Here is a 57,671-nt window from a genome sequence, read left to right as displayed (position 1 = left end):
TATTATAGACATTGTTTTGAAAGGAGGCAGATGCATGAAAATCAAGTTTTTTAAAATAACATTATTTGGAATGGTATTAGCCAGTTTATTAGCTTTTTCAATTGAAAAAGAAAGAAAAAAAGTGACTACAATTAAAGCAAAACAAGTTGCATTAGCTAAAGTTCCTGGAGCGACATTTGCAAATGTTATTGAATTTGATTCAGGAAATAAAGGATTTTATAAAGGTAAAATCAGTTATCGAAATGTTGCTTATAATTTTGAAATAGATGTTTATACTGGAAAAATAATTAATTGGAGTGAAGATAAAAATAGTAATAATTAACAAAAGCAGGGTCGGGACTGTCCGAAGAGCTTGGTAAATATATTTTGCTGTAAAGGCAAATACTTCCCAAGAATCTCTCGTTTCTATTAAGTGAGAGTAGTTCACAAATAGTTTATGGAGAAGATAAGATGATAAATAGAATAATAAAAAAAGGATGTTTTAATTATACAATTACTTTAGTAATATTTCTTCTTTCAGCAAGTTTTTTGATGGAAGGAAACAATTTTGGGTATGGAAAAATTGAATATGAAAGAGAAACAAAATTGATCCCAAAGGTGAATATAAAAACTTCTGATACACAAATAACACCAAACAAAGCAAAGGAAATTGCATTGGCACATGCTGGAGTTGGAGAAGCGGCTGCCAGTTTTAAAAAAATCAAGCTGGATAATATAAACGGAAAAGCGGTTTATGATATAGAATTCATTGCTAATAAGTCTAGATATGAATTTAATATTGATGCCAGAAGCGGGGCAATTTTAAAGTTTGAGAAAAGATAATAGGAGAAAATGAAGAAAAAAATTAAAACAAAAAAATAAATAAAAAAGTAATAAAGTAAAGGCTATTAAAAAATAGTCTTTTTTTTTGGAGTTATAGCAGTTCTAATACCATTTATCATTTATATAATAAAAATAATTTAAAAACAGAACTCAAAAACTATGACTGTTTTTTTCAAAAAGTTTATATAATTTTTAATAGTTCAATTTTAAATTTTAATTTTTCTTAGAAATAGTGTATAATATAGAAGAATATTTTTGAGGGGAAATAAAAATGGATAAGTTAATAAGAAATTTTGAGAATACAAAATATTTTGGATATATGTTTTTTATAGAATATAATGGAGAAAAGTTTGAATCTTTTGATGAAAATCCAAATAAAAAAAGTGTTAAATTAGAATTTAGGAAAATTTTGGAAAACAATGGAATTAAGATTTTTAAAGGTATTCAGCAGGCTGGAAGGACTGATGCAAATGTAAGTGCAAAGGAGAATATTCTTTATATAAATTCCAAAGATGCTATTGATTTTTTTAAATTAAAATTTTTGGAAATAGAAGGGCTGAAAATTAATAAAGTGGTAAGAACATTGCCATTTTTAGAATTTCCGCAAATGATTGAAAAAAGATATTATATTTATGAATATCCAGAAAATCTTGTGAAAAATGATGAAGAGAGAATAAGTCAGATTTGTGAGAAAGTTTCTGGGAAAAGGGATTTTTACGAATTTACTTCAGAAAAGGGGAAAAAATTAAAGAATCATATAAGGGAAGTTTTGGTGAAGTATGAAAATGGCAGGCTATATTTTGTGGGAGATGGATTTTTGCCGCAGCAGGTGCGGATTATGAGTAATTTTATTTTAAATAACACAAAGTTTGATATTGAAAAATTAAATAATGAAAACTTTGAAAATAGAAAATTAGGGATAAAAGATAAGGCACTTGATGGGAAATATTTGATATTGGAGAAAGTTGACTTTTCAGAGGAATTGGAGAAAATCAGTTTTTTTGATGTGAAAAATATTGAAGAACTGGTGGCTTTAAAAAATGAGAATGATGGAAAAAATTTTTTGAAATTAAATGAAAAAAGTTTAGAAGCAGGAAATTTTGCAAGTAAAATAAATGATTTAAATGATGAATTAAAAAATATTGCTAAAATTAAAAAAATTGAGAAAAATGGTTATTTTACAGTATTTTTTGTTGAAAAGAAAGATAAAGGGGAATTTATTGGGAAAAAGGGGAAAAATGTTAGGAAGTTGAAGAAAATTTTTGGGGATATAGTTGTAAAGGAAATGTAGAAATTAATACTAAACCCCATTTGAATAACGAATAAATTATAAATCTTTTTATAGATTAAACCTAATATTTATTTTCAAATAATTAAAATAAATATTCGCTTTTTAAACGGGGAATAGTATAAGAAAATAGAGAATATATTTCATTTGTAAATTCTGAGTTTGTGTGGCTATTGGATAGGTCAAATAAAAAATTAAATATAAATAAAAAATATGTAAAAGAGGTTGGAAAAATGTATATAATTAGAAAAGCAATGGAGTATTTTAAGCCGAAGATTAATAGGGCTTATATGAATGAAGTTTTGAAAAAATTGACAGAAAAAGAAAAGAAAATATTTTTGGAAATGTCTGATTATGATAAGTTTCATTCGCTTGAAGTTTATAAAAAAGTGAAGAAAACGGAATTGAAAAATAATGATAAGTATTTGAAATTGGCACTTTTACATGACTGCGGGAAAGGGAATGTGTCGATTATAACGAGAGTTTTACATAAATTGGGATTTAAGACAGAATTGCAAAATCATGCACAAAGAAGTTTTGAAAAATTGGAAAAAATTGACGAGGAAGTGGCGATTTTGGCTAAGAATCATCATAATAGAGGTTATTCAGAGGAAATGAGTATTTTTCAGAAATGTGATGATGAGAGTTAAGAAATTGATGAAAAATTTTTAGAAAAGAGTGAATTTATGGAAGACAAGTATAAAATGACATTAGAGGAAAATATTTTTGTTGCGAAAAGAAATGTAGTAGATTCTATTTGGAAATCGGCAAATTTAGAAGGAATAGCAGTAACTTATCCTCAGACAGAAACCATTTTTCAGGGGCTGGGAGTTCAGAATATGAAAATTAAGGATATAAATGCCATTGTTAATTTAAAATATTCGTGGGAATTTATTTTGGAAAATATTGAATATCCAGTTGATTTAAATTATATCTGTAAAACAAATCAACTTATTGGAGAGGCAAATGTAAATCCTTTTCCAGGACAATTGAGATTTTCTGATGTCAGTATGGGTGGAACAGATTGGAAGCCTGAAATTCCTGATAAAGAAAAAGTGAATGACAGTTTGAACAAGATTTTAGAAAGTGAAAATTCTGCAACAGAAAAAGCAATAAACTTAATGCTATATTTAATGAGAAGCCAGCTTTTTTATGATGGAAATAAAAGGACAAGCATGATGGCGGCAAATCAAGTGATGATTCAAAATGGTGCAGGGATTATTTCAGTTCCTATAAAATATCAGGAGGAATTTTTAAAATTGCTTGTGAAATTTTATGAAACTAATAATATGGATGAAATTAAGGAATTGATTTACAATCATTGTATTGACGGGATAAATTTTAAAAGGGAATGAAATTTTGGGAAATAAAAAAATTATAAAAGAAAGAAAAATAGATAATTATGAATGAAAAGAAAGAAAAATATGAAATTGAAAATGAATTTGAAGATAAAATTGATACTGAAGATAGTGAGAATAATCAAAATATCGTTATTTTAAGTGAAGAGGCTGGGAGCAGGATTGATAAATTTTTGTCAGAAAGGCTGGAATTGACACGGACACGGATTCAGCAGCTTATAAAAGACGAAAATATTTTGGTAAATGAAAAAAAGACAAAGCCTGCTTATAAAATTGAAGAAAATGATACAATAAAAGTTGTAATTCCAGAGCTCGAAACTGTTGAAATCAAGCCTGAAAACATTGATATTGAAATAATTTATGAGGACAATGATTTGGCAGTTATCAATAAAAGGGCGGGAATTGTTGTACATCCTGCGAATGGACATTATTCGGGAACACTTGTAAATGCAATTTTGTATCATATTAAAGATTTGTCGGGAATAAATGGGAAAATACGTCCTGGTATTGTGCATAGGCTGGATAAGGATACGAGCGGACTTTTGATAATTGCAAAAAATGATAAGGCACATCTGAAATTGTCGCAAATGTTTCATGATAAAACTGTTAAAAAAACTTATCTTGCAATTTTGAAGGGAAAATTGAATCAAAAAAGCGGGAGAATTGTAACGCAAATTGGACGTGATAAAAACGACAGGAAGAAAATGGCTGTAATAAATGACTTAAATTCAGGGAAAACTGCAATTACCAATTATGAAGTAATTTCGCAGGCAGAAAAATTTACGCTTGTTAGAGTTTACATTGAAACAGGAAGGACTCACCAAATCAGAGTTCACATGAAACATCTAGGATACCCAATTTTGGGCGATAGTGTTTACGGAAGGCCAGACAGTGAAAAACGGCAAATGCTTCATGCCTATAAACTGGAATTTCAACATCCAATTACAGAAGAAAAGATGAAATTTATTGCAGAATTGCCAGAAGATTTTAAAAAGGCACTGAAAAAATGTGGGCTTGAGTTTGAAACTTTTTAATTAGAACGTGTTTGAAAATTATTAATTTGGATATTTTAAAAATATTTTCATAAAAGGTTATTTAATAAATTTACTAAATAAAATTACAAAAAATAGAGGAAAAAACTTATGGATAAAGAAAAATTAGAGAATAAAAAAAACGAATTAATGGAATTTGATGAAAAATACAATAAGATTGTTGTTGGAGTTGACGAAGCTGGAAGGGGGCCTTTGGCAGGACCAGTTGTAGCTGGAGCTGTGATTGTGATTCAGGATTTTCCAGAATTGCAGGAGATTAATGATTCAAAGAAATTGACTGAGAAAAAAAGGGAAAGATTGTTTGAGGCAATAGAAAAAAATTGTATTATGGGAATTGGGATTGCTTCGGAGGCGGAAATTGATGAGATAAATATTTTGAATGCAACATTTCTTGCGATGAGACGTGCAATTAGTAAAGTAGCGGAAAAATCAGCTTTTGATATAGTTCTGGTTGATGGTAATCATTTGATTAGAAAATATGAGGGTGAGCAGGAGTGTGTCGTGAAAGGGGATAGTAAGTCGTTATCCATTGCAGCAGCTTCGATTGTGGCGAAGGTTACAAGGGATAGAATGCTTTGTGAAATCGCAAAGGAATTTCCTGAATATGAGTTTGAGAAGCATAAGGGGTATGGGACTAAGAAACATAGGGAGATTTTGCTCGAAAAAGGGGCTTGTAGATATCATAGGAAGACGTTTTTGAAGAAGATATTGGTAGATAGTGAGAAGAAAGAATAGACATGTATATAGTAGAGAGTTTGAGGAAATATGAATATGACAGAATGGCGTTAATAAAAGAATTGGGAAATAATGGAAAAAAGTGGAATGTTTCGTTTGTAGAATACAATGTAAAAGATACTATTAGCAAAGGGGATATTGTCAGAGTAGAATTATTTATTCAGTATGTGCGTAAAGATTTGAAAATAGATATGAACAGTGAATTGAGTGCTACGCAGCCTTTGCCAAACTCTCCACATATAGAAGCTGTAGTGAAAGTGGTAAAACAGATAAATTCAGATTCTTTGCTGGTAAAATCATCTATTTTAGATTCAGAAATTTTGGTCGAATTTGAAAATGAGGTGATTTATAAAAAAAATGATGTTGTTTTTTTGGAAGGTGAGCTTTCATTTAAATTTTTACAGTAAGAGTAAATGACTTATTTTCAGTCTTGAAAAAAAAGTAAAAAATTGGTATTATATTAAAAGAATAAATATAGATATTTGTGGTATAATATCAAAAAAGGGGAAAAGTGAATTAGAATGAATAAAAGGGAAATTGGGTTTAAATACGAGAATGTTGCAAAGGAATATTTGATTTTGCAAGGGCTTACGTTTGTTGAGAGTAATTTTTATACTAGATTTGGGGAGATTGATTTGATTTTTTTTGAAGAGAATAGTGAGACGCTGGTGTTTGTGGAAGTTAAGTATCGGAAAAATAATTTTTTTGGATCAGCGATTGAGATGGTGACACAGGAAAAGCAGAGTAGGATTCTTGCCAGTTCACAGGTTTATCTTTTGAAAAAAAATTGGGACAGGAATGTGAGATATGATATTGTTGGAGTAGGTAAAGGTTTTGGAAATATTGAGTGGTTAAAAAATGCGTTTTGAGGTGGTCGTATGAGAAATGATGAAAAATGCTGTAAATGCGGAATGGATATGTTTGAAATAAAAAAGGTGGCTATTCCTACAAAAAAAGCTGTTGGGGCAAAGATAGCTATTGATACGTTTTATTTGAAAATATGTAAAAACTGTGGATATACGGAAATGTACTCAACCAAAATAATTCAGAAGGTTGAAGATCCAGTCTAAAGTTTTTAGGGAAATAATATTTAATTTTAAAGGAATTTTATTTAGAAATCGAGATATAATTTCTGGGGAGGAATTGGTTGAGTGTGATATTGTATCAAAAGATACAAGAAATGATTTGAAAAAGCTAAAAAAATTGAGAAAATTAAATAATATTTACTATGTCTGGGATTATAACAAAGAATTTAAAAAATTGATTTTTGCTTATAAATATAATCATAGAAAAATTATGGCAAAATTAATTGCTGAATTGGTAAAAGAGGAATTTTGTTATGTTTTAAAAAGAGAAAAAATAGATGTTGTTGTGAGTGTGCCTGTCAGCAGGAAAAGAAAAAATGAGAGAGGATATAACCAGGTTGATGAAATTTTGAATTTTTTAAAGGTTAATTATATCCAGATTGAGCGGATTAAAAATACGAAAAAAATGGCTGGAATTCTAAATGAAGAAGATAGAAATAAAAATATAAAGGGAGCCTTTAAAATTTCTGGAAATATTAATTTTAGAAATAAAAATATTTTGATACTTGATGATATTGTAACGACTGGGGCGACACTTAGGGAAATTAAAAATAGTATTTTAGAGCAATTTGAAAATAATTTAAATAAAAAAAATAGTAATAACATAAAAATAATAGTCTTTTGTCTGGCTGCGGCTAGGGAAATTAAAGTGAATAGAGGAGAAATATGAGTTTTAAATTAAAAATGAAAATTTTGCTATTTTTAGTAAGTTCAGTTATTTCATTTTCAGCTTCAATGCAAAGTGAGAATTTTCATGAAAATATAAAAAATGACACTATAAATGTTCAAGAAGATTATTTAATTAGTGCAGCAAAAAAAAATAACAAAAAAAATAGTGAAAATTTGGAAAAATCTGAAAAAACTGATAATGATGAAATAGAGGAAAAGAATAAGATAGAAGAAAAATCAGATGTTTCTAAAACAAATGGATCGTTAAAATACAGTCAAAGAAATGATGGAATTATTGATTTAGATTCATTAGTTCATAAAGAAAATTCTGAATTTAGAGTCCTTAATGGAAATAATGTTAGGATAATGTTAAAAACCAAAAATAATGATATTTATTCTGCTGAAGTTGTTTATGATGGCGGGAAAAAATTGATGCGTGGAATTGGAAACTATGGTGGAAATGAAATTTTTATGGCTGAAATTCCCAATAGTATATCAAGTTATTATTTTGTAATTACTGATGATAAGACAAAATATTATATGGGAAGAAATATTTCTAAAAATCTAAAGGATATAGAAAGATTTGAATTTTCACGTTCAGATAAATTGACAACGATTCCAGAGTGGGCAAGAGGTTCTGTAGGATATCAAATTTACATTGATTCATTTAGAAATGGGGATGTGGATAATGATGCGATTTTTAATGAGTTTGGGACAGATGACTTTGCTGAGCCTACTGGAGAAATTCGTTCAGGAAGATCAAAAAAAGATTTAGTTTTGGCATATTGGGGTGGAAATGAGAAGCCACAATTTTCGCTAAATGAGTGGAATAGTAATTATGAAGAAAAAAACGAGTGGGAAGAAAATACGTTAAACGATGTTCAAAATTACACACGTTATTATGGTGGAGACTTAGAAGGAATAATTGAAAAACTTGATTATATTAAAGATCTTGGTGTAGAATATATAATTTTATCATCACCATTTTATTCACTTTCAAATCATAAATACGACACAATTTACTTTAATCACGTTGATCCGTATTTTGGCTACATAGAGCAGACTGGAACATCTAAAGGGCTTGACATAAAATCAAAAGTTCATAATAACAACGGGGATATGGAATTAAATTTACTTATTTTTAATCCTGAAACTGATAAAAATTTACTTGATGAAGATTTGTTAAATCCAAAAACGTGGGTGTGGACAGATTCTGACTTAAAACTGGCAAGTCTTGTGAAAAAGGCCCATCAGAAAGGGCTGAAAGTCGTTCTGGAAGTAGCGCCTGACACTACATCAAATAGATTTTTTGCAATAAATAATAAGGAATTTTCAAATTGGTATTTGAAGGATACTGTGCTTGATTTAAAAAATCCTGAAGTTAGAAATTATATTGAAAATGCAATGAAAAAATGGATTTTAGGGCCTGATGGAACTTTTAAAAAGGAAATTTATGATGACGGGATTGATGGGATAAGATATGTTTATTATGACAATGAAAATAAAGAATATATCGCAAATATTACAGAAAATTTGAAAAAATATAAGCCAGATCTGCTGATTACAGGGGAAGTTTCAAATAGCATTACAAAAGATATTGAAGATGGAATATATGACAGTGGAGCAGATTATAACATAATTAATAATATTATAAAATATACTGTAAATACTAATCCAAATTATCGTATCGGCGGAGTAGAATTTGCAACAAAATTAAATGAAATTTATAACAGATATTCAAGCAATCGTTTTAATATGACACAAGTGTTTATCGGCTCGCTTGATACAGACAGAATTTTTAGCGGAATGATAAATCCAAACAGGGTTTATGATAGAAATAACCAGTCAGATCAAGGATATTTGAATATTCGTCCAGACCTTTATGATGGAACGGCTGTAAGTAAACTGAAAAGAGTAGTTTCAATGCAAATGATGCTGCCTGCAACGCCGATTATCTATTATGGAGATGAAAAAGGAATGTGGGGAGCTGATTCTCCTAGAAATAGAAAACCTATGTTGTGGGAGGATTACGAACCTTACGATAATGAAACTGACAATATTAAAAAATATAAAGATAAGCTTAGAAGTTTGCCAAGCGTTGTAGAGGTAAACGAAGTTCAAAAATGGATTTCATATCCTGTAAACAGTAATTCTGATATTGAAAATCATTACAGGGCATTGTTAAAAATACGTAAAGAGCACAAAAATTTATTTAAAAACGGGAAATTAAGAATCCTTGAAGTTTATAGTGATCCTAAAACCAAAGGACGTATTGATTCAGAAATTACGGCTTATTTGGATGACCAGAAAAGACGGGCAAAGTTATACCAAGGACGTGATATAAATCCTGCAAAACCAAATACAGACTTTATTTCTTATGAAATATTTGATGGAGATGAGTCGATGATAATAGTGGTAAATAATGGATCAGATGAATATCCATTATCTTTGCAAGTGCCAAAATTATTTGGATTTTATCGAAATCAGCTAAATTTAAAAGAAAACTATGCAATTTCAGATAAAAAAATTCAAATCAATGTAAAGCCTTATGAAGTCAAAGTTTTATATAGTAATGCTAAAAATATGTTTGATTCATTTAGACAAAATAAAAACAAAAAATAAAAATATGTAGGGGCAGAAGCCCCTTTTTAAAACATAATTTATTTAAATATTGAATAATAAAAAAATATAAAAAGGAACGGTAAAATGATACAAAATTCTAAAATTGGAACATTGGAAGTCGTTACTGGAAGCATGTTTTCAGGAAAAAGTGAGGAACTTATAAGAAGGCTAAGGCGTGCAGAGTATGCAAAACAGAAAATAGTGGCATTTAAGCATGCCATTGATAACAGATATGGAGAAAATGGAGTATTTTCACATGGGAATGACAGTTTTAGAGCTTATCCTGTAAGTGATGTTTCTCAAATGGAAGAAATTATGGAAAAAAATATTGATGCTGAAGTAATTGGAATTGATGAAGTGCAGTTTTTTGGGGAAAGAGTTGTTGATTTTTGTAAAAAGTATGTGGAATATGGGAAAAGAGTGATTGTCGCAGGACTTGATATGAGCTTTAGGGCAGAACCTTACGAGCCTGTGCCAGAATTGATGAGCATTGCCGATCAGGTGGATAAGCTTCACGCAATTTGCATGGTCTGTGGAAAGCCTGCTTATGCGAGCCAGCGTCTAATAAATGGAGAGCCTGCTTATTATGATGATCCGCTGGTTATGGTTGGCGCAAATGAAAATTATGAGGCAAGATGCCGTAGACATCACATTGTAAGATATAGAACTGATAAAAAAGGGAAAATATATTTTATTGTTGGAACAGAAATTAACGTTGGCAAGAAATTTGTTGAAAAAATGTATGAAAATCAGCTAGTTGACAAGAAAAAAATAGAAAGCATTGTTATAAAAGGAAAAATGGACGAGAATGAAAAAATAGATTTAATAAAATTGCGTGAAAAAATAAATTTGGCATTAGTTGAAAATGATTATATCTTTGTCAGAGTTACTGGCGGGCTTTTGTTAAAGCTGGAAGGAAGCTACAGTATTCTAGACTTTATGTGTGAATTTAGAAAAAATTCAGAAGTTATCATTGTTTCCAAAAATAAAAAAGGTGTACTTAACCAGATTTTATTGACAGTGGATTTACTAAAAAAATCAGACTTGAATTTAAAGGAAATTGTTTATAAAAATGGAAATAGCAGCACTGGGGAAGAAAGGGAAGAAAATGGTATTATTGAGAAAATATCGAAAATAACGGAAGTTAAATATCGGGAGTTGTAAGATTTGAATTTATTATATATTTAGAGTGTGAATTAATAGAAAAATTTAAAGGAGAGATTTATTAATGAAAAAATTATTGATTGTTATTTTGTTCTGTTTTTGTGTAATTACTTGTGGGAAGAAAAGCCAGGGAACTGGAAATACAAATAAAAAAAATCACATTACCAATGTCCAATTAGAAACTAAAACAACGGAAGATGAAATTAAGGAAATGGTAAATATTTGGAATAAAGCCTCTAGTAATGGGGATTTTGATACTTTAGAAAAAATATTGGCAGATAAAATTGAATATTATCAGACAACAGTATCAAAGGATTATTATATTAGGGATCAAAAGAAATTTTTTGAGAAAAATCCAGTTTATGGACAGGTTTTAAAGGGAAATATTGAAGTGGAAAAAATATCAGATAGACAAGTAAAAGCAGAGTTTGTGAAGGAAGTTACGACAAAGGAAGGGATAAAAGATTATCCATCATATTTGGTATTTGAAAAAATTAATGGTGAATGGAAAATTGTCTTAGAAAGTGATTTAGTTTCTGATGCAAATATAAGAAAACAGAAAAGTGCTAAAACTAAGTCAATAGGTAATTCAGGGGAAGCATATCAATTAGTGAAAAAATCAATAATTAAACATAATTTGGCTAATGTTAATTGTATAATGGCTTCAGATGGACAAGATGAAAATTATTATTATTTTGATATTCGCAGTGATAACGAAAAGTGTGGAGGAGATCCAAGTGTAGCACCACGATTATTCAGTTATCAGGTGAATAAAAAAACAGGTGAATTAAAAACAGATTCAATGGATTGGGCTGAAAAAATTGGAAAAGATCCTTTAGCGATGGAATATAATAGAATTGATTAAAATAAAAAATATATAAAAAAATTGAACAGAAAGTAATAATGAAAAAAAAGGAGAAATATGAGTATTTTAGATGAATTAAACGAAGAGCAGAGAAAAGCTGCGGAAAAAATAGAAGGGCCTGTATTGATACTGGCTGGAGCGGGAAGTGGTAAAACACGTACGGTTACTTATAGAATTGCACATATGGTAAAAGAAGTGGGTATTTCGCCACTTAATATTTTGGCACTTACTTTTACGAATAAGGCGGCAAGGGAGATGAAAGAGAGAGCTGTGGCACTTATTGGGCATGAGGCAAATAATCTTGTTGTTTCTACATTTCACTCGTTTTCGGTGAGATTGCTAAAAACTTATTCTGAGAGAATTGGATATGGACGGAATTTTAATATTTATGATGTGGACGATCAAAAATCAATTATTACAAAAATAAAAAAAGAAATGGGAATTAAGGATAACGATGGCGTTCAGCCAGGCAGACTTGCTAATAAAATTAGTAAATTAAAAGAACAAGGGGTAGGAATTAAGGAGCTTGAGCGAGAAATTGATATGAGAATTCCTGCGAACAGGCTTTTCGGTGAAATCTATCAGAAGTATGATGAAGTTTTGAGAGCAAATAATGCGATGGATTTTTCAGATTTGCTTTTAAATGCGAGAAAGCTGCTGGATGATGCTTTTGTGCTGGAAAAAATACAGGAAAGATATAGATATATTGTGGTGGATGAATATCAGGATACTAATGATATTCAGTATGAAATGATAAATTTAATTGCGGCAAAATATAGAAATATCTGTGTCGTAGGAGATGAGGATCAAAGTATTTATGCATTTCGTGGAGCAAATATTAATAATATACTGAATTTTGAGAGGGATTACAAGGAAGCGTTTACAGTAAAGCTGGAAAGAAATTATCGTTCTACAAAGAAAATACTGGATACAGCCAATGAGCTTATTAAAAATAATAAAAGTTCAAAAGGGAAAACGCTTTGGACAGATGGTTCAGATGGTGAAAAGATTAAGATTTATAATGCAGCAACTGTTTTTGATGAAGCAGATTTCATTGTGACAGAAATGAAGAAAAAGAAAAAAAGTGGTGCTGAGTATAAGGATATGACAATTTTATATAGAACTAATGCACAGTCAAGGGTACTGGAGGAAAAGCTTTTATCAGCAAATATTCCATATAAAATTTATGGTGGTATGCAATTTTTTCAACGTAAAGAAATAAAAGATATTTTGGCATATTTAAGTCTTTTAAATAATAAAGATGATAATCATAATTTTTATCGTGTAATTAATGTTCCAAAACGTTCGGTAGGAGAAAAGACGCTAGAAAAAATACAGGAAGTTGCAAATAAAAGAAATATTTCAATGCTTGAAGCACTTCGTTATATTGATGAAATTCCAGTAAGAAATGCTACAAAATTGGCATTACGAGAATTTTATAATATGATGCAAAGTATTTATTCAAATCTTGATGAGATGTCAATTAAAGAAATATTCGATGAAATATTGATTAAAACCCATTATATTGATTCGATTGAAGATAATAAGGAAGACAGAGTTAGAAATATTGAAGAATTGTTAAACAGTATTACAGAACTTGAAAAGCAGAAGCCAAATATGACTTTAAATGAGTATCTTGATATGATTTCATTGAGTTCGGCAACTGATGAAATGGAAGAAGATGAAAATTATGTAAAACTTATGACAATTCATAGTTCAAAAGGATTGGAATTTGATTATGTCTTTTTAGCTGGAATGGAGGATGGATTATTTCCATCAATTTCCTTTGATGCACCTGAAGAAGAGCTGGAAGAAGAGCGTAGACTTTGCTATGTAGCTATAACTCGTGCTAAAAAGGAACTGTTTATTTCCTATTCCTCATCAAGAAAAGTTTGGGGAAAAGATGACAATTTACGTCGTCCATCAAGATTTATCTATGAAATGAAGCAAGACAATCTGGAATATGTTGGTGGAAGTTATGCAAGCCTAAGAAAAAAATCACAAGCTCCAAGAAGTTTTTCACCTAAAGTAGAAAATTTTAATCCATTTTCTAAAAATAAATTTGGAACATTTGGTAAAAAGTCAAGTATTTCTCAGTCTGATTCAAATGAAGATTCTAAATATAAAGTTGGAGATGTAGTTAAGCATAAAAAATTCGGACGTGGAAAAATAAAAAAAGTGGATATGAAAAGTATGATTGTGGAATTTATGGTTGGTGAGAAGAAAATAGCATTGGTTTTAGCGGATAAAATTTTGGAAAAATAAAAAATAGTATTATTGCAGTAAAAGCCTTTTTATTTTATTCAAAGAGGTTTTACTGTATTTTTAGTATATTTTCAAAGGATAAAGGATTATAATTGAATATACAAATAAAAAAAGTATAGGGAAGGAGAGTATGATTTTTACATAATTTGTAATTATCATACAAAATAAAAATGAAAAATTTAATATTATCGACAGATTCATATAAAATTACTCATCCATTTCAATATCCAGAAAATATGACGTATATGCACGATTATATCGAGAGTCGTGGTGGCTTATACGGATATGTGAAATTTTTTGGACTGCAATATTACTTAATGGAGTATTTGACAAAAAGAATTACAAATGAAATGATAGATGAAGCCAAGGAAATTTGTGAATTACATGGATTGCCATTTTTTGAAGAAGGATGGAGATATATCGTAGAAAAGTTGGATGGGAAGTTGCCGCTTAGAATTAGAGCTGTGCCAGAAGGAAGTATTGTGAAAAATCATAATGTGCTGGTTACAGTTGAATCAACTGACAAAAATGTGCCTTGGATTGTGGGCTGGGCGGAAACATTACTGTTAAAAGTATGGTATCCAATTACAGTTGCTACATTTTCATACAAGGCAAAACAGATTATAAAACACTTTTTGGAAGAAACAAGTGACAATGTGGAAGCAGAATTGAAGTTTAAATTGCATGATTTTGGTTATCGTGGTGTTTCCAGCGAGGAAAGTGCTGGAATTGGCGGAATGGCCCATCTTACAAATTTTTATGGGACAGATACCTTAAATGCACTTGTCTTTGCCCGTAAATATTATAATGAAAAAATAGCAGCTTTCAGTGTGCCTGCTTCTGAACACAGTACAATGACTTCATGGACTCAGAAATATGAAAAGGAAGCATACGAAAACATGCTTGATAAATTTCCTAAAGGAATTGTTTCAATTGTGCTTGACAGCTATAACTTTTTTAATGCGGTAGAAAATATTATCGGAAAAGATTTGCGTAAAAAAATACTTGCAAGAGATGGAATGGTTACAATACGTCCAGATAGCGGAGATGCAATTACGAATATTCTATTTGCACTTGAAAGTCTGGAAAAGAATTTTGGCTATACTATAAACTCCAAAGGATATAAAGTGATTAACAAAGTTCGTATTTTACAAGGTGATGGAATTAATGAAGATACAATCTGGGATATTTATAAATCTTTAAAGGATAATAAATATTCTGCTGAAAATGTTACTTTGGGCTGTGGAGGATCACTTTTGCAAGGAAATGAAAAATCTAGCATTAACAGGGATACCCATAAATTTGCTATGAAATGCAGCTGTATAAAAATCGGTGATGAAGTTAGGGATGTTTACAAAAATCCTATTACCGATAAAGGAAAAGTGAGTAAAAAAGGACGGCTTGACTTGATAAAAAATAAAAATGGAGAATTTGAAACAGTAAATATTTCAGATTTGCCTGAAAATCAATATCATAAAGATTCTGTGATGGAATGTGTTTTTGAAAATGGGAAAATTTTGAAAACATATACTTTTGAAAAAGTAAGAGGAAATGAAGATTTATTATATAAGCCAACTTTGATAAGAGAAGTATCAAAGTAAAAGTAAATAATAAAAAATAATGATTAATCTGCTATTCAAATGGGAAATAATATAGGATTACGAAAGAAGGAAATAAATGAAAAAAATATTATTATTAGGAGCGGTTGCAATATTGGCAGTCGCTTGTGGAAACAAAGTAAAAACAGAAAATAAAACTGGACAAAATGCAGAATATACGCAATATTTAGACAGCTTGAAAGCTGATAACAATTTAAAAATCACAATGGGAAAAGTTCCAGTAACAATTGTCGGAAAAGAATTGAAAGTTGGAGATAAAATAAAGGAAGTGCCTTTGGTTATAAATTCAAAGCTGGATGAAAAAAATATATTTGAAGATAAAAATATAAAAGTAATTTATACAGCACCGTCGCTTGATACAAAAGTTTGTTCACTACAGACAAAACATTTGAATGAAGCCGCAAAAACTTATCCAAATGTAAAATTTTACTCAATAACAGTTGACACTCCGTTTGCACAGGAAAGATTCTGTACAGCCAATGAAATTAACGGATTAAAGGCAGTTTCTGACTTTAAATATCATCAATTTGGTATTCAGAATGGATTTTTTGTAAAGGAAAAAGGACTGTTGACAAGAGCATTGATTATAGTAGATGAAAATAATAATGTAAAATATATTGAATATGTACCTGAAGAAGGGAAAGAGGCAAATATTGACAAAGCATTAAAATTTTTAAAAAATAATTTGATAAAAAAATAAAACTTTGAAAATTTGAAAAAATGAGGTATAATTAATTGAAAATAAATTTTTTGGAGGAAAAATGAAAAAAATAAAACTATTATTTTTATTTGCAATTTCTACAGTGATTTTCACTGCCTGTGGAGATAAATACAGCATAGGAAATTTGAAAAAAAATGATAAGCTTTTAAAAGAGACTATCATAAAATGTAAAGAAAAAAAAGATGAGAAAATTTGTAAAAACGTGGAACAGGCACAGAATGAGCTGGCACAGGAATGGTGGAACAAAGTAAAACCTGAAGTTTCTACAAAAGTTGAAAAAATGTCAAAAGACATGATGGCAGGAAATGTTAGCTCAAGTATGGAAAGCACACCCGAAAAACTATGGGAATGGGAAGCAAAACATCTTTCAACAACACCGCAAAAGGCTAAAGAAGTAACATTACAGCTATTTAAGCAACTTTCACAGCATATAAAATTTTTAAAATTTGATTATGATTTGAAAAATGTAAAGACAGGACAGACAAGTGCTGGAAGAAATTATGCTATTATACCGACAAAGAGTAGAATTTTAACGCAAGGTAAAGAAATGGAATTAAATCAAAAGACTTTAGCATTTGATGATAAAGGAAAATGGTATTTAGTAAATATCGATGATAAAACTAAAATTATCTTAAAAGAATTATATTCAGATCTTGCAGATGTAAACATAGAACAATAATAAATAAAAAATACTGGGGAGCAGATTTGCTGAGAATTAAACCCATATAACCTGATACAGATAATACTGTCGGAGGAAGTATTTTATATAAAATAAAAAAATCATACTAACTAAAGTAAAATAATACTAAAATTATTTTAAATAGTTTATAAAAATATAGGATCTCCTTTTGATAAGGAGATTTTTTTGTTTTAAATTAATTTTGCTATATTAGTACTTTTTTAAATGAAGGCTAGTACAAAAAAATGTCGTAAACTAGCCATAGGTTGTAGGATTTACGGAAATGAGCAATCCTACAAAAATAAAAAAGAAAGAACATAGTAATTAGTTAAATAATTATGAAATAAATATTAGACCTGTTCGATAACTATACAAACTTAGAATTTAATAAAATAAATATCTTGAAGCAAGGGGTCTTGACCCCTTGTATAGATAAAAAAACTTAGGTTATCGAACATATCTAATGATTAATCTGCTATTCAAATGGGAAATAATATAGGATTACGAAAGAAGGAAATAAATGAAAAAAATATTATTATTAGGAGCGGTTGCAATATTGGCAGTCGCTTGTGGAAACAAAGTAAAAACAGAAAATAAAACTGGACAAAATGCAGAATATACGCAATATTTAGACAGCTTGAAAGCTGATAACAATTTAAAAATCACAATGGGAAAAGTTCCAGTAACAATTGTCGGAAAAGAATTGAAAGTTGGAGATAAAATAAAGGAAGTGCCTTTGGTTATAAATTCAAAGCTGGATGAAAAAAATATATTTGAAGATAAAAATATAAAAGTAATTTATACAGCACCGTCGCTTGATACAAAAGTTTGTTCACTACAGACAAAACATTTGAATGAAGCCGCAAAAACTTATCCAAATGTAAAATTTTACTCAATAACGGTTGACACTCCGTTTGCACAGGAAAGATTTTGTACTGCCAATGAAATTAATGGATTAAAAGCAGTTTCTGACTTTAAATATCATCAATTTGGTATTCAAAATGGATTTTTCATAAAGGAAAAAGGTCTTTTAACAAGGGCACTTATGATTCTTGATGAAAATAATACTGTAAAATATATTGAATATGTTTCTGAAGAAGGAAAAGAAGCTGATGTTGAGAAAGCATTGAAATTCTTGGAAAATAATCTGTTAAAAAAGTAAAAATTTTGAAAATATAAAAATATGAGGTATAATTAATAAAAATGAATCTTCTGGAGGTAAAAATGAAAAAAATTATTTTATTATTGTTAGTTGTTTCAGCTGTTACATTTGCTGCTCCTGCAAATAAAAATAGAAATCAAAACTTGAATACAACTGTTCAAAATAGTAAAAAAGGAGAAACAGCACAGGAAGCTTGGGAAAGAGTAAAACCTGAGATTAAAATACGGCTAAATAAAATTTCAAAAGATTTGGTTGCAGGAAATTATAAAGCAAGTTTTGATGAAATGCCAGAAAAATTTTTAACATACTTGGCTAAAAAGGGATCTATGTCTGTAAATGAACTTAAAAATGTAACTATAAAAACGATGAATAAACTAACAGATAATATGAAAATAATTGAAAATACCTCTGATTTTGAAAATGTTAAAGTAGGGAAAACTGAAACAGGAAGAAATTATGCAATCATACCAACCAAAGTTACAATAATTTATAATGGACAAAAAATAAATGGCGAAGGAAAAACAATGGCATTTGAGGATGGAAATAAATGGTACATTATCAATTATGAAAAAGAGTATATGATTTTCTTAAAGGATGTGTATCCAGACTTAGCTAAAATAAAATAAAATAGAAATAATGAAAAATACTGGGGAGCAATTTTTGCTGAGAATTAAACCCATGTAACCTGTACAGATAATGCTGTCGGAGGGAGTATTTTATATAAAATAAGAAATAATTTTAAAGTTATTTTGTATATCTTTTTAAATTATTTTAGAAAATTTATAGAAATATAGAATCTCCTTGTGATAAGGGGATTTTTTTATACAAAGAAATTTTAAATAAAAAAACAGTTTTAAGGAAAGGGATGATGGATTATGGAAAAAAAAAAAATTAATGCAAGTATTGCAATTCAGGTATTGCCAAATGTTGTAGGAAATGAAGAAATTGTAAGAGTTGTTGATGAAGTTATTGAATTTATTAAAAGCAAAGGGTTAAAAATGAATGTTGCTCCATTTGAAACGACGATAGAAGGAGATTTTGACGAACTTATGGAGATTGTTAAGGAATGTCAGGTTGTGGCTGTGAAGGCGGGGGCTGAAGGTGTAATGTCATATGTAAAAATAAATTATAAACCGAAAGGAGATATTTTAAAGATTGATGAAAAAATTTCAAAATATAACAGATAAAATTGCACCAAGTATTATTATTGCTGTATTGCTGATAATTTGGCAAATTTTGTCAATGGTGAATATTATTCCAAAATTTATGTTGCCGTCGCCATTTGAAGTTGTAAAAGCGTTTGTTTCGGATTTTCCGTTACTTATGGAACATACAAAAATTACACTTATTGAAGCGTTTTTGGGACTTGGACTGGGAATAGTTCTAGGATTTGTTGTGGCGGTTGTTATGGATAGGTTTGAATATGCATATAAAATGATTTATCCTGTTTTGGTGATTACGCAGACAATTCCGACGGTTGCTATTGCACCGCTTTTGGTACTTTGGCTAGGATATGGAATATTGCCAAAAATTACGCTTATTGTTATGACTTCGTTTTTTCCTATAACTATTGGACTTTTGGATGGATTTCGTTCGGCTGACAAGGATATGTTAAATTTGTTAAAAACGATGGGAGCAACGCCATTTCAGAATTTTATTCATGTCAAATTGCCAGGATCATTAGGATATTTTTTTGCAGGGCTTAGAATTTCGGTTTCATATTCTATAATCGGGGCAGTTGTGGCTGAATGGCTTGGTGGATTTAGCGGACTTGGAGTTTATATGACAAGAGTGAGAAAATCGTATTCATTTGATAAGATGTTTGCAGTAATTTTTCTTATCTCTGCAATAAGTTTGCTGCTTATGTATCTTGTAAAAAAAATACAGAAATGGTGCATGGTTTGGGAAAAGTAAATTTTTAAATAAAAAAATTCAAAATAAAAAATAAAGAGAGGTATAAAAAATGAAAAAAATTTCAAAAATTTTAATTTTATGTTTAATCTTGATTTTGGCTGTTTCGTGTGGAAAATCTAAAAATAATCAGAAAATAAAAATTGTACTGGACTGGGTGCCAAACACTAATCATACAGGGCTTTATGTGGCAAAAGACTTAGGATATTTTAAGGAAGAAGGACTGGATGTGGAAATTGTGCAGCCGCCTGAAGGAAGTACAACTGCACTTATTGGAGCTGGAGGAGCAGAATTTGGAATAAGTTTTCAGGATACGTTGGCAAAATCGTTTGCAAAGGAAAATCCTGTGCCAGTGACAGCTGTTGCAGCAATTCTTCAGCATAATACATCTGGAATTATTTCATTGAAGAAAAAAGGCATTGATTCGCCAAAAAAACTGGAAGGTAAAAAATATGCCACTTGGGAAGACAACATTGAGCAAGCCATTTTGAAAAAATTAGTAACAGATGATAAAGGAGATTTTTCCAAAGTAAAATTAATTCCTTATACGATAACAAATGTCGTAACTGGTTTAAAATCTGATGTTGATGCCGTTTGGGTTTATTATGCGTGGGATGGAATTGCGACAGAAAGAGCAGGACTTCAGACAAATTTTCTAAAAATACGAGACTATGCTAAAGAACTTGATTACTATAGCCCAGTAATTATTGCAAATAATGACTTCCTGAAAAAGAATCCTGAAATTGCAAAAAAAGTTTTAAAGGCAATAAAAAAGGGGTATGAATATGCAATGAAAAATCCAGAGGAATCAGCAAAAATCTTGGTAAAAAATTCTCCAGAACTTGACATAAATTTGGTAACAGCCAGCCAAAAATGGATTTCTAAAGAATATCAGTCAGATGCAAAGGAATGGGGAATAATTGACGGAAACCGTTGGAACAGATTTTATGAATGGCTTTACAAAAATAAGGCTATAGAGCGTGAAATACCAAAGGATTTTGGATATAGTAACGAGTATCTGAAATAGAAAATTTGACTCTTATAATAACAAGGGGTCAAGACCCCTTGTCAGAGTGAGGAGAAAAATATTAAATTTGAAAATAAAAAAATGTTGCATTTAATATTGCAATTTATATTATAAATTATTAAAATATGTTATATTAAGGAGATATTAAGTGAAGAAAGACAAAAAGCTGGAAATAAAAAATATTTCCATTTCTTTTGAAAATAAAAAAGTTTTAGAAAATGTTTCGATTGATTTGTATGAAAATGAGCTGGTTTGCATTTTAGGAGTGAGTGGTGCTGGAAAAACAACGTTGTTTAACATTATTGCAGGACTTTTAAAGCCTGATTGTGGAAATGTGAAAATGAGTGGAGAAGATATAACTGGAAAATCTGGGAAAATAAGCTATATGTTGCAAAAGGACTTGCTTTTACCTCACAAAAAAATCATTGACAACGTGGCACTTCCGCTTGTAATAAGGGGGGAAAATAAAAATAAGGCACAGGAAATTGCAAAGCCGTATTTTAAAGATTTTGGATTGGAAGGTACAGAAAATTTGTATCCAAGTAAACTATCAGGCGGAATGAAGCAAAGAGCGGCATTGCTTAGAACATATTTATTTTCCAGCGAAGTTGCTCTCCTTGATGAGCCATTCAGTGCATTGGACGCCATTACAAAGAATAAAATTCATAGCTGGTATTTGGATATTATGAAAAAAATAAAAATGTCAACTTTATTCATCACTCACGATATTGATGAAGCAATATTGCTTTCTGATAGGATTTATATTTTGGCAGGAAGTCCAGGAAAGATTATAAAAGAAATAAAAATTAACTTGAAAAAAGATGATAATAAAGTGTATAATAATGAAGAGATTATAATGTCAAAAGAGTTTATTGACTATAAAAAGGAAATATTGAAATATTTGTAAAAAATTATTGAAAGGAAATTTTAGAAAAATGGAAATAAAGCACTTAGAAGGAACAGGATTTTTTATATTTGGAGAAAATGGAGATGAACTGGCAAAACTGACATATAGAAAGGAAGGAGAAAAACTGTTTTTTGAATCAACCGTAGTTTCTCCTGAATTAAGAGGACAAGGAATTGCAGGAAAATTATTTGATGCTGGTGTAAAATACGCAAGAGAAAATGGGTATAAAATTGTACCAATTTGCAGTTACATAGTCAAAAAGTTTGAAAGTGGAGAATATGATGATTTAAAGGCATAATTCATTGAAATTTTTTAGAATTATATAGATTTAGAATTGGAGAAAATAAATATCTTGAAGCAAGGGGGCTTTACCCCTTGTAGAAATAAAAAAGATATATCTATTTTAAAATAAATTTATTTTACTATTTAGAATAAAAAATAAGTTTCAAGTAAAATATGGAGAAAGAAGGAAATTTGCATGAAATTGGGGATTGTCGGTTCAGGGATGATTGTCCAGGAATTTTTGCCTAGTCTTGTTCGGTTGGAAGGGCTGGAAATTGTGGGGATACAAGGAACAAAAAAGAGTATTGGTAAAGTTGAGGAAATTTGTCTAAAATATGGTATTCCAAGATTTACTGATGATTTTAACAAACTTTGTGAATTTGGAATTGATACTGTTTATATTGCTGTTCCGAATTTTTTGCATTTTGAATATTGTAAAAAAGCATTGGAAAAAGGCTTGAATATCATTGTCGAAAAGCCAATGACAGCTAATTATAGACAAGCTAAGGAATTGTCAGATTTGGCAAAAGAAAAAAAACTGTTTTTATTTGAAGCGATAACGACACTTTATTTTGAAAATTATAAAAAAATAAAAGGCTGGATTGGGAAAATTGGAGATGTAAAACTTATTCAAAGCCAGTATAGTCAGTATTCCAGTAGATATGACGCTTTTAAGAGAGGTGAGATTTTGCCTGTATTTGATCCGCAAAAAGCTGGCGGAGCATTGATGGATTTAGGACTTTATAATTTGCATTATGTTCTAGGGCTTTTTGGAAAGCCTGAAAAAGTGAAATATTATGCAAATCTTGAGAGAAATATTGACACAAGTGGAGTTCTTATGATGGAATATGAAAATTTTAATGCTATGTGTGTATGTGCAAAAGATAGTGAAGGCAAAAGAATAGGTGTAATTCAGGGAAGCAAAGGAAAAATTATAAGCGAAGAAGCTCCAGGACTTGTTGGAAAAGTTACGTTGAAACTGTATGATGGAACGACAGAAAGCTTTGATGATGGATTTTCAAAGGACAGGGTTGTACCTGAATTTAAGGCATTTATTCGTACAATAAATAAAAATGACTTGGAATTTTGCTATAAACAGCTGGAAAAAAGTCTGCTGGTAAGTGAGGTGCAGACAAAAGCTAGAATTGAGGCGGGAATTAGGTTTCCACAAGACTAGAAAATTTTAAAATTAGGAGAAAGAATGGATAAAGAAAAAGTTTCAATAATTGTGCCAATGTATAATGCGGAAAAATTCATCAGAAAAACAATAGAATCAGTTATTTCACAAACTTATCAAAATTGGGAGATGCTTATCATAAATGACGTTTCAACAGATAATAGTCTTGCAATTGTAAGTGAATTTGTGAAAAAGGATGAAAGAATAAAAATTGTAAATACTGAAAAAAATGTAGGAGTAGTAAAGGGAAGAAATTTTCTGATTGAATTGGCTAGCGGAAGATATATCGCATTTTTAGATTCTGATGATTATTGGCATAATGAAAAATTGGAAAAGCAGATAAAATTTATGAAGGAAAAAAATGCGAGCATTAGCTGTACGGAATATACTAGGGTTAGGGAAAATGGTGAAAAAATAAACGAAGTTATTATAAAACCTGAAATTTCCTATACGGATATGTTAAAAAATAACTATTTGGGATGCCTGACAGTTATGTATGATGTGAAAAAAATTGGGAAGCGATATTTTAAAGAGCTTGAAAAAAATGAAGATTATGTACTTTGGCTGGAAATTGTGAAGGATGTAAAAACAATTTATGGATTAAAGGAAAATTTGGCATATTATCGCGTGCTGGATAATTCACGTTCAAGCAATAAAGCTAAAACAGCGAAAGTACGTTGGGAAATTTATCGAAAAGTTGAAAAATTACCGCTTTTAAAATCAATCTATTATTTTATGCACTATGCAGTTAGAGCGGTATTGAAAAGTAAATAAATTTATAAATGAAAAAAGGGAATATAAATGAAAAATTATATACTGGAAACTTTGCTTGAAGAAAAAAATAATAATTTAAAAGGAATGTTGTATCATAATCTTCAAATTAAATTTGCTTATAATAGTAATCATATTGAAGGAAGTACATTGACAGAAGATCAGACAAGACATATTTTTGAAACAAATAGTTTTTTTGCGGAAAATGAAACAGTGAAAGTTAAAGATGTGATTGAAACTTTAAATCATTTTAAATGTTTTGACTTTATTATTGAACATGCAAATGAAAAACTTTCTGAAAAATATATAAAAAAACTTCATTTTCTGCTTAAAAGTAATACGAGTGATTCACAAATTGAATGGTTTAAAGTTGGAGAATATAAGCAAAAGCCAAATACAGTTGGTGGAAAAAAGACTGCAAGTCCAAAACAAGTTGAGGCAAAGGTGAAAAAACTTTTGGAAAATTATAATAGCCAAACTGAAATAACTGTTGAAAAAATTATAGATTTCCACTATAAATTTGAAAAAATTCATCCATTTCAAGACGGAAATGGAAGAGTTGGAAGGCTTATAATGTTTAAGGAATGTCTAAAAAATGATATTGTGCCTTTTATATTGGAAGATAAGTATAAAATGTTTTATTATCGTGAGTTAAAAAATTATGAGAGTGAAAAAGGCTGGCTTTATGATACTTGTCTTATGGCACAAGATGAAATGAAAAAAATACTTAATTATTTTGAAGTAAAATATTAAGATTTGAGTTTATTAACAATATAAAAATTATTAAATAAAAAAACAACAAAAAATATTTTTTGACATACTAAAAAAAATATGATAATATGTAAAAAAGTGAATAAATTGGATGAAGGTATGAGGAGAGATTTAATTAGTTAAACACCGAAGAAGTGACTCTTTCAGGTAAAAGGACTCATAGTGGACGAACCTCTGGAGAGATAGTCTTAAATGACTGCACCGAAGAAGCAAAGGAATTTTATTCCCTAAACTTTCAGGTAAAAGAACAGAGATTAATACATTTAAAATTATAATTTTATATTTCTTTTTTAGTATAAAAAGAATTTTTAGAGGTTGTCTGAACTTTATTATAAAGTAAAAGATGACTTTTTTATTTGTTAAAATTTAAATTATAATATATTCAGAACCCGTTCAAAATTATTATTTAAGATTGTATAAATTTAGGGTCTGAGTAAAATAGTCGTAGCTTTTGAGCTCAATTTTAAATCAGTTTTACTATATTATTTGTTTGAAATCACAACCTGAATTCCACATATCAAAAAGGCAATTGTAAAAGTTGTAAAAATTTAATAATAATATTTATTAAAATTATTAGACTTTTGCAAATGACTAAAATATAGAAATAGAAGGAGAAGAAATTAAATGTTAGAAATTATTAGGAATTTTAATGGATTTTTTTGGGGAGTTATTTTAATTATATTGCTGGTTGGAACAGGTATATTTTACACTTTTAAGTTAAGATTTATTCAAATTAGGGAGTTTAAAACTGGATTAAAACAGCTGACAGGTGGATTTGACCTTAGCGGAGAAAAGGCGGATAGTAATGGAATGTCATCATTTCAGGCACTAGCAACAGCAATTGCTGCACAAGTTGGAACAGGAAATCTTGCAGGAGCTGCAACAGCGATTGTGTCTGGAGGGCCTGGAGCAATATTTTGGATGTGGTTAAGTGCTTTTTTTGGAATGGCTACTATTTATTCAGAAGCAGTATTAAGCCAAATTTTTAAACAAAAAAAAGATGGAGAAATGACAGGAGGGCCTGCCTATTATATCCAAACTTTATTTAATGGCGGAAAAGCAGCTAAATTTTTAGCAGGATTTTTTGCAGTTGCTTGTATACTTTCACTTGGATTTATGGGAAATGCGGTTCAGGCAAATTCAGTTGGAGATGCTTTTCATAATGCTTTTCATATTCCAACAATTGTAACAGGATTATTTTTAGCAATTTTATCTGGATTTATATTTTTTGGCGGTGTAAAGAGAATTGCTTCGGTTACTGAGAAAATTGTGCCAATTATGGCAGTTTTATACGTTGTAACATGTGTGACTATTATTTTATTAAATATTGGGAATACAGGAATGGCATTTAAGGCAATTTTTGTAAATGCTTTTTCAACAAAAGCAGTTTTAGGAGGATTCGCTGGAGCTGGAATGAGAAAGGCAATAAGATTTGGAGTTGCAAGAGGGCTATTTTCAAATGAAGCTGGAATGGGATCAACACCACATGCACATGCAATTGCGAAAGTTAAAAATCCTGAAGATCAGGGACACGTTGCGATTGTTACAGTTTTCATTGATACATTTGTAATTTTGACATTGTCAGCACTAGTAATATTAATTGCAGATGGAAGAGCTAAAGGAACTGGAATTTCATTGACACAGCAAGCATTTCAAGCAGTATTGGGGAACTTTGGAGTAATATTTGTTGCAATTGCATTATTCTTTTTTGCGTTTTCTACAATAATTGGATGGTATTTCTTTGGGGAAGCTAATGTAAAATATCTGTTTGGTAAAAAAGCGCTTAATATTTACAGAGCCTTGGTAATGGTTTGCATAGTGGCAGGTTCATTACAAAAAGTTGATTTAGTATGGGAACTTGCGGATATGTTTAATGGTCTTATGGTAATTCCAAATTTGATAGCGTTGATTGGGCTACATAAATTGGTAGTTGAAGTTACGAAGAAAGATCCGTTGTTAAAAGATTAGTAATTAGAGATATAAAAAATAAAAATATACCCAAATTTTTGATCGAAAAATTCAAGATTGGGTATATTTTATATTAAATTAGTTCAAATTCTGACTGTGCCTTTTCCATTTCAGTATACATTTTGTAATATCGTCCTTTATTTTCCATAAGCTGCTTATGATTCCCAATTTCTTCGATTATTCCGTCAGACATAACTATAATTTTATCATAATCCTTTATTGTGTTGAGTTTGTGGGCGATTGTAATTACGGTTTTGTTCTTTGTAAGAATATTTAGTGATTTTCTTATTTCGTGTTCGTTGTCGGCATCAAGCGAGGCTGTGGCTTCATCAACTAAAATAATCGGCGTATTCTTTAATAATGCTCTTGCAATTGAAATTCTCTGTTTTTCTCCACCAGATAAGGTAGAGCCGCCTTCTCCGATTACAGTGTCATATCCATTTTCGCTTTCCATTATAAAATCGTGGCAATTGGCATTTTTAGCCGCATTTATTACTTCTTCCCTTGTAGCCTTCGGTTTTCCCAGTCTTATATTATTTTCAAAAGTGTCATTTACCAAGTAGACATCTTGAAAAATCATGCTTATATTTGTAAGCAGCTCTTCAGGATATATTTTTTGGATATTTATCCCACCAATGGTAATTTCGCCAGACTGGCAGTCCCAGAATCTTGCAATAAGGCTGGTAACAGTTGTTTTTCCAGAGCCCGACGAACCGACTAGGGCAGCTTTTGTCCCCTGTTTTGCTTCAAAAGTGATGTTTTTTAGAACAGGAGTGTCTTTTTCATAAGAAAAACTTACATTCTGGAATTTTATATTGTAATCTGGTAAAGTAACTTTTTCAAGTTCATAGGAAATTTCCTTTTCATTATGCACATTTATCAGCTTATCTGTGGCAAGTTTCAAGTATTGGATAAAAGTATATTGTGTAGAAAAGGCTTTTAGCACGTTTGAAAGTGAAAGTCCAATAATTATGTATGAAAAAAATTCAACTTTATTAATGGAAGAAGCCATAAAAAGCTGTGTAGATACAAGCAGAAGCAAGGCAAAGGAAATATCCGTAATAAGCTGAAAAATCATAACATAAGGGGCAAGAGCAATTTCAGTATTTATACTTTCTCTTTTCAAATCATTAAAGCTGTCCTTTAACCTCTTAAATTTTTCCCCAGTCAGATTATATGCTTTAAAAAGTTCCATTCCAGCGATATATTCCACCATCCGTGAAACAACATTATCCATAGTATACTTCTTTTTCAATGCTATTTTTGCCCCTTTTTTCGTTCCCAGAATGACAAATATTAATCCAGTTAGGGAGATTATTAGTTGCAGCATGGCAAGTAGAGGTGAAATTGCAAATATAATTAACAGAAGATAAATTGTCAGTATGGATAACTTTATAATTTCTGATGTGCTGTGAGTTATAACCTGCTCAAAATCCTGTAAATCATTTGTCATAATATTAATAATATTCCCAATGTTATGACTGTTAAAGTATCCCAAATTCAAGTTTCTCAAATGATCCCCCATCCTGATTCTCAAATCCTGAATAATTTTAGCCCCTTCACTTTGAATCCCAGTATATCCGATACGATTTAATACAAATCTGCAAATAATTGCAAAAATCATAATAAAAGTATAGATTATCAACTTTTTCATCGTAAAATTATTATTCATCAAATCAATAATTGTAAAATAAAACATTGCATAGTTCATCATATAAAATAAGGCGTCTATTGTTAGAAAAAATATTGGCTTTTTAAGATTTTTATATTTATTTCCAGCAAGAGTTTTTATATTTCTAATATCGTTAATCATTATCTGCACCCCCTAAATTTCCTTATTTTCCATCAAATCATTATCGCTATATAAATTCCATAAATGCCAGTATTCTGACTTGTTTTGCAGAAGCTCCTTGTGAGTACCTTGCTCGGTAATACGTCCTTTATTCATTACAACGATATTATCGGCATTTTTTATTGTGTAAAGCCTGTGAGCAATGATAATGGCAGTTTTTCCTTTTAACAAAGTACGCAAAGCCTCCTGAATTTTAGCTTCGTTTTCAATGTCGGAGTAGGAAGTAACTTCATCCAGCACGATAATTGGAGCATTTTTTAAAATGGCACGAGCTATTGAAATTCTCTGTTTTTCGCCACCGCTTAATTTAATTCCGCCTTCACCAATTACAGTTTCGTATTTTTGAGGCAAAGACATTATAAAGTCATGAATTTGTGCCTTTTTTGCAGCATTTTCCACTTTTTCCAGCGAATAATCCTTTCCCATTCTTATATTCTCAAAAATAGTATCGTGAAGCATAAATGTATCCTGAAAGACAAATGAAACATTGTCAGCCAATCCTGTGTAAGTAAAATCCTTAATATCAGTTCCATCAATAGTTATTTTTCCGCTATTTATATCCCAAAATCTTCCAAGCAGAAGTCCTATCGTTGTTTTTCCTGAGCCAGAAGGCCCTACAAGTGCGGTTGAGGTTCCAGTCCTTATTTCCAAGGAAAAATCATTTATAACATTTTTATTTTTATATGCAAAATTTACATTTTCATATTTTATAAAACTTGAAAAATTAGAAGGGAAATTTGTGTTTCCAGATTTTTGCTCCTGTTCCCCATTGATTTCCATAATCTTTCCTAGCCCTTTAGTTAATGCGGAAAGATGGTGTGCCAAGTCAAATAATGCCTTTAATGAGCTTAAAAAAATTGTACTCATTAAAATAAATAAAATGTACGCAGATACTGAAATTTGATTATAAAACAGCATAAGTCCGCCAATCGGAATAATGAAAAGCAGCCCCGAATCAGTCAGACAGAGAAAAATTGAATAAAACGGCACACTTAGTTCTGTAAGCTCAATCCAGTAATCCGCATATTCCTGAGTAATATCCCGATAATCCTTGAATGATTTAGCAGTAAGGTTAAATGCTTTCATAACGTTCATTGCATTTATGTATTCCATAATAGTAGCGTTTAAGTTTGCAAGAAGAGTATAATAATGTTCTACACGGGTTCCGTAGCTTTGAAACATTTTTCCCTGTGCCATTATGCTTAGAATAATCGGAATAAATAAAACAAGTGTCAATTTCCAGTTAAAGTAAATCATAATCCCCAAAAATATTATCGGCGTTACAAGAGCTGAAGATAAATCTGGAATCTGATGTGCAATAAAGAGTTCCAATTTTTCAATATCCTCATTAATAATCTTTTTCAGCTTTCCAGACATATTTTTCTTAAAAAACCCCATATTCAGCTTTGACAAATGCTCAATTAAGTCAATCCTAATCTTGTACAAAATCGAGAAAGCCGCAATATGTGAAAAAATACCTGATAAAATCTGCATAATTATCTTTACAATTATAAAAAATATCGCAATAAAAACACAGAACTTTATTCTTGAATAATCAATATTCGCCTTAAAAAGCTCCAAAACAATCTGATACACAAGAAGATAAGGCACAGCAGACAATGTCGTACCAATTATACTGAATATTGCTGAAAAAATCAGCTTCACCCTATGTTTACCAGATAAACTTAGCAAATATTTCAATTCTTTCATAATAATCCCTCCATTCATTTTAGAAAAGGAAATAAATTAAAAAATAATTCTATTTTTCATAAGTATAAATTCCAAGTCTGTTATTAAAAATATAGAAGAATGGAATAAACAATTTTTTCCAGCCAGAAAGATGATGTTTCATTTCATCAGTAAAATTAATAAGTCCAGTCTGTTTTAATTTTGGATTCAATTTTACAACTTCACTTCCATCTTTTACCCCCCAGTTAAATTTTGCTTCCATATTTTTTAAGGTGTCATGTTTTTTACTCATTTTAACTGTTCCTTTGTAAAGCAAGTCAAATTGAGCTTCAAAAGAATCAAAATTATCAGTTAGTATTTCCAAAAACTGTTTAATTTGCTGTTCTTCAAAATACATTAATACACCTTCCGAAATAATAAGCAATTTTTTCCCTTCTAGTTTAATATCCTTTGTCCATGCTGAATCAAATGCAGATTTTGCAATATCTGTAACTCGTTCATTAGGTTCAAAAAATAATTTTCGTTTTTCGATAACTTCTGGCAAGTCAAGATTGTACCATCTTATTTTTCCATTATCTATTCGTAAAAATCTCGTATCTAATCCACAACCGATTGATACAATCGCACAATCTGGATATTTTTCCATAAATTTTTTTACTTCATTATCCATCACTTTCGCCCGTGAAAGAACTCCATAATACGAAGCCCATGCACTTTTAAATTTCGAGAAGTCATAATCTATTTGAGAAATTATTTCTTCAGATCTTTTGTCATTTAAAATCGGCTTTTCACTTTTGGCATCGGTTGCCCGCATATATAAGGTGATAAGCATAGTTTCTGAAATATTATTAAGTTTTATTTTCATAGTATATTCCTCCTTATAAAAATTTTGATTATCAAACTATCTAATAAAATTATACCCATATTTATTTAAAATGCAAATTTTTATAATAAAAATTTTTATCAAATTGTTAAAACCAAGTAAATTTAGGATTTGAATAAGATAATTATTGTTTTTTAATTTTTTACAATAGTCTATATTATATAAAATTTGAAAAAGGAAAAACAATTGAAAATTACCTTAAACTATGGTAAAATTATTTATATTTCTATTAAAAAAATTTCATAAATTTGGAGATTTATAAATGGTAAAAAATAAGGACAGATTTTTTAACTTTGATATTTTAAAATGTATTGCAATTATTACGGTTTTATTTATTCATATTGTTGCAAGTGAATTATATGGTTATGGTAAAATATCTGGAAATAGATGGATGATGGCAAATGTCATAGATTCTCTTAGCAGAATATGCGTACCCATATTTGTTATGGTTAGTGGTTTTTTTTTGTTGAGAAAAGATGAAGATGTAAAGATATTTTTTAAAAAGAGATTTATAAAAATTATTCCAAAATTTTTTATATACTCTGTTATTTTTTTTATATTTACAATAATTTTTAAAGATGTGAAAGATAATGAATTATTCTCAGTTTTTTTTAGAAAATCAACTTATAAGACTATAATTTCAATTTTTTTCCAGAAAGAAAGTTACCATAATTTCTTTTCAAGTTTTTTTCAAGGTAAAGTTCACTATCATTTGTGGTACATTTATATGATATTGTCACTTTATCTGATAACGCCATTTTTACGAAAAGTTATGGTAAAAATTGAGAGAAAAAGCATTAATTATCTAGTTTTTATATGGATAATATTTATGGTTTTAGTACCATTTCTAAATGTGATTTTTAAGAAAAATATAAAAGTATATTCTCCAGTTGGGCAATACCTCGACTACTTTTTGATTGGCTATCTGCTCGCAGAAAAACCTTTGAATATGAAAAAATGGCAAAAATACACGATTTTTTTAATAGCAGTTGTATTAACTGTCTTTTTAACGTATATATTTACAAAATCAAGTGGAAAGTTTTTTGACTATTTTTATGATTATCATTCAATTAGTGTATTTGTATCCGCAGTTTTGCTTTATGATTTCTTTGTAAATATTTTTGATGGAGAAAAAGTTTTTCTAAAAGTAAAAAGTATTGTAAAATCTATATCAGCGAAAACCTATGATATTTATCTAATTCATCCATTTTTTTTATTTTTTTGTGAAAGAATATTAAAATCCAGAATGAATTATTTTTTATATATAATTACTGCGTTTGTAATAGTATTTGCATTATCTTTTTTTACAAGTGAAATATTAAAAATACTGTATAACATTTTAACTGGTATAAATAGAAAATTTTACAAAAAGGAATAATATTTTATGACAACTAAGGATTTGCGGTAAAAAGATTGAGGAAGATTAAGAATAGTGCATTAATTGAATTTTATAGATTTTTTATAAATAATATGAGATGAATAGAAGAAAGGAGAAAAGCTGGAAATAATAAAATATATGAAATTTATGATTTGAAAATTTTATTTATTTAGTGAAAAAATTTTGTTTAGATAAATTTATTATTAAAGAAAAAATAAAAAAGGAAGTGTAATTTAGAATGGCGGTACGTGGAATGAAAAAAAATTATTCTTATTTGTTTGGAATATTAACGATTGTGATGTATTTTGTAGGATTGTTGCTTATAAATCGTGGGCTTGGATTTGTAAATGCAGCAGTAATTATTTGCTCCATGATAATTTATTATGTGGCAAATGTTTATAATATGACAGGAAGATATAAATTACGGGATATTGCGATTATAATTGCAATTAATTTTATTCTTGTAATGGTTACAAAATTTTTAAAAATATTTCTCTTAAATGAAGCAATAATTTTATTTGGACTAATTACAATGTTTCAAATCATATATCGTTATATCATAATGATAGGATTAGCTGAAAAAAAGAAAATTGTTTTTGTAGGTGAGAATGGCTATACGAATGATTTGTTGGAGAGTATAAGAAAAGACAGTCAATATAAATTATCGGACTTTTTAAAAGAAGAAGATTTAACTGTTTTATCAAAAAAATTATTAAATCTTTGTGAAAATAAAAAAGTTGATATAATAGTAGATTTTACAAGTAATCTTTTATATGATACAAAACTTGTTGATAAATTGCTGCAATACAAACTTAATGGAATGCAGTATTACAATTATTTGGAATTTTATGAAATGTATGAAAATAAATTACCAGTTTCAAATTTAAGTCCGAAATGGTTTTTGGAAAATACTGGTTTTGAAATTTACTATAACAGTTTTAACTTAAAGGCAAAACGTATTCTTGACATAATTTTTGCACTTTTAATTGGAGTTTGTGTCATTCCAATTATGATTATTGCTGCGATAATAATAAAACTTGAATCAAAAGGTCCAATATTTTTTATTCAGGAAAGAATTGGAGAAGGGAATAAGCCGTTTAAAATAGTGAAGTTTCGTTCGATGACAACTGATGCGGAAAAAGATGGACCAAAATGGGCTACAAAAAATGATAACCGTGTTACAAAATTTGGTAAATTTATGCGTCTTACAAGAATTGACGAGTTGCCACAATTGTGGAATGTATTACGTGGAGAAATGAGTTTTGTAGGTCCACGTCCAGAAAGAGAATTTTTCATAAAGCAGTTGGAAAAGGAAATTATGTACTACAATTTAAGACATACTGTAAAACCAGGGCTTACTGGATGGGCACAAGTAATGTATCCGTATGGGGCAAGCGTTGAAGATGCTTATAGAAAATTACAGTATGATTTGTATTATATAAAAAATCATGACATTATTTTTGATATGAAAATATTGCTAAAGACAATTACGATTGTAATTTTTGGAAAAGGGAGATAATATTGTAATAAATATTATAAATTTTTACTTAGTAAGGGTCAACAGCCCTTTTTATCATATACATTGAAATATTATTTAATAAAAAAAATAGGAGAAAAGATGTACTTAAAAGCATTGGAGCTGACAGGATTTAAATCATTTGCAAATAGAACTGTTGTAGAGTTTGATAATGGGATTACTTCCATTGTCGGGCCTAATGGAAGTGGAAAAAGTAATATTTTAGATGCAATTTTATGGGTTTTGGGAGAACAGAGCTATAAAAATATAAGAGCTAAGGAAAGTTCAGATATTATTTTTTCTGGTGGAAAAAATAAAAAGCCAAGATCTATGGCAGAAGTTAGCCTTTTTATTAATAATGAAGATAGATATTTGGATATTGATTTTTCAGAAGTTAAGATTACGAGAAGAATTTTTAAGACTGGAGAAAATGAATATTTAATTAATAATAAAAAATCTAGACTTAAAGATATTCATAATCTTTTTATGGATACTGGGATCGGAAAGCAGGCCTATTCGATAATAGGACAGGGACGAGTGGAGAGAATTATTGGATCTTCACCGAAAGAACTAAAAGAAATCATTGAAGAGGCGGCAGGAGTTAAAAGAGCCAAAATTGAAAAGGATGAATCTGAAAAGAAGCTAAAGGATTTAAGAAATGAAATTGAAAAAATTGATTATGTATCAAAAGATTTGAAGCAGCGAGTTGATTATCTGAAAATTGAACAGGAAAAAGCAAAATTGTTTAGATCATATACTAAAAAAATTGATGTTCAAAAGTTTATGATTTTAGAGTATGATGTTAATGAAAAAACTTCGCTAAAATATGAATATGATGAAAAAAGTCAAGAAATAAAAGAACAATTAGGAAAAAATGAAACAAGTTTTTCTGAAAAGCAAACTGAACTTGAAAAAACTAATAAAATCAGAGTGGAACTTCAAGAAAACTTGAAAAGCAAAAAAAATGAGAGAAATAAAAACTTTGATATTCTTGAAACTTTGAAAGAAAAATATTCAAATCTTGTAAAACAAAATTCTAATTTAGAAACTGAAGCTTTTGAAAAGTCAAAAAGAAAAGATGTTTTGGAAAAAGATATTTTGGAAAAGGAAAAAATTTTAAATAATTCAAAAACTGAACTTGAACTTATAGAAAAGAACTTAAATAAAAAAGAAAAAGAAAAAAATGAACTAGAAGCTAAAGTTAAGAGTGTAAAAAGAAAAAATGATGAAATTACGCTTGAATTAAAGGAGCGGATACAAAAAAACTCTGATTTTGAAGTGGATAAAATAAAAGTTTATGGAGAAAATGAGGATTTGGAAAAAAGAGTTTCAGGGGCTAAAAATGAGAATAAAAGGCAAATTTCTGAAAAGATGGATGTACAAGCTGAATTTGATAAAATAAGCCAGGAAAAACAGTCTTATGAAATACAAAAACTGGAAAAAGAAAGACAGAAATCTGAAATAGAACAGAAACTTCAAAAACTTAATGAAAAATCAAATGATTTTAGAAAAGAATATTCTAAAATTAACAAGGGGAAAAATGAAGCTAGCTACAAACTCGAAAATTTTAAAGTTAGGCAAAAGGTTATTGCTAATGCAATTGATAAAAATGAAACTTTTAATCAAAGTGTAAAATATATTTTGAATGAAAAAATTGATGGAGTGATTGGTGCTTTTGTTAATTTGATTGATATTCCAGCGGGATTTGAGGAAGCGGTACAGACTTTATCTGGAGGAATGTTTAGAGATATTGTTGTAAAGAATAGCGAAATTGGGAAAAGTTGTATTGAAATTTTAAAAAAGAGAAAACTTGGAAGAGCTTCATTTTTACCGATTGAAAATATTAGGATTTCAAAAATAAATGAAAATTTACCTGTTATTGATAAAAATCTGCAAAAAAATAATTTTCAAAATAAAATTTCACAGGAAGAAATTCAGAGCATTTTTTTAAATACAAAAGGGGAAAATGGAATTATTGACTTTGCGAGAAATATCGTAAAAGTTGATGAAAAATTTGAAAATAAAAATATAGAAAAAGTTATTCAGTTTGTTTATGGAAATTCGGTTATTGTAGAAAATCTGGAAGTTGGGATACAGCTTTTGAAAAAGGGATTTAATGACAGAATTGTTACACTTGAGGGAGATATTATCACTTCTCGTGGAAGAATGACTGGTGGTCATTCATTTAAGGGAAAAGATGAGATTTTGGAGCAGAAAAAGGAGTTAAAACATCTAGAAAGCGAAATTAAGGAGAGCAAGAAAAATTTTAATAAATTTGAAAAAAAATTGTCAGAAGTTATTTTAGAGATTGAAAAAATTAAAGAAAAAAAAGAAAAAGAAGAAGAGTTATTTGAAAATTTTAAAAAAGATTATCAGTTATTTAATCAGAATTATGATGACTTTAGTATTAGATTTGCTCGAAAACAGCGAGAAATTGACACTTTAAATTATGAAATTTCTGAAAATGAAAAATTTATTTTGGAAAAGGAAGCTAAAATAAAAGAAAATTTGGAACTGATTCAAAATATTGAAGAATACATTAAAGAAAATAATTTGAAAATGAAAAATTTAAATGAAGAATTAAAAAAACTTGAAAATATTGATGAATTTATTCAAAAACTAAATGCAGCTGACAAGCAATATGAAGTTTTGAAAGTTCAAACAGATAATAATAAAAATCGTTTTTGGGAAATTGAAGCTGATTATAAAAAACTTTTGAGGGAAAAAAATGAATTAATTGAATTTGAGAAAAAGAAGGCTGTGCTTGGAAGTGATCTGGTAAATAAAATTTCAGATGTAAAATCTGAGATTGAAGAAAACAAAAAGAATAAAGATATTATTTTTAATAAAATTCAGGAAATAGAAAAAGAAATTCAGAAAATTGAAGAAAGTGAAAGAAAATTAATCGCAGAAATCAAGGGAATTGAGATGAATATTCTGAAATATAAAAATGAATATGAAAAAATAATTGAGAAAATTACGAAAAATAATAGTGAACTTGAGTTTCAGACTTCTAAATTTAAAGAACTTGAAAATGATGAAATTTTAAATGATGAAGAATATTTTGAAATTGCTAATGAGAAAGAGCTTTTGGAAGCAAAAGGAAAATTGGCTTCAAATGAGAGAAGCCGTATAAATATTGGAACAGTAAATATGGCTTCAATAGATGAGTATGAACATGAAAATGAGCGGTATCAGAATATTGTGGCACAAAAAAAGGATTTGCTTGAAAGTAGGGAATCATTGCTTGGATTTATTAGAGAAATTGAAGCCGAAGTTACAAGCAAGTTTTTTATAGCTTATGAGCAAATAAACAAAAATTTTCAATATATGTGTGAAACAATTCTAAATGGTGCTAAAGGAATAATTAAAATGACAGATCCTGAAAATCTGCTTACAACTGGATTGGAATTAAGTGTAAAATATAAAAATAAGCCTGAACAAACGTTACTTTTGCTTTCAGGTGGAGAAAAGTCGATGCTTGCGGTTTCGTTTATAATGGCAATTTTTATGTTTAAGCCAAGCCCATTTACATTTTTTGATGAAATTGAAGCAGCGCTTGACGAAAAAAATACGAAAAAAATTATCGAACTGCTGCATCAGTTTATTAATAAATCACAATTTATCCTTATAACTCATAATAAGGAAACGATGAAAGGGTCGCATAGACTTTATGGCGTTACAATGAATAAGGAAATTGGGGAAACTAAAATAGTTTCAGTAGATGTATAGTAAAACTTATTTAAAAATAAATTCTAAGTTTATATAATTTTTTATATTTCAATTTTAAATGATAAAAAAATTAAATTTTTTGTTATTATCTTTATTTTGAGTAAAGTTTGGAATAATAGGAAGATGAATTTTTTACTGGAAATTTTTAGATATTTTTGATAAAATATAAATAAAAAGTATAACTTTTGAAAACTAGAAAGGAGAAATGTGAAAAAAGTTTCACATAATTGGGAATATGTTAAAAAAAATATTAGGACTATTAATAGTACTTGTACTTTCAACTATTGGATTTTCTGAAACAGATGTATCACAAATTGCAAGTGATTATCCATATAAAGAAAGTGCCATTATGGCAACGGTTCTTGGAACGCCTACAGACCAGCAGTATAAGTTTAAAAATCCAAAAGGGCCAAAAGTCAGAAAATTTACTGCAACAAAGAAAATTCCTGAAATATTAAGACAATGGAAAGATTATGAATACGGGGTATGGACTCAAAAAGATAAAAAAGCCCCTTTAATGATTCTGATTTCAGGGACAGGTTCGGTTTATAACAGCGGATTGTCGCTTTTTTTGGCAAATGTATTTTATGACAGAGGATATAATGTAATTGCTTTTAGTTCACCTACAACGATGCCTTATATTGTAAGTCAAAGTAATAATGCCTATGCAGGATATATAAAAGATGAAACTCAGCAGATGTATAGCCTAATACAAAAAGCCATTTTAAAAGAAAAAGGCGATGGAATGAAAATTGATAAAATTTATATTGGAGGTTACAGCTTAGGCGGATTTCAGTCATTGCTAATTCATGAAATGGATGAAAAGAATAATAGAAAAATTGGAATTGAAAAATCTCTTTTACTAAATTCTCCAATTAGTATTTTGACAGCAACAAAAAAATTAGATGGCTATTTGGTAAAAAATGGTGTTTATGATGCAAGAAGTTTAGAAAAATATATGGATACAATATTTAGCAGACTTATGTATGATAAATCGCTACAAATAAAAGATATTGAGTTTTCAAATTTGAAAACTGATTTAGTAAAATTAGGGCTTGGAGAAAAAGATTTTGAAATGTTTACTGGCCTATTATTTAGATTTTATTCAGCAAATATGACTTTTGCTGGGGAAGTATTTAGTGGACGTAATGCTACAGGAAGACTTTCAGATAAAAAGTCATACAAGAGATTTGATTCTGTGTCTAATGAATTTAGGGAAGGATTATCAGTTTCATTTGATGAATATGCAAAAGAAATTTTGTATCCGTATTTAAAAAAATATAAAAATCCGAATCTTAATTTTAATGATTTTATAAATGAATTTGATTTGAAAAATAGTCAGGATTTTATCAATAAAAACAATAAAAATATTGTATTTATTACTTCAACAGATGATATTCTGCTTTCAAAAGAGGATTTGGACTATATAAAAAATACATTTTCAAATAGAGTGCTAATACCATTTGGAGGTCATACAGGAGTTCTTTGGCATAAAGATGTGGCAAATTTGATGGTAGATAAATTGGAGGAAAAATAAATAATGAAAGGAAAAAATAAATTATTAATATTTGGAGCTATGTTTGCTATTGCAACAATTGGAAAATCTGAATTAATGGAAATAAAAAACGAAGATACTGTGATGTTTTTGGATGAAAGCAATAAAGAGGCAAATGATGACCTTTTTGTTGAGTTTGAAGATGGAAAAAGAGCACAGGATCCTGATAAAAATATTGATTTAGTTCCACAGACAAATATAAAGACCAAAAAAAATAAATCTGATGTGAATAAATACATTGCTATTGAACAGGATGGCTATGGAGTGATGGCAGAAAACTTGGAAGAGCTAAATGAAGATTATATCGTATCAAGTCAAGTGTTTCAGCTAACTGGAATAAACGATTCACTGGAACCGTTTAACAGAAGAATGTATGCTTTTAATACACAATTTGATAGAAAGATAGCTTATCCAGCTTCACGTATATATGCGGCAGTTGTTCCAAAGCCAGTGAGAAAAGGAATTTCAAATTTTTATAATAACTTTAAGGAAATACCGACATTTGTAAATTCAGTTTTACAGTTAAAACCTGGAAAAGCTGCAAATGCACTTGGAAGATTTGTAGTAAATTCAACTGCAGGATTATTAGGAGTAACAGATGTTGCTAAAAATATTGGGTTAAAAAGTGATCCTGAAACAATGGGAGATACTTTAGGACATTATGGAATAGGAACAGGATCTTTTTTAGTTTTACCAGTGTTAGGTCCAAGTACTGTTAGAGATGCAGTTGGAACTGCAGCAGATACGGCGATGGAAGGTGCAGCAAGAGGAGTTGTGGATAAAAAGCTGTTTTTTGATACAGGAGTTTTTGACAAAAATGTATATGGGTTTACAAGACCAGTTGTAACAGGATTAAATGCACGTTCTTTGATTAGTATAAAATATGGAGATTTAAATTCTCCGTTTGAATATGATTTAGTAAAAGCTCTTTATTATAATTATAGAAAAATACAAACTATAAAATAGATATAAAACTAATATTATAATTATTTTTAATAAATTGTAAATATAAGAATAAAAAATAGGAGGAAACTTAAAATGAGTTATATAAAAGATGTTGATTTGGAAGTGTATAATGCGATAGTAGAAGAAGAAAAAAGACAGGAAGATGGAATCGAGCTTATAGCATCTGAAAATTTTGTTTCAAAGGCTGTGATGGAAGCGGCTGGATCTGTGTTTACTAATAAATATGCAGAAGGTTATCCTGGAAAAAGATATTATGGTGGATGTGTAAATGCTGATGTGGTGGAAAGTCTTGCGATTGAAAGATTGAAAAAAATATTTGGAGCAAAATATGCAAATGTTCAGCCACATTCTGGATCTCAAGCAAATATGGGAGTTTATGTCGGATTGCTTAATGCTGGGGACAAAATTTTGGGGATGAGTCTTAGTGCTGGTGGACATTTGACTCACGGTTATAAAATTAATTTTTCTGGAAAAAATTATATTGGGCTGGAATATGGATTAAATACTGAAACAGAACTAATTGACTATGAAGCAGTAAGAGAAATCGCATTAAGAGAGAAGCCTAAAATGATAGTTGCTGGAGCAAGTGCCTATTCAAGAATAATAGACTTTAAGAAATTTAGAGAAATTGCTGATGAAATTGGAGCATATTTAATGGTGGATATGGCTCATATTGCTGGACTTGTTGCAGCTGGACTTCATCCAAATCCATTGGAATATGCAGATGTAGTAACTTCTACAACTCATAAAACATTAAGAGGGCCTCGTGGTGGAGTAATTTTGACAAACAATGAAGAAATTGCTAAAAAAATTGACAAGACAATATTTCCTGGAATACAAGGAGGACCATTGGTTCATATAATCGCAGCAAAGGCAGTTGCATTTAAAGAAGCACTTAGTCCTGAATATAAAAAATATCAAGAACAAGTTGCAAAAAATGCAAAAGTTTTATCTGAAGAACTTACAAAAGGTGGACTTAGAATTGTAAGTGGTGGAACTGACAACCATTTAATGCTTGTAGATTTACGTCCAATGGGAGTTACTGGGAAATTAGCTGAAGCAAAATTGGAAGAAGCTGGAATAACTTGTAACAAAAATGCTATTCCAAATGATCCTGAAAAACCATTTGTTACAAGTGGAATAAGATTAGGAACACCTGCGATTACTACTCGTGGATTTAAGGAAGATGAAACAAGACAAGTGGCACAATTTATACTGACAGTTTTGAAAAATATAAATGACAGCGAAAAAATTGCCCAAGTAAAAGAACAAGTTTTTAAATTAACTGAAAAATTTCCACTTTATAAAGGAAAATAATTAGAAATTAAAAATTTAGGAGAAAATGTGAGAAATAATAACAGAAAAAATGATGAAATGCGAGAAGTAAAAGTAACTAAAAATTATATTATTCATCCAGAAGGTTCAGTCCTAATTGAATTTGGGAACACAAAAGTTATTTGTAATGCTACAATTGAAGAAAAAATTCCAAGATGGCTAAAAGGAACAAATTCTGGATGGATAACTGCTGAATACAGCATGCTTCCAAGAGCAACGCATACACGTGTCCAAAGGGAATCTGCAAAAGGGAAACTTGGCGGAAGAACTATGGAGATTCAGCGTTTAATTGGAAGGGCATTGAGAGCAGTAATAGATTTGGAAAAGCTGGGAGAAAGAACAGTAATGATTGACTGCGATGTGATTCAGGCTGATGGCGGAACAAGAACAGCTTCGATAACAGGTGCTTATCTTGCTTTGGAACTGGCAATTGAAAAGTTAATTGATCAAGGAAAATTAAAAGAAATTCCAATAAAGTCAAAAGTTGCGGCGATAAGTGTTGGAAAAGTTCATAATGAATTGCTGCTTGACTTGGAATATGAAGAGGATTCAAGGGCCGATGTGGATATGAATATTGTAATGAATGACAAGGGAGAATTTATTGAGCTGCAAGGAACAGGAGAAGAAGCAACATTCACACAAGCTGAACTTTTAAAATTTATCGAGCTTTCAAAGAATGCTTTTGATAAATTATTTAGTTTATAATTTTTTGCTTTTTTTCACAAATATATTCAAACTCATTTAAAATTGAACTGCTAAAAATCATATAGACTTAAAGTTTAAGTTTGGTTTTAAATCAATTTTGCTATAAAATAGAATTTTTAAGAAATTTTAAAATTGGAGAAATTTAAATGGAAAATGCTGAAAATGATGAATTAACAAAAAAAAATAATGAAGATGTACAAGAAATTAGAAAAAATGAAAATCTTGTGGTGTATGTAGATAAATTTTTATATTATGAAGAAGTTATTCTTGGTAAAAGTTTTAATACAATTAGAGGTTATCGGCGAGATTTGCTTCAATTTATAGAATATCTTGAGGAATATGAAGAAATTCATAATTTTGATGAAATTGAAATGATGACCTTTAGATCATTTATTGCCTATTTAAATTCTCCTAAAAGACTTGGAAAAGATAAAAAAGTTGAAAGCAAAAAAAATATAAAAAGTGTCGAAGATATGGTAAATAGTGATAACAAATCAAAAGTAAAGCCTGTTTCCAAGAGAAGTATAAATAGAAAAATTTCAGCACTTAGGACATTTTTTAAATATCTTCAGGAAATAAAAGTTATTGAAACAAATAAAGCCTCTTATGTAAATCTTCCAAAATTTGAAAAGGAATTGCCAAATGTGATTAACCGAGATGATTTGAATAGGCTAAGGCATGTTATAAGTACAGAAAAAATTACTGGTATTAGAGATAGGCTGATTATTGAGCTGCTATATTCCAGCGGACTTCGTTCAATTGAACTTATTAATTTGAACGAATTTATGATTGACATTGAAGAGCGGGAAATTCGTGTTGTTGGAAAAGGAGACAAGGAGCGAATTACCTTTTTTAGTGAAAATGCCAAAAAGTGGCTTATAAAATATATTGAAGAAAAGAAGAAGCAATATAACAATTATACTAGGGAAGTACTTATTGTAAACAGTAAAGGAAAAAAATTGACGACACGTTCGCTTAGAAGACTGATTTCGGCACATGCACATGAGGCTGGAATACAAAAGGAAATAACGCCACATGTATTTAGGCATTCATTTGCAATGGAACTTTTAAATAATGGTGTAGATATTCGCTATTTACAAGAACTTTTGGGGCATAGCAGTATTGCTGCAACACAAGTGTATACACAAGTAAATAAGGATTTTTTACGGAATATTTATATGAATACACATCCGTTGTCTAAGTAATAGTAAATTTTAGAAATTTTATAATTTAAGTATATTTAGTAAATAATGGAAAATAGGAGGAAATTTTGATTAAAAAAAAATGTAGCGGCTGTGGAATTGAGCTGCAGTTTGAAGATAAAAATAAGGAGGGGTATGTTCCTGAAGAAAAATTTTTGATGCACGATAATTTACTTTGTCAAAGATGTTTTAAGATTAAGAATTATGGGGAAAATCTGGTAAATAATTTTAGTAAGGAAGATTATTTGAAAGAAGTAAATGAAAGTGTAAAAAAATCAGATATAATATTACCAATATTTGATATTATTGATTTTGAAGGTTCATTTACTGAGGAAATTTTGGATTATTTGAGGGATTATAGATCAATAATTTTGGTTAATAAGATTGATCTTATGCCTGATTTTATACATCCAGCAGAAATTTCAAACTGGATAAAGGACAGACTTGCTGAAGAGGATATTGTTCCTGAAGATATTGCCTTTATCAGTGCTAAAAGCAAATATGGAATAAATGGAATAATTAGAAAAATTAAAAATATTTTTCAAAATAAAAAAGTAAAGGCAACTGTTCTGGGAGTTTCAAATGCAGGAAAATCTTCGGTTATAAATTTACTTTTGGGAAATAATAGAATAACAACTTCAAAATATTCAGGTACAACTTTAAAATCAATTAATAATAAAGTTCCAAATAGCGAAATTACAATAATTGATACACCTGGGCTTATTCCAGATGGGAGAGTTTCTGATTTGATTAGTGTAGAAAGTGGCTTAAAACTTGTACCATCTGGAGAGATTTCTAGAAAAACTTTTAAATTGGAAGAAAATCAAGTATTTATGTTTGATGCTTTTTGCAGGTTTAAAGTATTGGAAAATGAACTTTTGAAAAAAGGGAGCAAGCCAATTTTTTCTGCCTATGCTTCAAAAAGTGTAAAATTCCATATAGCTCGTGAGGAAAGAGTAGATGCTTTGCTAAATGGAAATTTTTTTGAAATTTTACAAGGAAATGAAAAGAAAAAATATCTTGAAAATGAATTTGTAACTTGTGAAGTGGAAATTGGAGAAAATGAGGAACTGGCAATTGCTGGACTTGGATGGATTAATGTTAAAAGAGGACCATTAAAAATAAAATTGGAAATTCCAAAACAAGTAAAAGTAATTGTAAGACCATCAATTTTTAGAAACAAAAAATAATTTTTAGAAAGGAGAGAGGGTGTCTCATAAATCAAAAATAATTTTACTAACATAAATATTGTATATTTTTTAAAATCAAAAAATACTATTTTTACTAGTTTTATAAATATAGTAAAATATATAAAACTTATGATTTAGTAATTTTATTTACATTTTGAGACAGCCCCAAGAAAATGGCTTTCGATAATGATTATTATTATGGGAATAATAGAGCAAAAATAACTAGAAAAGTTATTTTTCGAGGAATAGTTTTTCTTATAGTTGCAATTATTGCGATTTTTAATGTTGTTATATTATTTTCAAGAAAAATGGATAAACTTATAAGTGCTGATATTCAAGTAGAAACTGTAAAATTACAAAATGCAGTAAAAAAATTTAAAGAAGTGACAGGTGCAAATCCTAAATTATCAGGACTTGAAGACAGCCTTCAAAATGTAAGAAGTGCAGATGGAAAATATAATTTTGAAACTTTTTATGGAAGTGAAAAAATTTATGAAATTCCTGAAAATATAAAGAATCACAGGGAAAGAAGTAATAGAATTGTAATAAAGAAAGATGGAAAAGGTGGATGGTTTTATGATGAAATAAAAGGAACTGTTTCACCAAATATTTAAAATATAAAAAATTTAAAAGTGGGGGAATTAAAAAATAGGTAAAATAAAAACTTAGTCAGAAAGAAGATTAGAAAATAATGAAATTTTCAAGTTTGGGAAGTGGAAGTAGCGGAAATTCTAGCTACATTGAGATGGGGAACAAAAAGTTTTTGATAGATGCAGGATTTAGTGGTAAAAAAATTGTAGAAAAATTAAATAATATTGAAAAAAGAATAGAAGATATAACGGGAATATTCGTGACTCACGAACATTCTGACCATGTTAAGGGGCTTGGAGTTGTGTCAAGAAAATATGATATTCCAATTTATCTTCATGAAATGACTTATAGCGTTATTAGAGAAAAGATTGGTAAAATTGATAAAAAGAATTTAAATTTTATAAAGGAAGATAAAACTATAATTGAAAACTGTGTAATTAATAATTTTGAAGTGATGCACGATGCGAAAAAATGTCTAGGATATACGTTTGAATATGAAGGGAAAAAGTTATCTTATGCAAGTGATGTTGGATGCGTGAACAACATTATTAAAGAAAATTTGAAAAATAGTGATGTAATCGTTTTGGAAAGTAATTATGACTATAATATGTTAATGACAGGGCCTTACCATTGGGAATTAAAAAATCGTGTAAAAGGAAGAAATGGCCATTTATCAAATTCAGAAGCATCAAAATTAATTGCTCAAGTGCTTAATGAAAAATTAAAAAAAATTTATTTGATGCATATAAGCAAAGATAATAATACGCCTGAATTGGCATATAATTCGCTATATGAAATTTTGGAGCGTGAAAATAAAAGTTATTTAGAAATTGAAGTCATTAATGAAGAAGGAACAGGAATTTATAAAATATAAAAAAAAATAAAGGAAAAGTTATGTGGAATGACTTAAAATTGGAAATCGACATTTGTACTAAATGTATTTTGGAAAAAACTCGAATTAATCCAATTGTCGGGGAAGGGAATGAAAAGGCAAAGGTACTGTTTGTATTGGATAGTGTAAGTGAAGAAGAAGATATAAAGCAGCAGCTTCTTGTTGATAAAAATGGAAAATATTTTAAAAAATTTTTGGAATATTCAAAGTTGGACTTAAAAAAATGCTATTTTACGACACTTACAAAATGCAGTTCTCATGGTAATTTAGTGGAGCAAGAGAGCATTTTGAAATGTAATGAGTTTTTGATAGCACAAATTGCCTTGATAAATCCTGAATATATTGTGACGGTTGGAGAAAGGGCGACTAAATCACTTTTAGAAAATGAAGGAAAAGAAGATATAAAGGATTTGGTTGGAAAAGTGTTTGATTTTTATGGAGAAATTAAAATTGTACCAATTTATGATATTTCCTATTTGTTTAAAGCAACAGACAAGGAAAAATGGAAATTGATAAAAATTTTGGAAAAATTATAATAAAAAAAATAAGAAAGGAAAAAATATAATGATAGGAATAGGTATTGTAGGATTACCAAATGTAGGAAAATCAACATTATTTAATGCGATAACAAAGACACAAAATGCAGAGGCGGCTAATTATCCGTTTGCAACAATTGAACCTAATATAGGGCTTGTAAGTGTACCCGATCCACGTTTGAAAGATTTGGAAAAAGTAGTCAATCCAGAAAAAACAGTTGGAGCAACAGTAGAATTTGTCGACATTGCAGGACTGGTAAAAGGTGCATCAAAAGGAGAAGGGCTTGGGAATCAGTTTTTGTCAAATATTAGAAATACGGCTGCAATCTGTCAAGTTGTAAGATGCTTTGATGATGATAATATTATTCACGTAGAAGGAAGCGTTGATCCTGTAAGAGATATTGAAACAATTAATGCTGAACTAATCTTTGCTGATTTAGAAACAGTTGAAAGAGCACTTCAAAAAAATCATAAACTGGTTCGTGGAGGAAATGCTGAAGGAAAGGAATTGGTTGCGGTTCTTGAAAAATGTAAAGCTCATTTAGAAGAGTTTAAATTATTAAAGACTTTAGAATTTACTCAAAGAGAAGAAGAACTAATAAAAGTTTATCAATTTTTAACAATAAAGCCAATGATGTTTGCAGCAAATATTTCTGAAGATGACTTGACAAGCGGAACTGAAAACGACTATGTAAAAAAAGTTAGGGAATTTGCAAAACAGTATGACAGCGAAGTCGTGACTTTTTCGGCAAAAGTGGAGGCTGAATTAATCGAAATTGAAGATGAAGAAGAAAGACAAATGTTTATTGATGAACTTGGAATTAAAGAGCCTAGTTTAAATAGATTAATTCGTGCTGGATTTAAATTATTGGGATTAATTACATATTTTACGGCTGGAGTGAAGGAAGTCAGAGCTTGGACGATTAAACAAGGGACAAATGCACAAAAATCAGCTAGTGAAATTCATACGGATATTGAAAAAGGATTTATTCGTGCCGAAGTTGTTTCATTTGATAAATTTATTGAATTAAATGGATGGAATGGAGCTAAAGAGAAAGGTGCGATGAGACTTGAAGGAAAAGAGTATATTGTGCAAGATGGGGATGTTATGTTCTTTAGGTTTAATGTTTAAGAAAAAAATGATTTTTCTTTTTCTTCTTTTATTTAGTTCAATAGTTATATTTGGTAATACAGATAACCAGACTTTAGAAGTTTGTAAATATTTTAAAGGTGGAGACAGTAAGAAAAAATTTGATCCATATACTGGAAAAACAAATATTCCTTTTAAAAATGGTACTTACAAATGTGAAAACACGAATGTTTCGTTTAGAGTATTTATATTGAGATATCTTTATGTTGATGATTTGGATATTTCTGGAACATTAACTTTTGAAATAAAAAATGGAAGAATGGTAAAATTTGAAGCAAGAGATTCAAAAACTGGTAAATTAGAATTTTCTGCACAATATAATCAAAGTGGACCTGTTGGGGAAATGTATGTTGATAAATCTTTTGGATTTGGTAATAAAAATTCTTTAAAATTAAATTATAAAAATGGTAAACCAGTTGGAGAAATGGAAGAGTATTATGATAATGGGAAACTTTATAGAAAATCTACTTTGAGAAAGAAAAATAATTTTCATCCATTTAGTAATCCAGATGATTTTAAAGATTATGTGGAATATTATGAAATATATGATATAGATACAGGAGAAATTGTAAAAAAAGAAAGTTTAGCTAATAAAACAGGAATTATCTGGAGATACAATTCTAAGACTGGAAAATTGGAAATGGAAAGTCATTTGGAAAATGGGAAAATATTTTTGGAAAAAGAGTATGGAGAAGATGGAAAAATAATTCAGGAATATAATTATTAAGATAAAATATTTAAAATAATCGTTGTGATAAAAAGCAGCGGTTTTTTATTTAGTATTAGTTTCTTCTATTTTGTTCTTTTTTGTAAAAAAATAGGGTGTCTCACATTTATGAGACAGGCCCTTGTTAAAAAAAGTAACTTCAATTACAAATTTTACATATTAAAATACTTACAAAATGGCTGAGAAAATACAATCGCACTTACTGTCGCTTCCGGGTACATCATAAATTCTTCTGTCAATGTAATTCCGTATCTTTCTGGTTTCAATAAATTAAACAATTTTCTTTGGTCACTTAAATCTGGGCAGGCTGGATAACCAAAAGAATAACGATTTCCTTGATATTGAGCATTTAAAATCTCATTTAGAGAGATATTTTTATCAATGATTCCAACATCTTGACGCATCATTTTGTGAATATACTCAGATGTTGCTTCGGCAAGTTCAAGTCCTACAGAATTTACAATATGTCCACGGTAAAATTCGCCTTTTTCTTTTAATTCATTGGAAACAAGTCTTGATTTTTCTCCTGCAGTTGCGACAAAAAATCCGATGTAGTCGATTCCATCTGGATTTACATAATCATTTAATGATAAATATTGTCCATATTTTTGTCTTGGGAAATCAAAAGTTTCCAAAACTGTTGAAAGATCGTCTGATAAAACTTCTATTTTAAAGTCATCTTTTCTTTTTCCAGATTTTCTTCGTACAGGAAAAAATTTGTAAATAGCTTTTATATCAAAATATTCATCTCCATTTTCTATAATATCTTGAATTTCATTATATAATTTAATTGTTCGTGGATCTTGTTTTTCAATTAAGTTATTTACAATCCATTTCATTCCAAGATGTTTTCCAATAAGCATTTGTAAATTTACAAATGGAAATACATCCTTTGCTTTTATATTCGTTAAAATTTGTTTATTCAAAGTTTGAGGCTTATAAATTTTTTCAAAGGTATATTTTGGCAGTTCAACTTTTGAAAAGTCAAATGTACCGTCAGCATCTTTAATATCACTTACTGTTGGCTTAACTTTTAACTGTTCAAGTTTTTTTGTATCTTTAATTGTTACTAATTCTCTACGTTTTTGCAAATATTCCTTAAATTCTTCAAATTTTTTCTCATCAATCATTTTATTTAGATCAGCAAGGGCAGTCATTGCATCTCTTGAATAAATTACAATATTATTTTTATAGGCAGGCTCAATTTTGTTTACAGTAAATTTTTCTGTAAGAGCAGCACCTCCTACAAATATTGGAATATCAATTCCAGCTTCACGTAAAACGTCCATAGTATTTACCATTTCTGTGGCAGATTTCACAAGAAGCCCAGAAAGTCCAAGAAAATCAGCTTTATGTTCAATGATTGCTTCACGGATTTTTTCTGCAGAAGCATTGATTCCAAGGTCAATTACTTCATAACCGTTATTTCCAATAATTATTCCAACCAGATTTTTTCCAATGTCGTGGACATCCCCTTTTACAGTTGCCATGACTACTTTTCCTTTTACAGATGACTCATCTTTTTTCATAAATTGTTCCAAATGTGAAACAGAAGCCTTCATAACTTCGGCACTTTGTAGCACTTCAGCAACAATTAAGTCATTTTTGTTAAACAGTCTTCCCACTTCATCCATTCCAGTCATCAAAGGTCCATTTATAATTTCAATTGGTGAATATTTTTTTAATAATTCGTCTAATAAAGTTGTCAAATCCTTTTTACTTCCTTCTACAACTAAATTTGCAACTTTTTCTTCGGTAGTTAAATTACTTGTATCAGCAACTTTTTTGACAGCCTTTTTTTCACGATAGAAATTTGCAAATTTTGATACATTTTCGTCATTTGTATGAAATAAAATATTTTCCGACAATTTCTTTTCTTCATCTGAAATTTCATTCATTGGAATAACTTTTTCTGTGTTTATAATAGCGTAATCCAGTCCAGCTTCGTATGCTTTTTGCATGTAATAAGTATTTAGAACTTCCCTTCCCGCAATTGGTAGTCCAAATGAAACGTTGCTCACTCCAAGAATTGTTTTTACATTCGGCATTTCTGCTTTAATTTGTCTAATTGCTTCAATTGTCGCAGTGGCAGAGCCAATATATTTTTGATCTCCTGTGGCAACTGGGAAAACTAATGTATCAAAAATTATATCTCTTTCGTCAATTCCATATTTTTTGGTAAGAAGTTCATAACTTCTTCTAGCAACTTTTAATTTTTTTTCAACAGAAACAGCCATTCCTTCTTCATCAATCAGTCCCACAACGACAGAAGCCCCAAAATCTTTGATAACTTTTGCCATATCAGTAAATTTCTTTTCTCCGTCTTCAAGATTGATCGAATTTATAATACCTTTCCCTTGCAAATAAGTAAGTCCTTCTTTAACAACATTTATATCAGTCGAATCAATCATAAGTGGCACTTTAGCAAACTTTGATACTTTGTCCAAAAATGATTTCATATCAGCAATTTCATCTCTGTCAGGATTCGCAAGGCAAATATCAATTACATCTGCTCGTCCTTTGATTTGAAGTCTAGCAACTTCTGTTGCCTCATCAAATTTTTCACTGGCAATTAAGTTTTTAAAAATACGTGAACCGATTACATTTGTACGTTCTCCTACATAAATTGGACGATTTTTTGGTGTTTCCAGAGCTATTAGTCCTGAAACATCGTTAAAATCTTTGCTTTTGTCAATAACTCTTGGCTCGTAATTTACGCTTTTTTCTTTGATTTTCTTGATATATTCAGGTGTAGTACCACAGCATCCTCCAACAATATTTAAATAGTGATTTTTGAAAAATGGTTCAATTTTTGCTGATAAAGTATCTGGGGTTTCTTCATATTCTCCATCTTCGTTAGGTAGGCCAGCATTTGGATAAACTGAAATATATGTATTTGAAATATTATTTAATGTTTTTAAAAATTGAGTCATAAATTCAGGCCCTGTTGCACAATTTAGTCCCACAGAAAATGGATTCATGTGATTTACGGCATAATAAAAGGCATCTGCAGTTTGTCCTGCAAGTGTAGTTCCTGTACTTTCAATTGTAAATGATAGCATTAACGGTACAGTATAATTTTCTTCCATAGCCTTTTTAAGTCCCAAATAAGCAGCTTTTAAATTTCTAGTATCTTGAATTGTCTCAAATAAAATTAAATCAACTCCACCAGCAAGAAGCCCTGAAACAGCAGTATAATAATTATTGATAAGTTCCTCAAAAGTAACTCCGCCAGTAACACTAATTGACTTATTAGAAGGTCCTAATGCTCCTGCAACATAAAGATTTCGTGTAACTTCAGGATGCTCACTTTTATATTCTGCAATAGCTTCATTTACAAGTTCAGCAGCTCTTTTATTCATCTCAAAAACCTTATCTTCCAAGCCATAATCTTTTAATACAATATCTAAAGCTCCAAAGCTGTTAGTTTCGATAATGTCACTTCCTGCTTCTAAATACCTTTTATGAATATTTTTAATAATATTAGGTCTTTGCAGCACAAGATAGTCGTTACATCCCTCGTATTTTTCTCCTCCAAAGTCATCAGCAGTCAAATTTTCTTGCTGTATCATTGTCCCCATTGCTCCATCTAGCAGTAATATTTTATTTTTTAAATCATTTTGTAATAAGTTGTATGAATTTTTATATTGTACTTTCATCATTTGTTCAACTCCCATAAGTAAATTTATATTACTTTATTCTATCATAAAAAAATCTATGTGTATATAGAAATATTAATTTTATTTTTTCTCAAATAAATTTATTATATAAACTTAGGATTTGAGCAAAATAATCGTAGCTTTTGAGTTTATTTTTGAATTAGTTTTACTATAGTAATGAATAATTGTTTTTCTATATATAAAATATATAATTAATGAAACCCTTTATTTATCAACTTAGAAAACTCTTTAATCAAAAATTAAATATAATCTTATTGAAAAATTTTCAAAAATAAGATACACTAGATATACGATAAAAAAATCAAATAAAACACAATATATTGTGTTTTTGTATATTAAAACAAAAAATATATATAAATTGGAGGAAAAATTAAGATGAAAAAATTAGTGAAATTTGAAAAAAATGACTGTAATCCATGTGCAATGGTATCAGATTTATTAGATAAAAAAGGTGTAGAATATGAAAGAATAAATCCTTTTGATAATCCAGAATTAGCTGTAAAATACAGAGTGAGAAGTGTTCCAACAGTAATTTTATTTGAAGAAGATGAAGAAATTAAAAGAACAACTGGATTTAAACCAGAAGAAATCAATGAAATTATTTCAATGCTATAATTTAAAAAAAAGTAATATTAAGATAATAAAAATACAATTTAAATCAATTGATAATACTACTCAAAACAATTTTTATTAAAATATTCAGTTTTGAGTATATTTTTACAAAAAAATTTAAAAAATTTGGCATAAATAAAAAAGCAGGTGAGCTTAATGTATATATATTATGATTCAAAGACAGGAAATGTCCAAAGATTTATAAAAAAAATGGAAAAACAGCGTTCAGATTGGCATTTTATAAAAATAGATCCAAATTTGAAAATTGAAAACGAAGGACATTTTTTGACATTTACGACAAAAATTGGAGAAGTTCCAGAAACAACAGACAAGTTTTTAGAAAATGGAAATAATAGCAAATTGATAAAATCGGTGAGTTCTAGCGGAAATAGAAACTGGGGACAATTTTTTGCACTAGCAGCTGATAAGATTCAGGAAAAATATGGCATTCCAGTTTTAATGAAATTTGAGTTGTCAGGGACAAATACAGAAGTGGAAAATTATATTGAATATTTGGAAAATAACTAATTTTATTACAAATTATTTTAATGAAAATCTAAGTTTATATAATCTTTAGTAGTTTAATTTTAAATGAGTTTAAGTGTATTAACAATAATTTGTTTTAAAATTGAAAGAAAAAGTATTAATTTTATGTAAGCATATAAATTTAGTTGAATTATAAAATAAAAAATGGGAGAAGAGTAATGGTAGATAAAAGAGCTAAAAAATGGATATACTTAAATAATGAAATAATGGTTAAAAAAGGTGAAGATTTTCAGCTTGAAAAGGATAAAGAAGCTGTTTATTCATATTTTGTGGATTATGTAAATAAAAATACTGTATTTTTTCATAATTTAGAAGAAAAAATGAGATATTTAATAAAAAATGACTATTATATCGATTTTTATCAAATGTATAGTCACGATGAAATTAAAGAGCTTTTTAAAATGGTTTATGATAAGAAATTTAGATTCGCTTCATTTATGAGTGCTTCCAAATTTTATCAAAGCTATGCGTTAATGGATGATACTGGAGAAAAATTTTTAGAGAGATATGAGGATAGAATTTCGGCAGTTTCATTGTATTTGGCACAGGGGAACTTTGAGAAGGCAAAAGAATATGCTTTGATGTTAATAAATCAAGAGTATCAACCAGCTACTCCTACTTTTTTAAATTCTGGGAAAAAGAGATCTGGAGAACTTGTTTCTTGCTTTCTAGATGAAATGGGAGATAATTTGAGTGGAATCGGGTATATTTTTGATTCTTCAATGAAACTTTCTTCGATTGGAGGAGGAGTTTCGATTAACCTTTCCAAAATTAGAGCAAGAGGTGAATCTATTAAAGGAGTGGAAGGTAGAGCTTCTGGGGTTTTACCAATTATGAAAATATTAGAGGATATTTTTTCATATGCAAATCAGTTGGGGCAAAGAGCTGGAGCTGGGGCAGTTTACTTGAATGTATTTCACTCAGATATTAATGAATTTTTAGACAGTAAAAAAATAAATGTAGACGAAAAAATTAGAATAAAATCACTATCAATTGGAGTTATAATTCCAGATAAATTTATGCAGTTAGCAATGGAAGATGAAGTTTGCTATACATTCAATCCACACACAGTATTTCTAGAATATGGACAATACTTGGATGAAATGGATATGAATGAAATGTACGAAAAATTAGTTGACAATCCAAATGTTAAAAAGAAAAAAATAAACGCAAGAGAACTTCTTGTAAAAATTTCTCAAACACAAAAAGAAAGCGGATATCCTTATTTATTCTTTAAAGATAATGTGAATAAGGAACATGCATTAAAAGGAATTGGAACGGTTAAATTCTCAAATTTGTGTACTGAAATAATGCAGTTGTCAGAAGTTTCAGATATTAATGCTTATTATGAAGAAGATACGATAAGAAGAGGAATATCATGTAACTTAGGTTCATTAAATATTGCAACTGTTATGGAAAATAAAAGAATAAAAGAAGCTACGAAAGCTGCAATTGATTCACTTACAATGGTTTCAGATTTAACAAACATTGATGTTGTTCCGACAATAAAAAAAGCAAATGAGGAATTACATTCTGTAGGACTTGGAGCAATGAATTTACATGGATTTTTAGCTAAAAACTTCATTATGTATGAAAGCAAAGAAGCACTTGATTTCTGTAATGTATTCTTTATGATGGTTAATTTCTATTCATTGGAAAGATCAATGGAAATCGCAAAAGAAAGAGGCGAAACATTCAAAGATTTTGAAAAATCCGAATACGCCAACGGAAACTACTTCAATAAATATGTAACAAAAGAATACATGCCTCAAACAGAAAAAGTAAAATCACTATTTGAAGGAATCTACATCCCAACAAAAGAAGACTGGGCAAACTTAAAAGAGCAAGTAATGAAACATGGAATCTACAACGCCTACCGAATGGCAATAGCTCCAAATCAATCAACATCATACATTATGAACTCGACAGCCTCAGTAATGCCAGTAGTTGACACAATAGAAGTTAGAGAATATGGAGATAGTACGACTTTCTACCCAATGCCATACTTAACAAATGACAACTTCTTCTTCTATAAATCAGCCTACGATATGGATCAAAAAAATATCTTGAAACTGATTTCTGTAATTCAAAGACACGTAGACCAAGGAATCTCGACTATTTTGTATACAAAAAGTACAGATAGCACTAGAGATTTGGCTAGACTTTATATTTATGCTCATAGATTAGGGTTGAAGTCGCTTTATTATACTAGAACTAGGAAGGCGACTATTGAGGAGTGTGTTTCATGTTCGGTATAGAAAAGTGCTGATTTAAAAAAGGAGGATATTCAAATGATAAAAATGGATAATTTAGAAAATTTATATAATTCAATGAAAACAGAAAATCAAGCAAGAGTTGCATTTCCTTTTGAATATAATGAAAGAGGTTTTAGCTGTCTTTTTTTAGTGGATATTTTGCCATACAGATTACATGTTTCAAGTTTAGGTAATAGACCTTTTATAATTGAATTTGAACTAAATGAACAATTTGAAATTAAAGAAAATATGAATAAAGAGGATTATAAAAATTTAGTTAGATATTTAAATTTAAGATATAATCCTGAAAATAGATTTAAACCTAAATTTTTTTTAGAAAGATTAAACTTAGGAATTCCTATACATACAAGAAATCCAAATTATAGTGAAGTTTTAAGAAATTCTAGAAATATTGAAGAAAATGAAAAAATATATTTTTGCGGTTGGCTAGATAATAAAAAAAGAAATTATAATGTTTCACCAAAAAATTTATATAAGACTAAAATTGCTTTTGGAGATAAGTATTTTGAAATTTGTAGAAAAAATAATATAAGTTCTAGATGGACTAATGTAAAAAATGAAGAAAGAATAAATGAAATAAATAATATTTTAGATTAGATAGTGAACATGGAGAATTTAGAAATGAATATAAACAATTTAAATGTAACTGAATTTATAATTTCAACAACTATCAGGATAGAAACAGAAACATTGGAAGGTATTTGCACAGGTACAGGATTCTTTTTTGATTTTTGTATAGAAGGCAATAGATATATTCCTGCAATAGTTACAAATAAACATGTTATACAAGGAGCAATAAATGGAAAATTAAAATTTTCTTTATGTGATAATAACGGAAATAAACTGAATAATGAATTTTATGATATAATAATAGAGAATTTTGAAAATCAATGGATTAAGCATCCTAGTTCAGAAATAGATTTATGCATTTTGCCAATCGCACATATATGTAATACGGCTAAGGCAGAGAATAAAAGGTTATTTTATACAACTTTAAGCATAGAATATATACCTACAGAAAGAGAAATAGAAGAAACCTTTTTTAAAATAGAAGAAATAACAACTATAGGCTATCCTGATGGAATATGGGATGAAAAAAACAATATTCCTATTGTTAGAAAAGGGATTACAGCAACGCCTTTACAATTAGATTTTAATGGGAAACCAGAATTTTTGATAGATACTTCAATATATGGTGGTTCAAGTGGTTCACCAGTATACATTTTAAATAATGGAGTGTTCCAACCTGCTAATAATGATAGAGCAGTTATGGGGATTAGACTAAAATTACTAGGAATTGTGTATGCGACATATCTACATACAGTTGAAGGAGATATAAAAATTATAAATACTCCAGTATCAAAAATTCCTATAACACAAACCCAAATTCCTAATAATTTAGGGATAGTTATTCATTCTAGAATGTTACTCGATTTCGAAAAAGAATTAAAAAAAATTCAATTGTAAATTATAAAAAATTACGGAGACTTGCTTTTAAGTAATCAAAAAACTTTTTACATTTGACAAATATCAAAATATAGAGTACACTAATTTTAGTGATCGTACTACAAGAATAACCCACTTAATTGTGCGTTGTTGTAGACTGTAGAAAAAGCTCTTTCAATTTTGATAGGGCTTTTTTGCATTTTTGATATAAAAGGGTGAAAGGGAATGGACAAGCCATTTAATCATTTGAAAGCATTGTATGATTTTGATAAAAGTTTGAGAATGTTGTTTT

The 57,671-nt window shown here is 29.2% G+C and carries 52 protein-coding genes and 4 riboswitches; of the genes, 48 read left to right on the top strand and 4 right to left on the bottom strand.

What is annotated here, in order from left to right; genetic code table 11:
• Positions 1-34 precede the first annotated feature (34 nt).
• The 29 genes from ACO409_RS02040 (at position 35) to ACO409_RS01900 (ending at position 26,920) form a co-directional block, all read left to right on the top strand.
• The gene (locus ACO409_RS02040) at positions 35-322 is read left to right on the top strand and encodes a PepSY domain-containing protein (RefSeq protein WP_485554354.1); all 288 of its coding nucleotides are present in this window, start codon (positions 35-37) and stop codon (positions 320-322) included.
• Between the two features lie 128 nt (positions 323-450).
• A complete protein-coding gene (locus ACO409_RS02035; RefSeq protein ID WP_485554353.1) occupies positions 451-822 on the top strand; it encodes a PepSY domain-containing protein in 372 nt (123 codons plus the stop codon).
• 271 nt (positions 823-1,093) lie between these two features.
• Positions 1,094-2,113 (top strand): pseudouridine synthase family protein, encoded by a 1,020-nt coding sequence (locus ACO409_RS02030; protein WP_485554352.1) that lies wholly within the window; start codon positions 1,094-1,096, stop codon positions 2,111-2,113.
• Positions 2,114-2,343: 230 nt separating this feature from the next.
• Positions 2,344-2,760 carry an HD domain-containing protein gene (locus ACO409_RS02025; RefSeq protein ID WP_485554351.1) on the top strand — a complete coding sequence of 139 codons (417 nt, stop codon included), beginning with the start codon at positions 2,344-2,346 and terminating at the stop codon, positions 2,758-2,760.
• Positions 2,761-2,814: 54 nt separating this feature from the next.
• Positions 2,815-3,465: a Fic family protein gene (locus ACO409_RS02020; protein ID WP_485554349.1), complete on the top strand. Its 651-nt coding sequence runs from the start codon at positions 2,815-2,817 to the stop codon at positions 3,463-3,465.
• 47 nt (positions 3,466-3,512) lie between these two features.
• Entirely contained in the window at positions 3,513-4,502 is a 990-nt protein-coding gene (locus ACO409_RS02015) for an RluA family pseudouridine synthase (protein WP_485554347.1), read from the top strand.
• A 108-nt stretch (positions 4,503-4,610) separates the two neighbouring features.
• On the top strand, positions 4,611-5,255 hold the full coding sequence (locus ACO409_RS02010; RefSeq protein ID WP_485554345.1) for a ribonuclease HII: 645 nt from the start codon (positions 4,611-4,613) through the stop codon (positions 5,253-5,255).
• Positions 5,256-5,257: 2 nt separating this feature from the next.
• On the top strand, positions 5,258-5,662 hold the full coding sequence (locus ACO409_RS02005) for a hypothetical protein (RefSeq protein WP_485554343.1): 405 nt from the start codon (positions 5,258-5,260) through the stop codon (positions 5,660-5,662).
• A 114-nt stretch (positions 5,663-5,776) separates the two neighbouring features.
• Positions 5,777-6,124, top strand: a complete 348-nt coding sequence (locus tag ACO409_RS02000; protein ID WP_485554341.1) for a YraN family protein — start codon at positions 5,777-5,779, stop codon at positions 6,122-6,124.
• A gap of 9 nt (positions 6,125-6,133) precedes the next feature.
• Entirely contained in the window at positions 6,134-6,325 is a 192-nt protein-coding gene (locus ACO409_RS01995) for a zinc ribbon domain-containing protein (RefSeq protein ID WP_314712996.1), read from the top strand.
• A gap of 73 nt (positions 6,326-6,398) precedes the next feature.
• On the top strand, positions 6,399-7,010 hold the full coding sequence (locus tag ACO409_RS01990; protein ID WP_485554339.1) for a ComF family protein: 612 nt from the start codon (positions 6,399-6,401) through the stop codon (positions 7,008-7,010).
• Complete coding sequence (locus ACO409_RS01985) at positions 7,007-9,631, top strand: alpha-amylase family glycosyl hydrolase (RefSeq protein WP_485554337.1); 2,625 nt, start codon at positions 7,007-7,009, stop codon at positions 9,629-9,631. Before ACO409_RS01990 ends, ACO409_RS01985 begins: the two co-directional genes overlap by 4 nt.
• A gap of 84 nt (positions 9,632-9,715) precedes the next feature.
• Positions 9,716-10,795 (top strand): thymidine kinase, encoded by a 1,080-nt coding sequence (locus ACO409_RS01980; RefSeq protein ID WP_485554335.1) that lies wholly within the window; start codon positions 9,716-9,718, stop codon positions 10,793-10,795.
• 64 nt (positions 10,796-10,859) lie between these two features.
• Positions 10,860-11,660 (top strand): hypothetical protein, encoded by an 801-nt coding sequence (locus tag ACO409_RS01975; protein ID WP_485554333.1) that lies wholly within the window; start codon positions 10,860-10,862, stop codon positions 11,658-11,660.
• Between the two features lie 57 nt (positions 11,661-11,717).
• Positions 11,718-13,925, top strand: a complete 2,208-nt coding sequence (locus ACO409_RS01970) for an ATP-dependent helicase (RefSeq protein WP_485554331.1) — start codon at positions 11,718-11,720, stop codon at positions 13,923-13,925.
• Between the two features lie 170 nt (positions 13,926-14,095).
• Positions 14,096-15,526, top strand: coding sequence for a nicotinate phosphoribosyltransferase (locus ACO409_RS01965; RefSeq protein ID WP_485554329.1), 1,431 nt, complete (start codon positions 14,096-14,098; stop codon positions 15,524-15,526).
• Between the two features lie 76 nt (positions 15,527-15,602).
• Positions 15,603-16,244, top strand: coding sequence for a thiol peroxidase (gene tpx / locus ACO409_RS01960; RefSeq protein ID WP_485554327.1), 642 nt, complete (start codon positions 15,603-15,605; stop codon positions 16,242-16,244).
• Positions 16,245-16,305: 61 nt separating this feature from the next.
• Positions 16,306-16,944: an EexN family lipoprotein gene (locus ACO409_RS01955; protein WP_485554325.1), complete on the top strand. Its 639-nt coding sequence runs from the start codon at positions 16,306-16,308 to the stop codon at positions 16,942-16,944.
• 4 nt (positions 16,945-16,948) lie between these two features.
• Positions 16,949-17,039, top strand: a riboswitch (TPP riboswitch).
• 425 nt (positions 17,040-17,464) lie between these two features.
• The gene (gene tpx, locus ACO409_RS01950; protein ID WP_485554323.1) at positions 17,465-18,106 is read left to right on the top strand and encodes a thiol peroxidase; all 642 of its coding nucleotides are present in this window, start codon (positions 17,465-17,467) and stop codon (positions 18,104-18,106) included.
• A gap of 62 nt (positions 18,107-18,168) precedes the next feature.
• Positions 18,169-18,732: a hypothetical protein gene (locus ACO409_RS01945; RefSeq protein WP_485554321.1), complete on the top strand. Its 564-nt coding sequence runs from the start codon at positions 18,169-18,171 to the stop codon at positions 18,730-18,732.
• A gap of 11 nt (positions 18,733-18,743) precedes the next feature.
• A riboswitch (TPP riboswitch) is annotated at positions 18,744-18,834 on the top strand.
• A 147-nt stretch (positions 18,835-18,981) separates the two neighbouring features.
• Positions 18,982-19,293, top strand: a complete 312-nt coding sequence (locus tag ACO409_RS01940) for a thiamine-binding protein (RefSeq protein WP_485554319.1) — start codon at positions 18,982-18,984, stop codon at positions 19,291-19,293.
• On the top strand, positions 19,265-20,020 hold the full coding sequence (locus ACO409_RS01935) for an ABC transporter permease (RefSeq protein ID WP_485554317.1): 756 nt from the start codon (positions 19,265-19,267) through the stop codon (positions 20,018-20,020). The genes ACO409_RS01940 and ACO409_RS01935 overlap by 29 nt, the downstream gene beginning before the upstream one ends.
• A gap of 49 nt (positions 20,021-20,069) precedes the next feature.
• Entirely contained in the window at positions 20,070-21,044 is a 975-nt protein-coding gene (locus ACO409_RS01930) for an ABC transporter substrate-binding protein (RefSeq protein WP_485554315.1), read from the top strand.
• 148 nt (positions 21,045-21,192) lie between these two features.
• Positions 21,193-21,951 carry an ABC transporter ATP-binding protein gene (locus ACO409_RS01925; protein ID WP_485554313.1) on the top strand — a complete coding sequence of 253 codons (759 nt, stop codon included), beginning with the start codon at positions 21,193-21,195 and terminating at the stop codon, positions 21,949-21,951.
• Positions 21,952-21,979: 28 nt separating this feature from the next.
• On the top strand, positions 21,980-22,249 hold the full coding sequence (locus ACO409_RS01920) for a GNAT family N-acetyltransferase (RefSeq protein ID WP_485554311.1): 270 nt from the start codon (positions 21,980-21,982) through the stop codon (positions 22,247-22,249).
• 180 nt (positions 22,250-22,429) lie between these two features.
• Positions 22,430-23,410, top strand: coding sequence for a Gfo/Idh/MocA family protein (locus ACO409_RS01915; RefSeq protein ID WP_485554309.1), 981 nt, complete (start codon positions 22,430-22,432; stop codon positions 23,408-23,410).
• Positions 23,411-23,434: 24 nt separating this feature from the next.
• Entirely contained in the window at positions 23,435-24,184 is a 750-nt protein-coding gene (locus ACO409_RS01910) for a glycosyltransferase family 2 protein (protein ID WP_485554307.1), read from the top strand.
• Positions 24,185-24,211: 27 nt separating this feature from the next.
• Complete coding sequence (locus tag ACO409_RS01905) at positions 24,212-24,934, top strand: Fic family protein (RefSeq protein WP_485554305.1); 723 nt, start codon at positions 24,212-24,214, stop codon at positions 24,932-24,934.
• Between the two features lie 109 nt (positions 24,935-25,043).
• Positions 25,044-25,121: riboswitch (glycine riboswitch) on the top strand.
• Positions 25,122-25,212: riboswitch (glycine riboswitch) on the top strand.
• 364 nt (positions 25,213-25,576) lie between these two features.
• Positions 25,577-26,920, top strand: a complete 1,344-nt coding sequence (locus tag ACO409_RS01900) for an alanine/glycine:cation symporter family protein (RefSeq protein WP_485554303.1) — start codon at positions 25,577-25,579, stop codon at positions 26,918-26,920.
• A gap of 73 nt (positions 26,921-26,993) precedes the next feature.
• Here ACO409_RS01900 and ACO409_RS01895 read toward each other — a convergent pair whose 3' ends face one another.
• The 3 genes from ACO409_RS01895 to ACO409_RS01885 are packed head-to-tail and all read right to left on the bottom strand — an operon-like array spanning position 26,994 to position 31,326.
• Positions 26,994-28,733, bottom strand: a complete 1,740-nt coding sequence (locus ACO409_RS01895) for an ABC transporter ATP-binding protein (protein ID WP_485554301.1) — start codon at positions 28,731-28,733, stop codon at positions 26,994-26,996.
• 12 nt (positions 28,734-28,745) lie between these two features.
• Entirely contained in the window at positions 28,746-30,482 is a 1,737-nt protein-coding gene (locus ACO409_RS01890; protein ID WP_485554299.1) for an ABC transporter ATP-binding protein, read from the bottom strand.
• A 49-nt stretch (positions 30,483-30,531) separates the two neighbouring features.
• Positions 30,532-31,326: a class I SAM-dependent methyltransferase gene (locus tag ACO409_RS01885; RefSeq protein ID WP_485554297.1), complete on the bottom strand. Its 795-nt coding sequence runs from the start codon at positions 31,324-31,326 to the stop codon at positions 30,532-30,534.
• Positions 31,327-31,606: 280 nt separating this feature from the next.
• On the opposite strand from ACO409_RS01885, the gene ACO409_RS01880 reads away from it, so the two are divergent.
• From ACO409_RS01880 to ACO409_RS01815, 14 genes are all read left to right on the top strand, one after another.
• Positions 31,607-32,722 (top strand): acyltransferase, encoded by a 1,116-nt coding sequence (locus ACO409_RS01880; protein WP_485554295.1) that lies wholly within the window; start codon positions 31,607-31,609, stop codon positions 32,720-32,722.
• Between the two features lie 238 nt (positions 32,723-32,960).
• Positions 32,961-34,241 (top strand): exopolysaccharide biosynthesis polyprenyl glycosylphosphotransferase, encoded by a 1,281-nt coding sequence (locus tag ACO409_RS01875; RefSeq protein ID WP_485554293.1) that lies wholly within the window; start codon positions 32,961-32,963, stop codon positions 34,239-34,241.
• A gap of 99 nt (positions 34,242-34,340) precedes the next feature.
• Positions 34,341-37,970 carry a chromosome segregation protein SMC gene (gene smc / locus ACO409_RS01870; RefSeq protein ID WP_485554292.1) on the top strand — a complete coding sequence of 1,210 codons (3,630 nt, stop codon included), beginning with the start codon at positions 34,341-34,343 and terminating at the stop codon, positions 37,968-37,970.
• A 235-nt stretch (positions 37,971-38,205) separates the two neighbouring features.
• Entirely contained in the window at positions 38,206-39,507 is a 1,302-nt protein-coding gene (locus ACO409_RS01865; protein WP_485554290.1) for an alpha/beta hydrolase family protein, read from the top strand.
• Between the two features lie 3 nt (positions 39,508-39,510).
• On the top strand, positions 39,511-40,491 hold the full coding sequence (locus tag ACO409_RS01860; RefSeq protein WP_485554288.1) for an MlaA family lipoprotein: 981 nt from the start codon (positions 39,511-39,513) through the stop codon (positions 40,489-40,491).
• A gap of 72 nt (positions 40,492-40,563) precedes the next feature.
• Positions 40,564-41,808: a serine hydroxymethyltransferase gene (gene glyA / locus ACO409_RS01855; protein WP_485554286.1), complete on the top strand. Its 1,245-nt coding sequence runs from the start codon at positions 40,564-40,566 to the stop codon at positions 41,806-41,808.
• 27 nt (positions 41,809-41,835) lie between these two features.
• On the top strand, positions 41,836-42,531 hold the full coding sequence (gene rph / locus ACO409_RS01850; protein WP_485554284.1) for a ribonuclease PH: 696 nt from the start codon (positions 41,836-41,838) through the stop codon (positions 42,529-42,531).
• Between the two features lie 146 nt (positions 42,532-42,677).
• Positions 42,678-43,736, top strand: coding sequence for a tyrosine-type recombinase/integrase (locus tag ACO409_RS01845; protein ID WP_485554282.1), 1,059 nt, complete (start codon positions 42,678-42,680; stop codon positions 43,734-43,736).
• A gap of 65 nt (positions 43,737-43,801) precedes the next feature.
• Complete coding sequence (yqeH, locus tag ACO409_RS01840; protein WP_485554280.1) at positions 43,802-44,923, top strand: ribosome biogenesis GTPase YqeH; 1,122 nt, start codon at positions 43,802-43,804, stop codon at positions 44,921-44,923.
• Positions 44,924-45,096: 173 nt separating this feature from the next.
• A complete protein-coding gene (locus tag ACO409_RS01835) occupies positions 45,097-45,537 on the top strand; it encodes a competence protein ComE (protein WP_485554278.1) in 441 nt (146 codons plus the stop codon).
• A 77-nt stretch (positions 45,538-45,614) separates the two neighbouring features.
• Positions 45,615-46,388, top strand: a complete 774-nt coding sequence (locus tag ACO409_RS01830; protein ID WP_485554276.1) for an MBL fold metallo-hydrolase — start codon at positions 45,615-45,617, stop codon at positions 46,386-46,388.
• Positions 46,389-46,408: 20 nt separating this feature from the next.
• Positions 46,409-46,942 (top strand): uracil-DNA glycosylase, encoded by a 534-nt coding sequence (locus ACO409_RS01825; protein WP_485554274.1) that lies wholly within the window; start codon positions 46,409-46,411, stop codon positions 46,940-46,942.
• Between the two features lie 28 nt (positions 46,943-46,970).
• Positions 46,971-48,074, top strand: a complete 1,104-nt coding sequence (gene ychF / locus ACO409_RS01820; protein WP_485554272.1) for a redox-regulated ATPase YchF — start codon at positions 46,971-46,973, stop codon at positions 48,072-48,074.
• Positions 48,040-48,819: a hypothetical protein gene (locus ACO409_RS01815; RefSeq protein WP_485554270.1), complete on the top strand. Its 780-nt coding sequence runs from the start codon at positions 48,040-48,042 to the stop codon at positions 48,817-48,819. Before ychF ends, ACO409_RS01815 begins: the two co-directional genes overlap by 35 nt.
• Positions 48,820-48,971: 152 nt before the next feature.
• Here the strand turns inward: ACO409_RS01815 and metH are convergent, their stop codons facing one another.
• On the bottom strand, positions 48,972-52,481 hold the full coding sequence (gene metH, locus ACO409_RS01810; RefSeq protein ID WP_485554268.1) for a methionine synthase: 3,510 nt from the start codon (positions 52,479-52,481) through the stop codon (positions 48,972-48,974).
• 393 nt (positions 52,482-52,874) lie between these two features.
• Here metH and ACO409_RS01805 point away from each other — a divergent pair, with 393 nt between their 5' ends.
• From ACO409_RS01805 to ACO409_RS01785, 5 genes are all read left to right on the top strand, one after another.
• On the top strand, positions 52,875-53,114 hold the full coding sequence (locus ACO409_RS01805) for a thioredoxin family protein (protein WP_485554266.1): 240 nt from the start codon (positions 52,875-52,877) through the stop codon (positions 53,112-53,114).
• Between the two features lie 153 nt (positions 53,115-53,267).
• Positions 53,268-53,639 carry a class Ib ribonucleoside-diphosphate reductase assembly flavoprotein NrdI gene (gene nrdI, locus ACO409_RS01800; RefSeq protein WP_485554264.1) on the top strand — a complete coding sequence of 124 codons (372 nt, stop codon included), beginning with the start codon at positions 53,268-53,270 and terminating at the stop codon, positions 53,637-53,639.
• 176 nt (positions 53,640-53,815) lie between these two features.
• Positions 53,816-55,915 (top strand): class 1b ribonucleoside-diphosphate reductase subunit alpha, encoded by a 2,100-nt coding sequence (nrdE, locus tag ACO409_RS01795; protein WP_485554262.1) that lies wholly within the window; start codon positions 53,816-53,818, stop codon positions 55,913-55,915.
• Positions 55,916-55,948: 33 nt separating this feature from the next.
• Entirely contained in the window at positions 55,949-56,530 is a 582-nt protein-coding gene (locus ACO409_RS01790; RefSeq protein WP_485554260.1) for a DUF6037 family protein, read from the top strand.
• Positions 56,531-56,554: 24 nt separating this feature from the next.
• A complete protein-coding gene (locus ACO409_RS01785) occupies positions 56,555-57,400 on the top strand; it encodes a S1 family peptidase (protein ID WP_485554259.1) in 846 nt (281 codons plus the stop codon).
• The last annotated feature ends 271 nt before the right edge of the window (positions 57,401-57,671 follow it).

This window comes from Leptotrichia sp. (genome assembly GCF_057270615.1).
The sequence above is the reverse complement of the archived record's forward strand: the minus strand, read 5'-3'. Positions and strand labels throughout refer to the sequence as shown.

Coding starts and splice junctions, on each gene's coding strand:
- ACO409_RS01880 (WP_485554295.1), top strand. CDS start 31,607: ATGGTAAAAAATAAGGACAGATTTTTTAACTTTGATATTTTAAAATGT.
- ACO409_RS01945 (WP_485554321.1), top strand. CDS start 18,169: ATGAAAAAAATTATTTTATTATTGTTAGTTGTTTCAGCTGTTACATTT.
- glyA (WP_485554286.1), top strand. CDS start 40,564: ATGAGTTATATAAAAGATGTTGATTTGGAAGTGTATAATGCGATAGTA.
- ACO409_RS01970 (WP_485554331.1), top strand. CDS start 11,718: ATGAGTATTTTAGATGAATTAAACGAAGAGCAGAGAAAAGCTGCGGAA.
- metH (WP_485554268.1), bottom strand. CDS start 52,481: ATGATGAAAGTACAATATAAAAATTCATACAACTTATTACAAAATGAT.
- ACO409_RS02010 (WP_485554345.1), top strand. CDS start 4,611: ATGGATAAAGAAAAATTAGAGAATAAAAAAAACGAATTAATGGAATTT.
- tpx (WP_485554327.1), top strand. CDS start 15,603: ATGAAAAAAATATTATTATTAGGAGCGGTTGCAATATTGGCAGTCGCT.
- ychF (WP_485554272.1), top strand. CDS start 46,971: ATGATAGGAATAGGTATTGTAGGATTACCAAATGTAGGAAAATCAACA.
- ACO409_RS01905 (WP_485554305.1), top strand. CDS start 24,212: ATGAAAAATTATATACTGGAAACTTTGCTTGAAGAAAAAAATAATAAT.
- ACO409_RS01805 (WP_485554266.1), top strand. CDS start 52,875: ATGAAAAAATTAGTGAAATTTGAAAAAAATGACTGTAATCCATGTGCA.
- ACO409_RS01845 (WP_485554282.1), top strand. CDS start 42,678: ATGGAAAATGCTGAAAATGATGAATTAACAAAAAAAAATAATGAAGAT.
- ACO409_RS01910 (WP_485554307.1), top strand. CDS start 23,435: ATGGATAAAGAAAAAGTTTCAATAATTGTGCCAATGTATAATGCGGAA.
- ACO409_RS01980 (WP_485554335.1), top strand. CDS start 9,716: ATGATACAAAATTCTAAAATTGGAACATTGGAAGTCGTTACTGGAAGC.
- ACO409_RS01885 (WP_485554297.1), bottom strand. CDS start 31,326: ATGAAAATAAAACTTAATAATATTTCAGAAACTATGCTTATCACCTTA.
- nrdE (WP_485554262.1), top strand. CDS start 53,816: ATGGTAGATAAAAGAGCTAAAAAATGGATATACTTAAATAATGAAATA.
- ACO409_RS02035 (WP_485554353.1), top strand. CDS start 451: ATGATAAATAGAATAATAAAAAAAGGATGTTTTAATTATACAATTACT.
- ACO409_RS02005 (WP_485554343.1), top strand. CDS start 5,258: ATGTATATAGTAGAGAGTTTGAGGAAATATGAATATGACAGAATGGCG.
- ACO409_RS01860 (WP_485554288.1), top strand. CDS start 39,511: ATGAAAGGAAAAAATAAATTATTAATATTTGGAGCTATGTTTGCTATT.
- ACO409_RS02040 (WP_485554354.1), top strand. CDS start 35: ATGAAAATCAAGTTTTTTAAAATAACATTATTTGGAATGGTATTAGCC.
- ACO409_RS01900 (WP_485554303.1), top strand. CDS start 25,577: ATGTTAGAAATTATTAGGAATTTTAATGGATTTTTTTGGGGAGTTATT.
- ACO409_RS01875 (WP_485554293.1), top strand. CDS start 32,961: ATGGCGGTACGTGGAATGAAAAAAAATTATTCTTATTTGTTTGGAATA.
- ACO409_RS01985 (WP_485554337.1), top strand. CDS start 7,007: ATGAGTTTTAAATTAAAAATGAAAATTTTGCTATTTTTAGTAAGTTCA.
- tpx (WP_485554323.1), top strand. CDS start 17,465: ATGAAAAAAATATTATTATTAGGAGCGGTTGCAATATTGGCAGTCGCT.
- ACO409_RS01790 (WP_485554260.1), top strand. CDS start 55,949: ATGATAAAAATGGATAATTTAGAAAATTTATATAATTCAATGAAAACA.
- ACO409_RS01825 (WP_485554274.1), top strand. CDS start 46,409: ATGTGGAATGACTTAAAATTGGAAATCGACATTTGTACTAAATGTATT.
- ACO409_RS01785 (WP_485554259.1), top strand. CDS start 56,555: ATGAATATAAACAATTTAAATGTAACTGAATTTATAATTTCAACAACT.
- ACO409_RS01930 (WP_485554315.1), top strand. CDS start 20,070: ATGAAAAAAATTTCAAAAATTTTAATTTTATGTTTAATCTTGATTTTG.
- ACO409_RS01920 (WP_485554311.1), top strand. CDS start 21,980: ATGGAAATAAAGCACTTAGAAGGAACAGGATTTTTTATATTTGGAGAA.
- ACO409_RS01975 (WP_485554333.1), top strand. CDS start 10,860: ATGAAAAAATTATTGATTGTTATTTTGTTCTGTTTTTGTGTAATTACT.
- ACO409_RS02030 (WP_485554352.1), top strand. CDS start 1,094: ATGGATAAGTTAATAAGAAATTTTGAGAATACAAAATATTTTGGATAT.
- ACO409_RS02000 (WP_485554341.1), top strand. CDS start 5,777: ATGAATAAAAGGGAAATTGGGTTTAAATACGAGAATGTTGCAAAGGAA.
- ACO409_RS01895 (WP_485554301.1), bottom strand. CDS start 28,733: ATGATTAACGATATTAGAAATATAAAAACTCTTGCTGGAAATAAATAT.
- ACO409_RS01830 (WP_485554276.1), top strand. CDS start 45,615: ATGAAATTTTCAAGTTTGGGAAGTGGAAGTAGCGGAAATTCTAGCTAC.
- ACO409_RS02015 (WP_485554347.1), top strand. CDS start 3,513: ATGAATGAAAAGAAAGAAAAATATGAAATTGAAAATGAATTTGAAGAT.
- ACO409_RS01835 (WP_485554278.1), top strand. CDS start 45,097: ATGGCTTTCGATAATGATTATTATTATGGGAATAATAGAGCAAAAATA.
- ACO409_RS02025 (WP_485554351.1), top strand. CDS start 2,344: ATGTATATAATTAGAAAAGCAATGGAGTATTTTAAGCCGAAGATTAAT.
- ACO409_RS01995 (WP_314712996.1), top strand. CDS start 6,134: ATGAGAAATGATGAAAAATGCTGTAAATGCGGAATGGATATGTTTGAA.
- ACO409_RS01965 (WP_485554329.1), top strand. CDS start 14,096: ATGAAAAATTTAATATTATCGACAGATTCATATAAAATTACTCATCCA.
- ACO409_RS01955 (WP_485554325.1), top strand. CDS start 16,306: ATGAAAAAAATAAAACTATTATTTTTATTTGCAATTTCTACAGTGATT.
- ACO409_RS01815 (WP_485554270.1), top strand. CDS start 48,040: ATGGGGATGTTATGTTCTTTAGGTTTAATGTTTAAGAAAAAAATGATT.
- ACO409_RS01940 (WP_485554319.1), top strand. CDS start 18,982: ATGGAAAAAAAAAAAATTAATGCAAGTATTGCAATTCAGGTATTGCCA.
- nrdI (WP_485554264.1), top strand. CDS start 53,268: ATGTATATATATTATGATTCAAAGACAGGAAATGTCCAAAGATTTATA.
- smc (WP_485554292.1), top strand. CDS start 34,341: ATGTACTTAAAAGCATTGGAGCTGACAGGATTTAAATCATTTGCAAAT.
- ACO409_RS01915 (WP_485554309.1), top strand. CDS start 22,430: ATGAAATTGGGGATTGTCGGTTCAGGGATGATTGTCCAGGAATTTTTG.
- ACO409_RS01865 (WP_485554290.1), top strand. CDS start 38,206: ATGTTAAAAAAAATATTAGGACTATTAATAGTACTTGTACTTTCAACT.
- ACO409_RS02020 (WP_485554349.1), top strand. CDS start 2,815: ATGACATTAGAGGAAAATATTTTTGTTGCGAAAAGAAATGTAGTAGAT.
- ACO409_RS01935 (WP_485554317.1), top strand. CDS start 19,265: ATGAAAAAATTTCAAAATATAACAGATAAAATTGCACCAAGTATTATT.
- ACO409_RS01890 (WP_485554299.1), bottom strand. CDS start 30,482: ATGAAAGAATTGAAATATTTGCTAAGTTTATCTGGTAAACATAGGGTG.